Origin of the sequence: Burkholderia diffusa, from assembly GCF_001718315.1 — a bacterium.
Taxonomy (GTDB): domain Bacteria; phylum Pseudomonadota; class Gammaproteobacteria; order Burkholderiales; family Burkholderiaceae; genus Burkholderia; species Burkholderia diffusa_B.
The window spans coordinates 1,763,057-1,819,672 of sequence record NZ_CP013362.1; the positions used below are offsets into that span (position 1 = coordinate 1,763,057).

Annotated in this window: 54 protein-coding genes and 1 pseudogene (2 of these 55 only partly in view); 24 read left to right on the plus strand and 31 right to left on the minus strand. The window is 67.0% G+C overall.

The window, feature by feature from the left end; genetic code table 11:
* The 3 genes from WI26_RS08100 to WI26_RS08110 form a co-directional block, all read left to right on the plus strand.
* A protein-coding gene (locus WI26_RS08100) for a VOC family protein (protein ID WP_069225693.1) crosses the window boundary here: on the plus strand, nt 1-263 show its 3' portion. It extends 121 nt beyond the left edge of the window; the window shows 263 of its 384 coding nt (coding positions 122-384); its start codon lies beyond the left edge, outside the window; its stop codon occupies nt 261-263.
* A gap of 273 nt (nt 264-536) precedes the next feature.
* On the plus strand, nt 537-1,364 hold the full coding sequence (locus WI26_RS08105) for an alpha/beta hydrolase (protein WP_059594792.1): 828 nt from the start codon (nt 537-539) through the stop codon (nt 1,362-1,364).
* 120 nt (nt 1,365-1,484) lie between these two features.
* A complete protein-coding gene (locus WI26_RS08110) occupies nt 1,485-2,378 on the plus strand; it encodes a LysR family transcriptional regulator (RefSeq protein WP_069225694.1) in 894 nt (297 codons plus the stop codon).
* 76 nt (nt 2,379-2,454) lie between these two features.
* Here WI26_RS08110 and WI26_RS08115 read toward each other — a convergent pair whose 3' ends face one another.
* Complete coding sequence (locus tag WI26_RS08115) at nt 2,455-3,912, minus strand: MFS transporter (protein ID WP_069225695.1); 1,458 nt, start codon at nt 3,910-3,912, stop codon at nt 2,455-2,457.
* 433 nt (nt 3,913-4,345) lie between these two features.
* Complete coding sequence (locus WI26_RS08120; protein WP_236849276.1) at nt 4,346-5,488, minus strand: hypothetical protein; 1,143 nt, start codon at nt 5,486-5,488, stop codon at nt 4,346-4,348.
* A 221-nt stretch (nt 5,489-5,709) separates the two neighbouring features.
* On the opposite strand from WI26_RS08120, the gene WI26_RS08125 reads away from it, so the two are divergent.
* The 4 genes from WI26_RS08125 (at nt 5,710) to WI26_RS08135 (ending at nt 8,071) form a co-directional block, all read left to right on the plus strand.
* The gene (locus WI26_RS08125) at nt 5,710-6,810 is read left to right on the plus strand and encodes an NAD(P)H-dependent flavin oxidoreductase (RefSeq protein ID WP_069225697.1); all 1,101 of its coding nucleotides are present in this window, start codon (nt 5,710-5,712) and stop codon (nt 6,808-6,810) included.
* 168 nt (nt 6,811-6,978) lie between these two features.
* Nucleotides 6,979-7,350 (plus strand): GFA family protein, encoded by a 372-nt coding sequence (locus tag WI26_RS08130; RefSeq protein ID WP_069225698.1) that lies wholly within the window; start codon nt 6,979-6,981, stop codon nt 7,348-7,350.
* Nucleotides 7,350-7,490: a hypothetical protein gene (locus tag WI26_RS32670; protein ID WP_167359225.1), complete on the plus strand. Its 141-nt coding sequence runs from the start codon at nt 7,350-7,352 to the stop codon at nt 7,488-7,490. Before WI26_RS08130 ends, WI26_RS32670 begins: the two co-directional genes overlap by 1 nt.
* A 125-nt stretch (nt 7,491-7,615) precedes the next feature.
* The gene (locus WI26_RS08135; RefSeq protein WP_069225699.1) at nt 7,616-8,071 is read left to right on the plus strand and encodes a MarR family winged helix-turn-helix transcriptional regulator; all 456 of its coding nucleotides are present in this window, start codon (nt 7,616-7,618) and stop codon (nt 8,069-8,071) included.
* A 111-nt stretch (nt 8,072-8,182) separates the two neighbouring features.
* Here the strand turns inward: WI26_RS08135 and WI26_RS08140 are convergent.
* The 6 genes and pseudogenes from WI26_RS08140 to WI26_RS08160 form a co-directional block, all read right to left on the minus strand.
* Nucleotides 8,183-8,915 (minus strand): annotated as a pseudogene (locus tag WI26_RS08140) (GNAT family N-acetyltransferase).
* A 141-nt stretch (nt 8,916-9,056) separates the two neighbouring features.
* Nucleotides 9,057-9,386, minus strand: a complete 330-nt coding sequence (locus WI26_RS08145; protein ID WP_069225700.1) for a DUF4148 domain-containing protein — start codon at nt 9,384-9,386, stop codon at nt 9,057-9,059.
* A gap of 72 nt (nt 9,387-9,458) precedes the next feature.
* Nucleotides 9,459-9,785, minus strand: a complete 327-nt coding sequence (locus WI26_RS08150; RefSeq protein WP_069226381.1) for a DUF4148 domain-containing protein — start codon at nt 9,783-9,785, stop codon at nt 9,459-9,461.
* A gap of 65 nt (nt 9,786-9,850) precedes the next feature.
* Nucleotides 9,851-10,270: an organic hydroperoxide resistance protein gene (locus tag WI26_RS08155; protein WP_069225701.1), complete on the minus strand. Its 420-nt coding sequence runs from the start codon at nt 10,268-10,270 to the stop codon at nt 9,851-9,853.
* Between the two features lie 122 nt (nt 10,271-10,392).
* Entirely contained in the window at nt 10,393-10,554 is a 162-nt protein-coding gene (locus WI26_RS32175; protein WP_155768748.1) for a hypothetical protein, read from the minus strand.
* Nucleotides 10,551-11,015 (minus strand): RidA family protein, encoded by a 465-nt coding sequence (locus tag WI26_RS08160; protein ID WP_069225702.1) that lies wholly within the window; start codon nt 11,013-11,015, stop codon nt 10,551-10,553. Before WI26_RS08160 ends, WI26_RS32175 begins: the two co-directional genes overlap by 4 nt.
* Nucleotides 11,016-11,372: 357 nt before the next feature.
* Between WI26_RS08160 and WI26_RS08165 the strand changes: the two genes are divergently transcribed.
* Entirely contained in the window at nt 11,373-12,305 is a 933-nt protein-coding gene (locus tag WI26_RS08165; protein WP_069225703.1) for a LysR family transcriptional regulator, read from the plus strand.
* 111 nt (nt 12,306-12,416) lie between these two features.
* On the opposite strand, the gene WI26_RS08170 is transcribed toward WI26_RS08165, so the two are convergent.
* The 3 genes from WI26_RS08170 to WI26_RS08180 form a co-directional block, all read right to left on the minus strand.
* A complete protein-coding gene (locus WI26_RS08170; RefSeq protein ID WP_069225704.1) occupies nt 12,417-13,130 on the minus strand; it encodes an SDR family NAD(P)-dependent oxidoreductase in 714 nt (237 codons plus the stop codon).
* Nucleotides 13,131-14,234: 1,104 nt separating this feature from the next.
* Entirely contained in the window at nt 14,235-15,650 is a 1,416-nt protein-coding gene (locus tag WI26_RS08175; protein ID WP_155768749.1) for an ISNCY family transposase, read from the minus strand.
* 324 nt (nt 15,651-15,974) lie between these two features.
* Complete coding sequence (locus WI26_RS08180) at nt 15,975-16,463, minus strand: aminoacyl-tRNA deacylase (protein ID WP_059467470.1); 489 nt, start codon at nt 16,461-16,463, stop codon at nt 15,975-15,977.
* A gap of 476 nt (nt 16,464-16,939) precedes the next feature.
* On the opposite strand from WI26_RS08180, the gene WI26_RS08185 reads away from it, so the two are divergent.
* A complete protein-coding gene (locus tag WI26_RS08185) occupies nt 16,940-17,227 on the plus strand; it encodes a YciI-like protein (RefSeq protein ID WP_069225705.1) in 288 nt (95 codons plus the stop codon).
* A gap of 13 nt (nt 17,228-17,240) precedes the next feature.
* Here the strand turns inward: WI26_RS08185 and corA are convergent, their stop codons facing one another.
* Nucleotides 17,241-18,218: a magnesium/cobalt transporter CorA gene (gene corA, locus WI26_RS08190; RefSeq protein WP_069226382.1), complete on the minus strand. Its 978-nt coding sequence runs from the start codon at nt 18,216-18,218 to the stop codon at nt 17,241-17,243.
* Between the two features lie 179 nt (nt 18,219-18,397).
* Between corA and cydX the strand changes: the two genes are divergently transcribed.
* Both cydX and WI26_RS08200 read left to right on the plus strand, forming a co-directional pair.
* Nucleotides 18,398-18,544 (plus strand): cytochrome bd-I oxidase subunit CydX, encoded by a 147-nt coding sequence (gene cydX, locus WI26_RS08195; RefSeq protein ID WP_069225706.1) that lies wholly within the window; start codon nt 18,398-18,400, stop codon nt 18,542-18,544.
* Nucleotides 18,541-19,158, plus strand: a complete 618-nt coding sequence (locus tag WI26_RS08200) for an AAA family ATPase (protein ID WP_059467469.1) — start codon at nt 18,541-18,543, stop codon at nt 19,156-19,158. The genes cydX and WI26_RS08200 overlap by 4 nt, the downstream gene beginning before the upstream one ends.
* Nucleotides 19,159-19,276: 118 nt before the next feature.
* On the opposite strand, the gene WI26_RS08205 is transcribed toward WI26_RS08200, so the two are convergent.
* Nucleotides 19,277-20,377 (minus strand): saccharopine dehydrogenase family protein, encoded by a 1,101-nt coding sequence (locus WI26_RS08205; protein ID WP_040144221.1) that lies wholly within the window; start codon nt 20,375-20,377, stop codon nt 19,277-19,279.
* Between the two features lie 447 nt (nt 20,378-20,824).
* Nucleotides 20,825-21,289, minus strand: a complete 465-nt coding sequence (locus WI26_RS08210; RefSeq protein ID WP_006481526.1) for an Lrp/AsnC family transcriptional regulator — start codon at nt 21,287-21,289, stop codon at nt 20,825-20,827.
* Between the two features lie 341 nt (nt 21,290-21,630).
* Here WI26_RS08210 and WI26_RS08215 point away from each other — a divergent pair, with 341 nt between their 5' ends.
* Nucleotides 21,631-22,176 carry a Spy/CpxP family protein refolding chaperone gene (locus WI26_RS08215; RefSeq protein WP_069225707.1) on the plus strand — a complete coding sequence of 182 codons (546 nt, stop codon included), beginning with the start codon at nt 21,631-21,633 and terminating at the stop codon, nt 22,174-22,176.
* A 103-nt stretch (nt 22,177-22,279) separates the two neighbouring features.
* The gene (locus WI26_RS08220; protein ID WP_069225708.1) at nt 22,280-22,711 is read left to right on the plus strand and encodes a PGDYG domain-containing protein; all 432 of its coding nucleotides are present in this window, start codon (nt 22,280-22,282) and stop codon (nt 22,709-22,711) included.
* Between the two features lie 52 nt (nt 22,712-22,763).
* Here the strand turns inward: WI26_RS08220 and WI26_RS08225 are convergent, their stop codons facing one another.
* From WI26_RS08225 to WI26_RS08260, 8 genes are all read right to left on the minus strand, one after another.
* Entirely contained in the window at nt 22,764-23,126 is a 363-nt protein-coding gene (locus WI26_RS08225) for a DUF3022 domain-containing protein (RefSeq protein WP_059467466.1), read from the minus strand.
* A gap of 13 nt (nt 23,127-23,139) precedes the next feature.
* Entirely contained in the window at nt 23,140-23,928 is a 789-nt protein-coding gene (locus tag WI26_RS08230) for a YhfC family intramembrane metalloprotease (protein ID WP_069225709.1), read from the minus strand.
* A 54-nt stretch (nt 23,929-23,982) separates the two neighbouring features.
* Nucleotides 23,983-25,026 carry a LacI family DNA-binding transcriptional regulator gene (locus tag WI26_RS08235; protein ID WP_059467464.1) on the minus strand — a complete coding sequence of 348 codons (1,044 nt, stop codon included), beginning with the start codon at nt 25,024-25,026 and terminating at the stop codon, nt 23,983-23,985.
* 321 nt (nt 25,027-25,347) lie between these two features.
* Complete coding sequence (locus WI26_RS08240) at nt 25,348-26,313, minus strand: NAD(P)-dependent oxidoreductase (RefSeq protein WP_069226383.1); 966 nt, start codon at nt 26,311-26,313, stop codon at nt 25,348-25,350.
* Between the two features lie 5 nt (nt 26,314-26,318).
* Nucleotides 26,319-27,599, minus strand: coding sequence for an MFS transporter (locus tag WI26_RS08245; RefSeq protein ID WP_059467463.1), 1,281 nt, complete (start codon nt 27,597-27,599; stop codon nt 26,319-26,321).
* 109 nt (nt 27,600-27,708) lie between these two features.
* The gene (locus WI26_RS08250) at nt 27,709-28,701 is read right to left on the minus strand and encodes a sugar kinase (protein ID WP_069225710.1); all 993 of its coding nucleotides are present in this window, start codon (nt 28,699-28,701) and stop codon (nt 27,709-27,711) included.
* 29 nt (nt 28,702-28,730) lie between these two features.
* Nucleotides 28,731-29,495 carry a TIM barrel protein gene (locus WI26_RS08255; RefSeq protein WP_069225711.1) on the minus strand — a complete coding sequence of 255 codons (765 nt, stop codon included), beginning with the start codon at nt 29,493-29,495 and terminating at the stop codon, nt 28,731-28,733.
* A 160-nt stretch (nt 29,496-29,655) separates the two neighbouring features.
* Complete coding sequence (locus WI26_RS08260; RefSeq protein ID WP_060189756.1) at nt 29,656-30,549, minus strand: LysR family transcriptional regulator; 894 nt, start codon at nt 30,547-30,549, stop codon at nt 29,656-29,658.
* Between the two features lie 111 nt (nt 30,550-30,660).
* Between WI26_RS08260 and WI26_RS08265 the strand changes: the two genes are divergently transcribed.
* Nucleotides 30,661-31,737, plus strand: coding sequence for a YeiH family protein (locus WI26_RS08265; RefSeq protein ID WP_069225712.1), 1,077 nt, complete (start codon nt 30,661-30,663; stop codon nt 31,735-31,737).
* A gap of 114 nt (nt 31,738-31,851) precedes the next feature.
* Entirely contained in the window at nt 31,852-33,585 is a 1,734-nt protein-coding gene (locus WI26_RS08270) for a ClcB-like voltage-gated chloride channel protein (protein ID WP_069225713.1), read from the plus strand.
* A gap of 82 nt (nt 33,586-33,667) precedes the next feature.
* Here the strand turns inward: WI26_RS08270 and WI26_RS08275 are convergent, their stop codons facing one another.
* Nucleotides 33,668-34,288 carry a TetR/AcrR family transcriptional regulator gene (locus WI26_RS08275; protein WP_059467457.1) on the minus strand — a complete coding sequence of 207 codons (621 nt, stop codon included), beginning with the start codon at nt 34,286-34,288 and terminating at the stop codon, nt 33,668-33,670.
* A 194-nt stretch (nt 34,289-34,482) separates the two neighbouring features.
* On the opposite strand from WI26_RS08275, the gene WI26_RS08280 reads away from it, so the two are divergent.
* From WI26_RS08280 to WI26_RS08295, 4 genes are all read left to right on the plus strand, one after another.
* Nucleotides 34,483-35,592: an efflux RND transporter periplasmic adaptor subunit gene (locus WI26_RS08280; protein WP_069225714.1), complete on the plus strand. Its 1,110-nt coding sequence runs from the start codon at nt 34,483-34,485 to the stop codon at nt 35,590-35,592.
* Complete coding sequence (locus WI26_RS08285) at nt 35,589-38,720, plus strand: efflux RND transporter permease subunit (RefSeq protein ID WP_069225715.1); 3,132 nt, start codon at nt 35,589-35,591, stop codon at nt 38,718-38,720. The genes WI26_RS08280 and WI26_RS08285 overlap by 4 nt, the downstream gene beginning before the upstream one ends.
* A gap of 2 nt (nt 38,721-38,722) precedes the next feature.
* Complete coding sequence (locus WI26_RS08290) at nt 38,723-40,312, plus strand: efflux transporter outer membrane subunit (protein WP_069225716.1); 1,590 nt, start codon at nt 38,723-38,725, stop codon at nt 40,310-40,312.
* A 122-nt stretch (nt 40,313-40,434) separates the two neighbouring features.
* Nucleotides 40,435-41,463, plus strand: a complete 1,029-nt coding sequence (locus WI26_RS08295) for a MerR family transcriptional regulator (protein WP_059915401.1) — start codon at nt 40,435-40,437, stop codon at nt 41,461-41,463.
* A 68-nt stretch (nt 41,464-41,531) separates the two neighbouring features.
* On the opposite strand, the gene WI26_RS08300 is transcribed toward WI26_RS08295, so the two are convergent.
* Nucleotides 41,532-42,938 carry a sigma-54 interaction domain-containing protein gene (locus WI26_RS08300; RefSeq protein WP_069225717.1) on the minus strand — a complete coding sequence of 469 codons (1,407 nt, stop codon included), beginning with the start codon at nt 42,936-42,938 and terminating at the stop codon, nt 41,532-41,534.
* Between the two features lie 255 nt (nt 42,939-43,193).
* Between WI26_RS08300 and WI26_RS08310 the strand changes: the two genes are divergently transcribed.
* The 4 genes from WI26_RS08310 (at nt 43,194) to WI26_RS08325 (ending at nt 48,373) form a co-directional block, all read left to right on the plus strand.
* Nucleotides 43,194-44,078, plus strand: a complete 885-nt coding sequence (locus WI26_RS08310; protein ID WP_069225719.1) for an MBL fold metallo-hydrolase — start codon at nt 43,194-43,196, stop codon at nt 44,076-44,078.
* A gap of 29 nt (nt 44,079-44,107) precedes the next feature.
* Nucleotides 44,108-45,799, plus strand: coding sequence for a bifunctional protein tyrosine phosphatase family protein/NAD(P)/FAD-dependent oxidoreductase (locus WI26_RS08315; protein WP_069225720.1), 1,692 nt, complete (start codon nt 44,108-44,110; stop codon nt 45,797-45,799).
* A gap of 18 nt (nt 45,800-45,817) precedes the next feature.
* Nucleotides 45,818-46,624: a sulfite exporter TauE/SafE family protein gene (locus WI26_RS08320; RefSeq protein WP_059537591.1), complete on the plus strand. Its 807-nt coding sequence runs from the start codon at nt 45,818-45,820 to the stop codon at nt 46,622-46,624.
* 138 nt (nt 46,625-46,762) lie between these two features.
* Entirely contained in the window at nt 46,763-48,373 is a 1,611-nt protein-coding gene (locus WI26_RS08325; protein ID WP_081334248.1) for an RICIN domain-containing protein, read from the plus strand.
* A gap of 87 nt (nt 48,374-48,460) precedes the next feature.
* Here the strand turns inward: WI26_RS08325 and WI26_RS08330 are convergent, their stop codons facing one another.
* The 4 genes from WI26_RS08330 to WI26_RS08345 all read right to left on the minus strand — a co-directional run bounded on the left by WI26_RS08330 (nt 48,461) and on the right by WI26_RS08345 (nt 52,546).
* Complete coding sequence (locus WI26_RS08330; protein WP_059467447.1) at nt 48,461-49,282, minus strand: ABC transporter permease subunit; 822 nt, start codon at nt 49,280-49,282, stop codon at nt 48,461-48,463.
* A complete protein-coding gene (locus WI26_RS08335) occupies nt 49,279-50,208 on the minus strand; it encodes an ABC transporter permease subunit (RefSeq protein WP_059467446.1) in 930 nt (309 codons plus the stop codon). The genes WI26_RS08330 and WI26_RS08335 overlap by 4 nt, the downstream gene beginning before the upstream one ends.
* The gene (locus WI26_RS08340) at nt 50,205-51,365 is read right to left on the minus strand and encodes an ABC transporter ATP-binding protein (RefSeq protein WP_059537586.1); all 1,161 of its coding nucleotides are present in this window, start codon (nt 51,363-51,365) and stop codon (nt 50,205-50,207) included. Before WI26_RS08340 ends, WI26_RS08335 begins: the two co-directional genes overlap by 4 nt.
* An 86-nt stretch (nt 51,366-51,451) precedes the next feature.
* Entirely contained in the window at nt 51,452-52,546 is a 1,095-nt protein-coding gene (locus WI26_RS08345) for a polyamine ABC transporter substrate-binding protein (RefSeq protein WP_069225722.1), read from the minus strand.
* 361 nt (nt 52,547-52,907) lie between these two features.
* On the opposite strand from WI26_RS08345, the gene WI26_RS08350 reads away from it, so the two are divergent.
* Nucleotides 52,908-53,111, plus strand: coding sequence for a DUF1289 domain-containing protein (locus tag WI26_RS08350; protein ID WP_027784516.1), 204 nt, complete (start codon nt 52,908-52,910; stop codon nt 53,109-53,111).
* Between the two features lie 75 nt (nt 53,112-53,186).
* Here the strand turns inward: WI26_RS08350 and WI26_RS08355 are convergent, their stop codons facing one another.
* The 3 genes from WI26_RS08355 to WI26_RS08365 form a co-directional block, all read right to left on the minus strand.
* Nucleotides 53,187-53,828 (minus strand): OmpW/AlkL family protein, encoded by a 642-nt coding sequence (locus WI26_RS08355; RefSeq protein WP_081051638.1) that lies wholly within the window; start codon nt 53,826-53,828, stop codon nt 53,187-53,189.
* Nucleotides 53,829-53,893: 65 nt separating this feature from the next.
* Nucleotides 53,894-55,084 carry an NAD(P)H-dependent flavin oxidoreductase gene (locus WI26_RS08360; protein ID WP_059467442.1) on the minus strand — a complete coding sequence of 397 codons (1,191 nt, stop codon included), beginning with the start codon at nt 55,082-55,084 and terminating at the stop codon, nt 53,894-53,896.
* A gap of 129 nt (nt 55,085-55,213) precedes the next feature.
* A protein-coding gene (locus WI26_RS08365) for an aldehyde dehydrogenase family protein (protein ID WP_059537581.1) crosses the window boundary here: on the minus strand, nt 55,214-56,616 show its 3' portion. The gene runs 34 nt beyond the window's last position; the window shows 1,403 of its 1,437 coding nt (coding positions 35-1,437); its start codon lies off the right edge, out of view; it ends in the stop codon at nt 55,214-55,216.

Genomic DNA, 56,616 nt, shown 5'->3' on the forward strand with positions numbered 1-56,616 from the left:
CGTTCCGCTTCGGCAACCAGAAGATCAATCTGCACGTGCGCGGCGCGGAGTTCGAGCCGAAAGCGCACGTGCCGGTGCCCGGCGCGCTCGACCTGTGCTTCATCGCGTCGGCGCCGCTCGACGACGTGATCGCGCATCTGCACCGCGTCGACTGGCCGATCATCGAAGGACCGGTCGAACGCACCGGCGCGACGCAGAAGATCCGGTCGGTGTACGTGCGCGACCCGGACCTGAACCTGATCGAGATATCCGAACTGATCTGACTGACGTCCGGTTGCACCGGGCGACCGCCGTGTGGCTTCGGCATGCCGGTTCGTCGCGCCATTGCGCGTATTCGCGCATGCGCCGGCACGATGCGCGCTGCTCGACGGTCCTCTGCCGAAAGCGGACAGGCGAGCGCCGCCCGCCGCCGATTCCGGATAGCCGGCCCCGGTTGCCCTGCGCATAATGGTGCACCGGCGCCGGCCCGTCCGGCGCCTTCGCCGCGGGCACCGCGAACGTCCCGCGCATCCGCAATCCGACCAGGCGCTTCCCGAATGACGATCCTCTATCGCGGCATGAACCGCGCGGCGCTCGACGCCGCCTACCTGAACACGAAGGCCATTCCCGATTTCCCGGCAGTGCTCGCGTCCTGCCAGGCACGCAGCGCGGCGCTCTACGATGCGACGCCCGGGCAGCGCGACCTGCGTTACGGTGCCCGGGCGGCGCAGCGTTTCGACTGGTTGCGGTGCGGCCAGCCCGACGCGCCGCTGTTCGTGTTCATTCACGGCGGCTACTGGCAACACTGCGCGAAAGAAGATTTCGCGTACGCGGCCGCCGGGCCGCTCGCGCACGGCTTCGACGTCGTGCTTGCCGAATACACGCTCGCACCGACGGCGTCGATGACCGAGATCGTCGGCGAGATCGGCGCGTTGCTCGACCATCTCGCGGCCGACCCCGACGGCATCGGCACCGCCGGACGACCGATCCACCTGAGCGGTCACTCGGCCGGCGGTCACCTGACGGCCGTGCATCGCGCGCATCCGGCCGTCGTGTCGGCGCTCGCGATCAGTCCGCTCGTCGATCTCGAACCGATCTCGCTTTGCGTGCTCGACGACAAGCTGAAGCTTACCGCGCAGGAAATCGCCGCATACAGCCCGCTGTATCACATCGGGCCCGGCGCACCGACCGTCGTCGCGGTTGGCGCGGCCGAGCTGCCGGAGCTCGTGCGCCACGCGCACGAATACGCGGACGCATGCGAAGCGGCCGGCGAACGAATCGCACGCGCATGGCTGTCCGGCATGCAGCACTTCACGGTGCTCGACGACCTCGCGAAACCGGAGAGCGCGATGCTCGCCGCGTTGCAGGCGATCGCGCCGCGCTGACCGCGCCGCATTGCTGCGTCTTGCTTGAGTTCGCGCCGCGCGCGGCCGGGCGTATGATCGCCATCAGGCCGGCCTGGCGCCGTTCGCGACCGCCGCACGGCGCTCCCCAGGACCTTCATCATGGTGAATCCGCTTCATTTCGATCTGCAGTCGCTGCGTGTATTCGCGCTCGTCGCCGAGCACGGCAGCTTGACCAAGGCGGCCGAATACGGCCGGCTCACGTTGTCCGCGGTCAGCAAGCGGATCGCCGAACTCGAAAGCACGACCGGCAGCGCGCTGTTCGTCCGGCATGCGCGCGGCGTCGAGCTGACGCCGGCGGGCCGTGCGCTGCTCGACCATGCGGCGAAGGTGATCGAGCAGGTCAACCGGATGGCGCACGAGATGAGCGACTACGTCGCGGGCGTGCGCGGCCACATTCACGTATGGACCAATACGTCGGCCATTGTCCAGTTCCTGCCGGCCGATCTCGCCGCGTTTCTCACCGACCACCCGGGCATCAAGGTCAGTCTCGAGGAGCGGCTGAGCCACGAGATCGTCGACGCGCTCGTGTCCGGCAAGGCCGATCTCGGCGTGTTCGCCGACAACGTGCCCGCGCCCGGCATCGAACGCCGCCTGTACCGGCGCGACGAACTCGTGCTGCTCGTGCCGCGTGCGCATCGCTTCGCCGCGCGCGACAGCATCCGCTTCGCGGATACGCTCGATGAAGACTACGTCGGCCTGAGCGATGGCAGTTCGCTGCTCGCGCGGATGACCGACGCTGCGTTCGCGGCCGAGCGTTCGCTGAAGCTGCGCATTCAGGTGTCGAATTTCGACGGCGTGAGCCGGATGATCGAGGCCGGGCTCGGGATCGGCGTACTGCCGCGCGATGCAGTGACGGGCGAGCGCGCGGCCCGGCTCGGGGTCGTGAAGCTCGACGACGCGTGGGCGACACGCACGTTGTGGGTCGGCGTGAAGGCCGGCACCGTGCTGACCACCGACATCGCGAAGCTGTTCGATTTCATGTCGGCACGCTGACACCCGCTCGACAGCGCACCTCGCGCGATGCGCGGGCGCGGGGCACGCATTCGCATACCCCGTGCCGGTCGCCGCGTCATACCGGGTTGATGTCGTCCTGGCTGCGCCGGGTGGTCAACGGCCCGAACACGCGCAGCGTGATGGCAACGATGCCGAGCGCGGCCGAGATCACGCCGAACATCGCGCCGGCGCCATGCGCGGCCAGCACCGGCAGCAGCACGAACGGCAGCGCGCCGCTGACGATGCGCGACAGCGCGTACGTGCTGCCGATCGCGGTCGAGCGCACCCGTGCGGGAAAAATCTCCGCCTGGTACACGTGATACGCGTTGCTGAACACGTTCGATGCGCAGGTCGTCAGGAAACCAAAGCAGACGATCAACACCGTATTGCCCGAATACGCGAAGCATAGCCCGAACGCGGCAATCGACAGGATTGACCCGATCACGAGCGTGCGCCGCTCGATCCAGTTCAACAGCGGGATCGACAGCAGCGAGCCGATCGGATAGCCGATGAACGACAGTGCAATGAACAGCGTGCTGTCCGTCACATCGAACCCGCGGCTCTTGACGACCGTGCCGGCGAGGGTGCCGAAGCCGTAATAGCCGAAGCCCTGAAACAGGTGAAACACCGCGAGCATCAGGTAACGCGCGCCGTAAGGCCGGCGGCGCAGCAGCGCGATGCGCTCGCCGAGGCTCAGCGGCCGCCGTGGTTCGGCCGATGCAGCGAACTGCTCGGGCATGCGCACGCCCGCGCTGTCGGCGAAGCGGCGCGCCGCGGCATGCGCATCCGCGATGCGGCCCTGCGCGAGCAGCCAGCGCGGGCTTTCCGGCAGCCGGTGCCGGACCAGCAGCACGTACACGGCGCCGAGGCTGCCAATCGCGAGGATGATGCGCCAGCCGGCCACACCCGCGACATGCAGCGGATTGAGCCACAGCGCGAGGAAACCGACCAGCGGCACCGCGACGTACGAAGTCGTATAGGCCCACGCAGCGAGCCGTCCGCGTTTGTCTTTCGGCAGGATTTCCGACAGGAAGCTGTCGGCGACCGGGTAGATCGCGCCGACGCCGATGCCCGTCAGGAACCGGCATGCGACCAGCATGTCGGCATTTACCGAAAACGCGCCGATCAGCGAAAACGCGCTGTACCAGACGAGCGTCAGCAAGAACGCCTTGCGCCGGCCGATCCGGTCGGCGAGGCTGCCGAGGCACATTGCGCCGACGAACATCCCGATGAATGCCGATGCCAGCAGCAGCTTGAAATCGGCGCTTTGCCGGCTCAGCCCGTATTCGTTCTGCAGCGCGGAACCGATCGTGCTGACGAGGAAGATCTCGTACATGTCGAAGAACAGCCCGATGCCGATCACCCAGACGACGAACCGGTGCAGCGCACCGACCGGCAGGTCGTCCATGAATTCGCCGAGCGTGATGCCGCGCACGGGCAGGGCCGTCGCGGCGGCGGCGGCCCGGGCTGCGGACGGTACGGCGGGCGAGGGTCCGCCCGCGGTGCCGCCGAGGTCGAGGGATTGGCTGTTCATCGTGTCTCCTGATTATCGAGTTGCCGTGGCGCGATGCCCGGCCGTTCGCGGCCGGCCCTGCGGGTCCGGTCGCGCGACGCGGCGCGCGTGCCCGCCAGGCCCGCGAAAGGCCGGCTGCATGGGGTGCGCCGATCGTCCGACACATGGTCGGCGAATTCGCGAGGCGCGATAATTGCGGATGCTTCAAGCATCCTTTCCTGCGCAGAAAGGCTGCGGAACGCCCGCAGGGCGGGCCCGGGATGACGGTCTGGCTGCTGCGGGAATGCGAGGGCAGGGAAAACCATGGGTGGCGCTGCGTGCGTTCGGCCGTCTGCGATGCCGTACGGAGCGGCATCGGGAGGGCCGGCCGGCGCTATGCAACGGAGCGGCAAGCTCAGGCCTGCGCATTCGTCGTGCGACTACCGCTGCTCGACGTGGCGCGCCGCATTGCCGCTCATTGCGACGCGCGCGGGTCAGTGCATCCGGCTGTCACCGTCTGCCCGGCATCGACATTGGGGGCAGGGGCGGCGTCCGCGCGTTCCTGGCGGACCGTATCCGACGCAACTGCCTGCAGCCTTGCTGCCATGTCCGGCGCGATGCCGAGTTGCGCGGCCGCTTGCTCGCCCGGGCCGAACGTACGTACGTCGACGCCGGCGATCTGTTGAAACAGCACCAGCGCGCTCAGGTAAGCGCCCAGCACGCCCGGATGCAGATAATCGGGCCGCGAGATCGGCGGGTCGTTCTGCGCGCGCATGCCGTACCACAGCAGCGGCGCGCCGGACGGCGCATACGGGTCGGGATCGGCAACGCCGGCCGTCCACGCGTGCTGCCACGCGCGGCCGACCGGCACGACAGCGGCGATCGACGGATCGGTGCGGCGCGCGCCTTCGTATGCATCGCGATATGCGGCGACGAGTTCGGTAAGGCGATCGAAGTAGCGCGCGTAAAAACCGGCGCTGTCCGACTCGCCCGCCAGCGCTTTCGCGAGATCGGCACGCGGCCAGGTTTCATACAGATAGACACGCGCTTGCGGCGCCGCCGCACGAATGCCGCGCGCGAGCTTCGCGACGCTCGCACGGAAGCCTGCCGGATCGCTGGCGCGGCTGTGCGTGAGCGTAAACGGCAGCGGCTTCGCGCTCAGTTCCTGCAGGACCACCACATCCCACGTGGGCCGATCGATCACGTCCGATGCGACACGGCCATGCTGCGCGAGACTCGTCGCCGATATCGCTTCCAGATGGACCTCGTAGTCGAGTCCGGCTTCGGCGGCGAAGCACGCGAAGATGCCCGGAATCCCGCCCCACGGGCCCGGCTCGCGTTCGGCGCGAGCCCCGGTCTGCCCGAAGTTTTCGTCCACGACCCGCGCGGTGCCGCCGTCGTCCTTGCTGCCGGAGCGCATCGCGCCGTACGAGCGCACGGGCGCGTAACGGCCGTGCGTGAGACTGTCGCCGACGAACAGGATGCGTTGCGGCGTGCGCACGGGCGACCCGCGTGGCAAGTGGGTGGCGGCCGAGGAGGCCGTCGCCGCCCCGGCAACCAGCAACGCCGCGACGCACATCGACGCGAAACGCAAGATCGGGCAAAGGAACAGGGGCATGGCGGGCATTTCATTCATCGTGGGTTCGGGAGGCACGCGTGGCCGCAGTATTTCACGAAGCGGCTCGTCGGGGCATATGCCGTTCGGCAGACTTGGATGCGTTGTCCCGGTCCGCTATCCTGAGCGCTGAATTTTTGAAACGCGGCGCGCCGGCACATCCCACGTGCCACCCGCCGCACGCTTCCCGTTTGCGTTCACGCTGCCTACAGGAGACGCTCGACATGATTCCCTCGCCCGACAACCGAACGCTGTTGCGCACGCTCGGCATCCGCACCCCGATCATCCAGGCGCCGATGGCCGGCGTCAGCACGCCCGCGCTGGCGGCCGCCGTGTCGAATGCGGGCGGGCTCGGCTCGCTGGGCGTCGGCGCGACGAACGCCGACGGCGCGCGCAAGATGATTCGCGACACGCGCGCGCTCACCGACCGGCCGTTCAACGTCAATCTGTTCTGCCACCAGCCGGCCCGCGCAGACGCAGCCGTCGAACGCGCGTGGCTCGACTGGCTCGCGCCCGCGTTCCGCGAACAGGGCGCGACGCCGCCGGCGTCGTTGTCGGAGATCTACACGAGTTTCGTCGCCGACGACGCGATGCTCACGATGCTGATCGAAGAAAAGCCGGCGGTCGTCAGCTTTCATTTCGGGTTGCCGTCCGATGAGGCCATCGCCGTGCTGAAGCGCGCGGGCGTCACGCTGTTCGCGTCCGCGACGAATCCCGACGAAGGCCGGCAGATCGCCGCGGCCGGCATCGACGCGATCGTTGCGCAGGGCATCGAAGCCGGCGGGCACCGTGGCGTATTCGACTCGACGGCGCATGATGACCGGCTCGGTACGTTCGCGCTGACTCGCCTGCTGGTGCGCGAATGCGCGCTGCCGGTGATCGCCGCGGGCGGCATCATGGACGGCGACGGCATCGCCGCCGCACTCGCGCTCGGCGCGCAGGCCGCGCAGCTCGGCACCGCCTTCGTCGCGTGCCCGGAGACGTCGATCGACGATGGTTATCGCCGCGCGCTCCTCGGCGACGCGGCGCGCCGCACGACCTTTACGACCGCGATCTCCGGACGGATCGCGCGCGGCATCGCGAACCGGCTGACCGCGCTCGGCGACGATCCGCACGCACCGGCCACGCCGGCCTATCCGATCGCATACGACGCGGGCAAGGCACTGCATGCGGCCGCGAAGGCGAACGGCGAGTTTGGCTACGGCGCGCAATGGGCCGGGCAGGCGGCGCCGCTCGCCCGGTCGATGCCGGCAGCCGAACTGTTCGCGACGCTCGAACGCGAAACGCGGGCGGCCATCGCCCATTTGCAGCACGCGCTGGACTGATTTCCGGGCCGCATACGGCGCAGCGGCACTTGGCAAATGCGCCGCAATGCGCATGGCCGGGTACAAAATTGCAACGTTCTGTATCCGCGTGCGGCGTAGATACAGCGTGATACAACGCGTCGGCGACGGGCCGTTATAAAGCGGACATGACTACTTGAGGAGCACGACATGTCTGCTACATGGTTCAACGGATCCTGCCATTGCGGTGCCGTGAAATTCGAAGTCCGGACTGCGATCGAGCCGGCGGCCCGCTGCAACTGCAGCCTGTGCCGTCGGCGCGGCGCGCTGATGAGCCCGATGTTCCCCGCAGCCGACCTGAAGATCGTCGAAGGCGAGGGCGCGCTGACGTTGTACCGCTTCAACACGCACACGGCCCGTCACTATTTCTGCAGCCGCTGCGGCGTCTATCCGTTCCACCAGACGCGCAAGGATCCTGCGTGCTGGCGCGTCAATCTCGGCTGCCTCGACGGCGTCGATCCGTATGCACTCGATGCGACCGTCGCCGACGGCGCAAGCCTTTCCGTCGTGGAGGATGCTTGATGCGCTGGCTGATGATCCTGCTCTTCGCCGCAGGCGGCTTGGCGACCGAAATCGCGCACCCGGTGCAGTGTTCGCTGCTGACGATCAGCCGCCAACGGACCGGCGACCGGCGAGGTCGAAACGACGGCGAGCGAGATTGAGCCGGGGCAGGCGCCCTGGTGTCGCATCGTGTTGATCGGAAGCGATAATCATGCTTCCGATAAGATCGCACGCGACATATAATGCGTTCATCTGCGACACGAACCACTGTCGCTGGAGGACGCTCATGAAACCGACCGAAGCACAATCGCCCGCTACACCGAAGCTGTCCGAGTTCCTGTGTTTTGCGATCTACTCGACGAATCTTGCGTTCGGCAAGGCGTACAAACCGATCCTCGAAGAGCTCGGCCTCACGTACACGCAATACATCACGATCATCGCGCTGTGGGAGGAGGGTAATCAGACGGTCGGGCAACTCGGCGAAAAGTTGTTCCTCGAATCGAACACACTGACGCCAATCCTGAAGAAGCTCGAGGCGATGGGCTATCTGGAGCGGCACCGCGATCCGTCCGACGAGCGCCAGGTGCTCGTGAGCCTGACGAAAAGCGGCCGCCGGGTGCGCGAGAAGGGGCTCGACATGAACCTGATCGAAGCCACCGGGCTGAAACCCGACGAATTCGCGAAGATGCAGAAGGCCATCGTCACGCTGCGCCGCAACCTGATCGATTCGATCGACGAATAGACGAATAAACGCCGGCTCGATGTCGAGCCGGCGATGCGATTGCCGCCGGCGTCCTCCGCAATTTCAGTACGTTTCCCGCAGTCAGGACCGCCGCATCGCCGCAACCGGTCTTTATGGTTGGCCCGCCCCGGTTTCCTCGCGCCCCAGCACCAGCAAATGCATGTCGCGGCGCGTCACGAAGCCGAGTGCGCGATAGCGCTCAATCGCGCCGTGATTCGACGTGAGCACATGCAGGAACGGTGTTTCCGCCCGCGCGCGAATGGTCGCGACCAACGACCGGATCAGTCCGGCCGCGAGGCCTTGACCCCGGAAAGCCGGATCCACGCACACGGCGCTGATCTCCGCATGATCGTCGACCCTCAACCGCTGACCGGCCATTGCCACGAGCCGGCCTTGCCGGCGAACACCGATATAGCCGCCGAATTCGACCGTGCGCGGGCCGAACGGTCCCGGTTCCGTCGCCGCGATCAGTTCGAGCATCTCCGGCACATCGGCTTCGGTGAGCCTGATATGCATCCAAGGGATGCACTCCGTCGAGCGTTCCTCGCCAGATCATCTGATACAGCGTCGCACGCCGGATCACGGAAAAACCCGTTGGCGTCGGGATCTCGTCCGGCGTGACGAGTGCCGCGGGTCCATGCGCGCCGATCAGGCCGTGCAACGCGTCGAAAGCGGCCGGGCTGCGGTCGGCCATCCCGGCAAACGGCGCGAGCGCCGGAGCAAACCGGCGCGCACGCGCGTCGCCGAGGGCGAAGCGCTGCTGCTCGCCGGCGAGTGCATGCCATACGGCATTATCGAGCGGATGCGATCCGCTTTCTTCCTGCTCCGTCGTTCTTTCCCGCATCGCCCGCTCCTTGATTGAAGACCGCCCGTCGCACAGCATAGACGCGATCAGCAGGACACGTTGCAGCAAACAATAAGGCGCATGCGATTACATCGCATGCGCCTTATTTGACGGATGACGTTGCCGATTTCGCCGCGACGCTCAATGACCGAAATAGATCGAGCGCTCGGCGGTGCGCATCGCGATGCGACTGCCGAATTGCGTCGCACCGTCAGCGTTGCTGCCGTAACCCGCTGCTTGGGTGTCGGCCGCCGTCGCGGCGTTGTCGCGAACTCGCTTCAGTGCTGCCTGCAGGTTGTCCGGATAGTTGGGATCATTCGGGCGATTCGGCAGGTAGCCGGCCTGTTGAAGCGCGGCCAGCTCCGCACGCACTTGCGCACGCGTCACCGTGCTTTCGGTCGCGAAGGCCGGTACGGCAACGGAAGCCGACACGGCGACAAGCAAGGCTGCAATCAGTTGGGTCTTCATCATTTACCTCGATGGAAAAAAGTGATCGGAATGTGAACGGCGCACGCCGGAAACCGGCGTCGATTGCGACTTCGTTCAATGGCCGAAGTAGACCGAGCGCTCGACGATGCGTGCGACATGACGGCTCCCCGATTGCGTGGCGGCTGCGGCGTCGGCGCCATAACCGGACGCCGCCGTGTCGGCTGCGACGATGTCGTTCGCGTGGATACGCGTCAGCGCTGCTTGCAGGTCGTCCGGGTAATGCGGATCGTTCGCGCGTCCCGGCACATAGCCGGCCTGCTGCAACTGGACGAGTTCGGCACGCACTTGTGCACGCGTCACGACGGCTTCCCCGGCAAAGGCCGGCACGGAAACGGCAGCGGACACGGCAACGAGAAGAGCGGCAATCAATTTGGTTTTCATCATTCACCTCGACAAGAAAATGGCGGAACGTTGGGAAGGCAGCACGAGACCGCCCGGCGCATTGCTCAGACGACGCGGATCTCGACGTCGATGTTGCCGCGCGTCGCTTTCGAATACGGGCAGGTCTGGTGTGCGGTGTCGACGATGTGCTGCACGATGTCACGATCGATCCCCGGCACGCTCACGTTCAGGCGAGCCTGCAGGAAGTACGCGTTGTTGCCCGTACCCAGGTCCACCTCGGCATCGACAGCGAGATCGGCCGGCAGCGTGACCTTCGCCGCGCGCGCCGCGAGTTGCATCGCGCCGATGAAGCAGGCCGACCAGCCGGCCGCGAACAATTGTTCCGGATTCGTGCCGGTACCGGCGCTGCCGGGCGACGACAGCTGGATGTCGAGGCGACCGTCGGAACTGCGAGCCGTGCCGTCGCGGCCGCCGGAAGTCGTATGGGTCTTGCCCGTGTACAGTACTTTTTCGATCTTGCTCATCGTTCACTCCGTCAGGTAGGAAGGTTTTGTCTGATGCGATTCGATCGCATGCGATGCAGTTTGGTCGAGATGACATACCGAGTCAAGCGCGTTCGATTAAATCGCATGCGATATTTTGTACTTCAATGTATCAGGATCGTGCCGAACCTTGCCGTACAAGGCTCGGCGACGATCAATGCCCCATATTCAAAATTCAAAAGACGACTTGGATTGGAGGTTTCGGCGATGGCAGGGCAGGTCGCCGTCACGATCGCGGCTGCCCCCGGCCTGCGCAACTCGGTCATGCCGGATGAATTTCGGCGATCACGACCAGAATCACCGTCGCGTCCGCCGGCAACTGGCGATGGGAAAAGGCCGAGCGCGCGTGCCCGGCCTTGCTGCCCAGCACCTTGGCGAACAAGTCGGAAGCGCCGTCGATCACGGCCGGCTGACCGTGGAAACCATCCGCCGACGCGACGTGCCCCTCGACACGCACGACATGATGCAGGCGATCGAACCCGCCGAGGTGCTTTCCGATCTGCGCAAGCACGTTCAGCGCCGCGAGCTGCGCCGCACGCCGACCGTCATCGATGCTCCGTTGTTCGCCGACGCGCCCCGTATAGACCAGCTCGCCATCGACGAGCGGCAATTGCCCGGAAATGAACAACAGGTTACCGGCCTCGCTGACGGCCGTGTAGCTGCCGAGCGGTTGCGGCGGTTCGGGTAGCGTGAAGCCCAGTTCGGCCAGATTCTGCTCAATGGTCATGGCATTCTCCTGCGGGAATCGTTGATGAGTTGGCCTCGGTGCGAAAGCGTGACTCGCCGGGGCCTCTGTCAGTCACTCTAGTGACGCGGGTGGGGACGGTAAATATCGTTCGCGCAATTGACTCGACACACGATGTAACGAATCGGCCGCCGCGAGCGCGTACCGCCAGTGCCGCCCGGCCGCGCCTGTCGCCGTCGCGTGCACGCTGGTTTCCCTGCGGGGATTCGTGCACACTCGGTGCTTCGGCAGTCTCGCCGTGGAACAACGCGCGCTCGCGTACCGGGTGTGCAATGTCTCGTTGCAGGCGTACACCGGGTTCGCCATCGCGCCAAGACACGAGGAAGCAGGAGCCGCCCCATGCAGCGAAAATTCGATGACCTCCTGCTCGGCAGCATCGAGCTGTTCTGCCTGGCAGCCGAACTCGGCAGTTTCACGCTCGCCGCGACGGCTGCGAGCGTCACGCCGGCCGCAGTGAGCCGATCCGTCGCGCGGCTCGAGGAGCGTCTCGGCGTACGTCTGTTCGTACGGACGACGCGCCAGATCCGCCTCACCGATTCCGGGCGACGCTATTTCGAGCAATGCCGCGATGCGTTGTCGCAGCTCGTCGACGCGGAACGCGAAGCGACGGGGCAGCAGGCAACGCCGGCCGGCGTGCTGCGCATCAGCATGCCGACGCCATACGGACACTATCGCGTGCTGCCGCTGCTGCCCGCGTTTCGCGAGCGGTACCCGGAAGTACGCGTCGAAACCCATCTCAGCAATCGCAACATCGACTTCGCCGAGGAGGGTTTCGACCTTGCGATCCGCGGCCGCGCGCCAGCCGATTCGAGCTTGGTCGCCCGCAAGCTCGAGGACGCCGAACTTGTCGTTGTCGCGACGCCCGGGTATCTCAGGCGCGCCGGCGTGCCGCGCACGGTCGACGATCTGCACGCGCACGAGTGCATCCAGTTCGAGCTCCCGAGCAGCGGCAGGCCGATTCCATGGCTGTTCAACGACGGATCTGCGGAAATCGACGTCGCGACGACGGGCGGCTACGGCACGTCGGGCGACGTCCTCGCCGGCGTCACGCTCGCGCGCAGCGGGGCGGGCCTGTTCCAGACTTATCGCTTCATCGTCGAGCGCGATCTGCGGGAAGGCATGCTCACCGAGGTGCTGTCCGGCGCGGGCGGGCGGTCGCGGCCGTTCATGCTGTTGTATCCGCATGCACGTTATTTGTCGTCGCGCGTGCGCGTCTTCGTCGACTTTCTCGTCGAACATCTCGAGCAGGCACCCGGCAAGCGCGCGAACTAGCGCGGCCGGCCATGCCCGCAACGAGGCGAAGCAGGGCGCAAAGGCCGCGCCTGCGCCGGCATCGGGGCACCGCGCACCATCCGAGCCGGCGCATGTTCACGACGTTGCTGCTCAGTGCCCGGCGCTCTGGCCGCCATCCACGTGCAGGATCTCGCCGGTGACGAACGGCGCCGAATCGAGATACAGGAGCGCGCCGACGATGTCGCTCATCTCGCCCATCCGGCCGACCGGATGCAGTGAGGCGAGCGTCGCGTGCGTGTCGGGCGCGTGCATCGGCGACTTGATGATGCCCGGCGACACGGCGTTCACGCGGATGCCGGCCTTCGCATATTCGATTGCGAGCGACTTCGTCGCCGCGTTGAGCCCGCCTTTCGTCAGCGACGCGAGCACCGACGGCACATTGCTGTTCGCGTGGTCAACGAGACTCGTCGTGATGCTGACCACGTGACCGCCGTCACTTCCGTTTCGCTGCATCGCCGCAATCGCACGCTGCGTGACGTGGAAGAAGGCGTCCAGGTTCACGCGGGTGATGGCAGCGTAGTCGTCCGCCGTGTATTGCGTGAACGGCTTCGCGATGAAAATGCCCGCATTGTTGACGAGCGTGTCGACCCGGCCGAAGTGCTCGATGGCGGCGTCGACCACGCGGCGCGCGACAACCGGGTCGCCGATGTCGCCCGCGACGGTGACGAGATCGGGGTCGTCCGACGGCCCGATAGAACGGGACGTCGCGACCACGCGGTGGCCCACGGCGCGGAATGCGTTGACCGTTGCGGCGCCGATGCCTTGCGATGCGCCGGTGACGATGATGACCTTGGAAGTACTCATGATATGCCTCGACAGGTGATTGGTTTTCGGCGTCAGCGCCGACCGGATCGATGAATCCGATGGACGCTACTCTAGGCGCGTCGGGCCGGTGTTCGAATACCCGCCATGGACCAACAGTCTTGCGTCGCGGGAACAAATGCGGGGAAGAGAGGCAGACGGCCTTAGCGCAGACGGTTGCCGGCGGAGATGGACCGCCACGACGGCCAATGCGGCGTCATTCATGCCGGGCGGCATGCGTCGATCGTTGTGAATTCGAGGATTGCGCAGCGCAATGGCCCGACCGTTGGTTACGCGTCTTTATCATGCCTATCCGGATAACTTTTCTTATCACAATAGTATTGTTTTTCACGCAAACCTCCGGATACGAAAACGCGCCCGACCCGACCGTCGTGCGCCTAGTCGAACGGCTTCCCAAGTGGATCAGGGCAGGGCATGCCGTCGCACATGGCTGCTTGGTGCGCTACCCGGCGCTCCGAACACGATTGTCCAGGACCACGCGCTGGAACACATATCCAACATGCTCTGGACGCAATCCGACGCGTTGCTGGCACTCACGCGCGCCTCGATCGATGCGTCCGAGTCGAACCCGAAATGGCAATTGGCCGCGCGACTCGGTGGGCGGGGTTCGCATGGTGCCGAGGCTGAAGCACTCTGTTGCGCCTGATGGACGACGTGGACGAATATGTGCGCCGGCGCGCGTTGCTTGCGTTGGGCGCAATGAGGTCCGCTCATGCCGAAGCGCTCGCGGAACGTGCCTGGCGCACCGGACACGAATATCAGCGGATTGCCGCGTTGTCCGACGCGCTCGCGGCTGGTAGACCTTGGGCGGGCGTTGCCGGCGCGGCACCTAGCGGCCAGCGTCGGTCATCAGCTTGCGGACCGTTTCCTTGGCCAGCCGAATGTTGTGGCTTTCGTACAGTTTCTCGTAGGCCAGCCAGCTTACGATGGGTCGAAAAGCGGACATTACAACTTAGCCGCCACAACGAATGTCATACCCAGATTCAGATGTCGCAGCGCCAGCTAAATACAAATGTCGCATGTTTCATCGACTTTCTCGTCATTCAGCGTTGAAGCGCCGAGCCTGAAGCAGCAGGGCGCTTACGCTCATCCGCGGGCCGTGGCAGACCGCCGCTCAGTTCCTGCTTTTGATGCGACCTCCAGAATCGCCGCCTCCATGTCAGCCGCCGTGAACCGGCGCGGCTTCTTGGTGCCAGGTTGCGCTTCGTTCTCCCGCACCGGCAGCCCTCGATGCGTTCGCGACGGCGCGGTTCCGATCCGCCGGCTGTCGCGCTGCGCCTGAAACGCTTGTGCCACTTGCAGCGCGTGACTTAGCCGCTTGTGGTCCACGATGGCGCCTTGATCGACCTCGGCCAGCCGGTCATAGGACTGAGCTGCCAATATCTGACCGGCTGCTCGGATTTCGATCCGACCATCCGGGTACTCCCACACCTCGACGTCGCGATGTATCCACGCTCGATTCCCCGGCGTATCGTCCAGCAGGTACAGCACCCGGTCGTATTGCACCGTCAACGCCTTCGTGACCCGGCGTGTCTCACGCCAGGTCAGCAGCAGGTCCAGATCCTCGTCGGATCGCAGCGGCCGATGCGCATCAAAGCCGCTGCGCGGCGGCTTCCCGAAGCGCGCGTTATACGTAGCGATGAAGGAGGGCGCATAAGCGTTGGCATCCGCGACTGTGCTGATGCCGCGCAATCGTAGCTCCTTGACCAATCGGTCCTGCAGCGTCAGGTGCGCACGCTCGACACGCCCCTTGGCCGAGCTACTGTTTGCGCAGAACGTGTCGATGTTCAACTCATACATCGCGCGGCCGAAGTGCGTGACGCTCTGGCCGGTCTTGCCGGCGCTCGTATTGCGGAACACGCTGTATTTGTCGCTGTAGAACGCTACCGGCTTACCATGGCGCTCCAGATATGCCCGCGTGGCCTCGAAGTAGCTGAAGGTCGATTCGGTCTGCGTGAAATGCAGCATCATCAACCGACTCGTCGCGTCGTCCACATACACCAGCAGCGTGCAGGCCGGCGCCCGTTCCTCGAACCACCGATGATCGCTGCCGTCGATCTGGATCAGTTCGCCCAGGCACGCGCGTCGGGCTCGTGGCTGATACACCTTCGGCGGCCGCTGTCGACGCGGAATCCAAAGCCCAGCGTCCATCATCAGCTTCCTGACCGTCTCCTTGGCCAGCCGAATGCCGTGGCACTCCCAGAGCTTCTCGCACGCCAGCGTCGGCCCGAAATCGGCGTAGCGCTCGCGAATAACGGTCAGGGCACGTAACGCCAGCCCGTCGTCGAGCTTGCGGTTGCCCGGCCGGCCGCGACGGCCCGAAGCTACGCCGCTGGCTCCTTGCTCTCGATATCGGATGATCAGCCGTTCCACCTGGCGCACGCTCAGGCCCAGCCGTTCAGCCGCACGCCCAGGCTTCAAGCCCGTGTCCACCACGGCCTGGATTACCTTGAGTCGATCAAGCTCTCGCATCGTCAGTGTCACCAATCCGGCTGGCTGCATGGTCGGCTCCCGGGCTTACTCAACGAGCCGTCCAGCATGCCAGCAGTCAAAAACACGACATCTGTAAATAGCCACAACACGACATTAGGATATGGCTGCTACAACGAAAACTGTCGATAATTATGATTATGTCAAATATGAAATTCACTCACCGACACGACTGAAATCCCGGTCACACGCGACCAGAATCCTGCCTCACCGGTCGCTCGCAGCAGCGATTCTCAACGTGAACGCCCCGCAGCAAAACCGGCGACACGCAATGCCTCCGACGGCTGCCCACCGGACGCCGTCTCCGACCACTACAAAACCGCCCGCAACGGACGATCAGGACAACCACATCCCCTGCATCTTGTGCGAGAAATGCGCGCGCTCGGCCGTCTCCATCAGCGACAGAAATTCGTCCTGCATCATATGGATCAGCGCCTCGTGGTCGCCGGCCTCGAAATACACTTCCGGCTGCTGCGCGAGATGTTCCTCGAGGAACGTCTTCATCCCGTACGCCATGCACACCGGCGGCAACGCGCCGAGGTCGCAATCCTTGAACAGTTCACGCAGTTCGATTTCCTTGGCGAGCACGAGATGACGGCCGGTCTTGACCCAGAGATCCGACAGCCGCACCGCATGCGACGTCGGCAGTACGGCTGCGACGTAGCCTTCGTCGTCCTCGAGCAGCACGGTTTTCGCGAGGCGATCGCCGGGGATATGCGCGGCGGCGGCCGTCTCCATGCTGGTATGGCTATACGGGTGGTACACGACTTCGTACCGCGATGACTTCTGGCGCAGGCAATCCTGCAGGGTGGCTGATACAGGCATGGCACACCTCGTCTGGACGAATCGGGCGAACGAAGTTCGCTCCGGATTCGTTCAGCATAGGTCGCATTGCGGCCAATGGAAACGCCCGCGCACCACCCCCACACGAATGGCCCGACATCAGGCTTCGGCCCCTTTTCCGGTCGGCGCGGCCGCCCTCCGCCGGCATGCGGAATTCAAATCCGGAATGCGCATGAAACATGCTGGCCGCCCCGTCTTTCCTGAAGACAAAACGCGCGATAACCAGTCGATCACGATGACGCGAATCCATGCGACGATGAGGTCAAACTAGACCGTTAGTTGCATTTAGAGGTGGTCATCGTGACCTTAAAATCGTCCACGTTGGCTGCCCGTAATCGACCGAATCAGCCGGCCACGCGCCGGCGAAGCTGTCGCAAACCGTGCCGACAAAGACCAAACCGCGCCCTATACTGAGCCATCCGCCCGCCATCCTGCGGCGGCCGACTCCGGGAGCGACCATGCATTACCAGTTGATCTACGAACTCGTCGACGATTACCTGTCCAGGCGCGAACAGTACCGCGCCGAGCACCTCGCGCTCGCCCAGGCCGCAACCGAGCGCGGCGAGCTCATCCTCGCCGGCGCATTGCAGGATCCCGCCGACCGGGCCGTGCTCGTCTTCGAAGGCGACTCGCCGGAAGCCGCCGAATCGTTCGCCCGCGCCGATCCGTACGTGCAGCACGGCCTCGTCAAATCCTGGTGCGTGCGTCCGTGGCGCGTCGTGGTCGGCAAGCACGCCCCGCGCTAGCGATGCTCCCCGGCTACAGCCAGCCCGCCCGTTTGAAGCGCCACCACAACGCGAGATCGGCGACGACCATCACCCCGATGCAGCCATAGAAGCCGTACTTGAGGTGCAGTTCGGGCATGTTCGCGAAGTTCATCCCGTAGATGCCGGCGATCATCGTCGGTATCGCGAACAGCGCGGCGAACGAGCCGAGCCGCTTGGTCACCTCGTTCTCCGCGAGCGAAATCATCCCGAGGTTGACCTGGATCGCAGTCACGACCATCTCGCGCCGCCCTTCGATCGTCTTCACGATCCGCTGCAGATGGTCGTACACGTCGCGGAAGTAATGCTCCATCCCGCTGCAGACCTGCGGAATGCGTCCGCCGGTGAGCTTCGCGAGCGGCTCGATCAGCGGCGCCGTGTGCTGGTACAGCGTCACGAGCCGGCGTTTCAGCGAGTAGAGATCCTCGATGATCGCCCGCGACGACGCGGGCGAGGCCTTCGCGAAGATGCGGTCCTCGAGTTCCTCGAGCTCGTTGCCGAGCGTCTCGAGGATCGGGAAATAGCGGTCGACGACCTGGTCCATCAGCGCATAGAACACGAACGCCGAGCCTTCCTGCAGCAGATGCGGCTCGCGCTCGCAGCGCTTGCGCACGTCGCGGAAGTCCTGCTCGGTATGGTTGCGGATCGACAGCACGTAGTTCGGGCCGACGAACACGTTCAGCTCGCCAACCTTGAATTCGCCGTCGTCGTCGAGCTCCACCATATGCAGCACCGCGAACAGCGAATCGCCGTACTCCTCGATCTTCGGCCGCTGATGCCCTTTGCGGGCATCTTCGAGCGCGAGCTCGTGCAGTCCGAATTCCTCGCCCATCAGGTCGATCTCGTCCGGTGTCGGATCCTTCAGCGCGACCCACACGAAACACTCGGGCTTCGATACGTAGTCGCTGATGGCGTCGATATCGATTTCGGCCAGCTTGCGGCCGTCCTGGTATGCAGCGCAGTTGATCAGCATGTTGTCCGTCATGTTGCCGTTTTCGCATCAGTTTACCGGTTTGACGCGCGGGCGGCCCGGCTTGCGCGACACGCCGATATTGGTCATGATCGGGCTACGTGCGACGCGGCACGCGCACGGCATCGCTTCGACAAACGCACGGCACGGCCGTGCGGTCCAACCGTCAAGGAGACAGACCCATGTGGTATTTCTCGTGGATACTCGGCATCGGCGTGGCGCTCGGCTTCGGCATCATCAACGCAATGTGGCTGGAGGCGGAAGTGTTCTCGCGCGGCGACAAGCGCACCGACGCATCGCGCGCGGCTCCGGGGAGCCGGCATTCGTGACGCACCTGGTGTTCTTCTGCGGTCATGCCGGCACCGGCAAGACCACGCTCGCGAAGCGGCTGATCGGGCCGCTGATGCGAGCGACAGGCGAAGCCTTCTGCCTGCTCGACAAGGATACGCTCTACGGTCGGTACAGTTCGGCGGCGATGGGCGCCCTCACCTCCGATCCGAACGATCGCGACAGCCCGCTGTACCTGAAGCATCTGCGCGATCCCGAATACCAGGGCCTGCTCGACACGGCCCGCGAGAACCTCGCGCTCGGCATCGGCGTGCTCGTGGTCGGCCCGCTGTCACGCGAAGTGCGTGATCGACGCATCCTCGATCGCACGTGGCTCGGCATCGGGCCGGACATCGCGCTGACGGTCGTGTGGGTTCATACCGCGGAAGACGTCGCGCACCAGCGGATCGTCGCGCGCGGCAATCCGAACGACGCGTACAAGCTCGCGCACTGGGACGAATACCGGCAACGCCGCTTCGTGCCGACCGGCCACGAATGCGACGGCATCGTGATGTTCGACAACACCGCACCGTCCGATGCGGATATCGACGCGCTGCTGTACCGCATTGCACCGCCGGCGCCGCAGTCGACGATCGTCCCGCCGCTGCCCGCCTGAACGGCGCGCATCTCCCTGCTCTTCCCCGCCGCGACGCAATTCGACGCGCTCAAAAAACAACGCCGGAAGCGCTGTTGCGCTCCCGGCGTCGTACGGCCCTCGTGCCGGAGACCGGTCGTCAGGCGACTTCGTGCACACGCTCCATCGTGCCGCCTTCGTACAGCTTGCCGAAACGGTTCGCAAGGAACGCCTTCAGCGATACCTTTTCCTGCGGGATGAAACCGCTTTGCGGCAGCTTCTTTTCGCGGAACAGATCCAGCACCGCGCACATCGCGCCGGCCGTCGTGATCTGGATCGCGCTCATGTGCATTCCGCACACGTCCTTCGCGAAAATCTTGCGCGTGAATACGTCCTGCACGAGCTGGCCGTCCTTCACGCCCGTCACCGTGACGAACACGAGCACGACGTCCTGCTTCGTCGACGGCACCGCGCGACGCATGATCGACTTCAGCGTGTCGCGGTCGCTCGACAGGCGCAGGTCCTCGAGCAGGAACTGCACGAGTTCGCGATGGCCCGGATAGCGCACCGACTTGTAGTCGAGCGTCTCGACCTTGCCCGACAGCGTCTCGCACAGCGTGCCCAGGCCGCCCGACGTGTTGAACGCTTCGTATTCGGTGCCGTCGAGCGAGAAATGCTCGAGACCTTCGAGCGGCTGCACCCACTGCTTGCGGCCGTCGCGGATCGCTTCGCACGGCTGGCAGTATTCGTTGATCAGGCCGTCGACGCTCCACGTCAGGTTGTACTTCAGCGCGTTGGTCGGGTACTCGGGCAGCGCGCCCACGCGCATCTTCACGTCGCGCACTTCGCTGAAGCCGTTCACCAGCTCGTGTGCGGCAATGCCGATGAAGCCCGGCGCGAGGCCGCACTGCGGCATGAACGCGCGGTCCGAACCGTCCGCCAGTTCGCGGATCGCGTGGGTCGCGCGCACGTCTTCGGTCAGGTCGAAGTAATGGACGCCGGCAGCCTTGGCCGCCGCCGCGACGTTGACCGCGAGGTAGTACGGCAGTGCGTTGACGAGCGCATCGAAGCCCTTCACGGCTTCACGGATCGCATTGGCGTCCGCCGAATCGACACGCTGCGTCGCGATGCCTTCACGCGACAGCTTGGCGAGCGCATCCGCGTCGCGGTCGAACGCGACCACTTCGTAGTCGCCCGTTTCACGCAGCATGTGAGCAATGGTGTGGCCGATCAGACCTGCGCCGACGATGGCGATTTTCATGCGCTTATCTCCTGATGATGGGTTTGGTGTTGGTGTACGGCGTCGAGCCATGAACACAGTTTAGGGACGCGCAAAATCAGTTCCAAGACGAAGAATGATGCGAAACGACCGATTAATTCGACGATATGACGATGCATTTCGTCATAACGACCAATTTCCCTAAAAGTCGTGTATATGACGGGCCGGAAATGGGCCGCGGCGGGCGGGTTTGGACGCAGGAAGAAACGAACACGCAAGGCGGGACATGCGCAAGCGAATGAATCGTTGCGCGCGCCCAGGCCGGCATTCGACGCAACGACGCTCGCATGCAGATGCAGATGCGCGAGGCGACGCCCCGCCTCGCGGCGAGCGCCGGTAGCGGGTATCAACGGAAGGGAAAGAAGGAAAAAACCTGCGCGACGATTCGAATCGCGCCGCGGTGTCACACGCGACACCCCATGCGATGCGTCATCCGCCGATCGTGCCGCGATCGATCTTGCGCGACAGGATGATCGACGTCGTCGTGCGCTCGACGCCTTCGAGCGTGCCGATCTGGTCGAGCAGATCGTTGAGCCGCTCCGGCGAATCCGCACGCAGCCACGCGACGTAGTCGTATTCGCCGCTTACCGCGCACAACAGCTGCACCTCGGGCATCCGGTCGAGCTTGCGCAGCACGTCCTTGCCGAACTTGGGCGTCAGGATGATGCCGACGTACGCATAAATGCTTGCATCGAGCACGTCCTGCCCGAGCCGCACGCTGTATCCGGCGATCACGTTGGTGCGCTCGAGCCGGGCGATGCGCGCGACGACCGTCGTGCGTGCAACGTCGAGCTGTCGCGCGAGATCGGCGACGCTTGCGCGCGCATCCGCTTGCAGCAGCGCGACCAGTTGCCGGTCAAGATCGTCGAGTTGGTCGAGGCGAGGTGGACGCATGAGGCTGGGCCGGCGTGCATCGCACCGGCGAAATGGAACGTGACGCGATGATAGCGCCGAACGCCGGTGCGCCCAAACGGCATCGCACGCGGTCACGGGCCCGCGCATTCGCATCGCCCGCCTCATTCGCGTGCGGGGCGTCCGCCGTGTCGATCGAACATCGTCGGCCGTCGTCGGCCCGCTGTGTCCCTTTCAATTTCGATTCGTATCGGATGTAAGCAAGTGTCGCTTTCGCTGCCGCGTGATACGCAACGTGCTACTAATAACGGGCGACGCGAGTTGCGCGCTCGCGGCATCGGCCGCCGCGCCCGCTCGCACGACACCACCCCGGAGAGCCAACCATGAAGAAAATCTCGCTCACCCTCGCCACGCTCGCCGTTGCGGCCAGCGCATTCGCGCAAACTCCGCCGCAACCGCAGACGCCCGCTCCGGCGACCGCGACGCCCGCGTCGGCCCCGAGCGCCGAACAGCGCGCGGCGCGCCACGAAGCGCGCATCGAGCAGCGCATCAAGTACCTGCACGACCAGTTGAAGATCACGTCGGCACAGGAGCCGCAATGGAAGACGTTCGCCGACACGATGCGTGAAAACGGCGACACGATGGGCCGCCTCTATCGCACGCGGATGGAAAGCCGGAACGTGTCCGCGGTCGACGACATGAAGCAGTACGCGGAGCTTGCGCAGGCAAACGCGGACGGCGCGAAAAAGCTCGCCGACGCATTCGCGCCGCTGTACGAGAGCTTCCCGGCCGACCAGAAGGCACTCGCCGACACGACGTTCCGCAGTTGGCTGCATCACGGCGGCGAACGCCGCGGCACGGGCAAGGCCAGGAGCAAGGAAGGCAAGGCAGCCACGGCGCCGGCCGCAAGCGCGCCCGCACAACCCTGACGCACGCCTCGCCGGCGTCGCGCATTCCAGGAAGAATCCGGCGCGCCACACGGCACGCCGGATTCGGGATAAGCTCCCGCCTTTTGCCGCACTTCCCCCTGCCATGCTCGAACTCAAGCACATCGATCTGCGTACCGACCCGCAAGCCCGTCGCGTCGTGAAGGACGAAACCGTCACGGTCGCATTCGCGCAGGCCGACGGCGAACTGATGAGCCTCGAAGGCCCGAACCGCTATGTCGCGGGCGACGCGCTGATCACCGGCTCCACCGGCGACCGCTGGGTCGTGTCGCGCTCACGCTTCGACGCGAAATACCTGCCCGCCGATGAGGCACTCGCGCACGGTGCGCCGGGCGCATACCGGAACCGGCCGGCCGTCGTGCTCGCCCGCCGGATGGACGAGCCGTTCATGATCGCCCGCTCGGAAAACGGCGACACGCTGCGCGGCGTCGCCGGCGACTGGGTGATGCAGTATGCGCCCGGCGACTACGGCGTCGTCCAGGCGCAGCGTTTCGCGCAGGTCTACCGAGACGCGTAACGCGTCGCACGCGGCGCCGGCATCGCGCCGGCGCGCGCGTTCATGTCAACGCTCAGGCAAAGTCTTCGTCGAGCTCGAGTTCGGCATCGCGCTCGACGGCCTCGCCGGCTGCGTGCCGCTCCTCGAGCGAGCCCAGCATCGCTTCCGTATACGCATGCAGCACCGCGTGGCTGCGGGCGCGCTGCATCGGCCTGAGCGCCAGATAGCGCGCCAGCGCGGCCGGCACGATGCGGATGTCGAGCGTCATCCGTTTCGGCGTCGAACCGAAACGCATCGCGAGCCACTGCACGGACAGGAAACGTCCGCGTTCGTCGCTGCTTTCGACAAAGCGCGTCTGCTCCGGAAAGAGATCGCAGATCACGCGCGCGAGCGCGTCGAATTCGGCGCTCTGGCAGTCGATCAGATAGTCGTCCATTCCGCCTCTCCCGTCAGGCAGCCGCACGCGGCGACCGGCACGTCTTCACCAGCACGGCGACCAGAATCGCGGCCAGCACGAAATACACGGCCTCGAGCGATCCGGCAGGCAACACGCGCACCTGATACAGCAACGCCGGCGTGACCGCGAGCGCATGCAGCACGATCGCGAGCGGCAGCACGCCCGCGCGGCCGGCGCGCACGCCGCGCCAGACCAGCACCGACAGCGCGAATTGCACCACGAACGCCGAGCAGCGCTCGAGCAGCAACAGCAGCATCGACTGTGCCGACAGCGTCGCCAGCATCACGTGCAGCCGCACGACGGTATCGCCCGGCAGGTCCGCGAGCTGCGTCTCGAGCTGGCCACGGCTCGCGAGCCACGCGAGATACGACCACTGGCCCCATACGAGCACGCCGACGAACCAGGCTTCCGCACCGGCATGGCCGATGCCGTAGCCGATACCGCGCCCGTCCCCGGCCGACGCGCCGTAGCGGCGGTTCAGGAACCGGATCCCGAGATAGCGGCCGACTTCCTCGAACACGGCGGTCGCGAGCGCGCTGTACGCGACGAACGCGAGCGGCTGCGTGAGCCAGCCGCCGGCGGGGGTCTGGCTCAGCACGAGGCCATGGAATGCGCGTTCGACGATCATCGCGAACAGCGTGAAGACGGCGACTCCGACAATCGTGTCGCGGCGGTCGAGCGAGAGTGGCTTGCGCAGGATGCGGAAGAGAACGAACGGCAGTAGCGCGATGATCAGCGTGGCGGCGATCAGCACCGCCAGCGTGACGGGAGCGACAGTCATGAATTTCCTTGTTCGGGGCAGCGCACCTGACGCGCTGCGTGCCCCGAATGATACTCAGCTTGCGGTCGACGCGCGCGCGATCAGCTCACCCGGCAGCAATGCGACGCGCACGTCGCCGGCCGCGCCGTCGATGCGCTCGTGCACGAATTCGACGGCCTTGTAGCCGATCTCGTAGGTCGGCTGGCGAATCGTCGTGATGCCGATCAGTTCGGCCCACTCCGGATCGTCGATCGACAGCAGCGCGGCCTTTTCCTGCCACGCCGCGCCGAAACGCGCGCGCAGATGGCGTGCGATCGCGAGCGCGACCGGCGCGTTGGCGGCGAACAGCGCGGCACGCACGCCGCGCCGCGTGGCGTCGTCGATGCGCGCGTCGAGGTCTGCAAGCGCCGCCGCAACCGCGGCGGGCTCGTTCAGGTCGAGCACGACCGTCGGCGGCACCGGCAGCCCGCGCGCGTCGAGCGCCGCGCGGAACGCGGCCTCGCGCAGGCGCCGCGAGCTGACGCGCTCGAACGGCTGCACGACGAAATGGATCGCGTCGAAGCCGCGCGCGACCAGGTGCGCGATCGCCGTCTCGATCGCATCGGTATTGTCGAGCCCGATCAGGTCGGCCTCGAAGCCCTCGACCGTCCGGTCGACGAGCACGGCCGGAATGCCGGCGCCGCGCAGCGGGCGCAGCACGTCTTCCTCGGCGCCGAGTGCGTTGACGATCAGCCCCTCGACCCGGTAGGTCGTGAGCAGCTGCAGGAAGCGCCGCTCCATCTCGACCTCGTTGGCCGCGTGACAGATGAGCGGCATGTAGCCGAGCGCGTGGCACGCGGCCTCGACGCCTTGCAGCACTTCGACGGTATACGGGTTGGTCAGGTCGGCGGCGAGCATGCCGAGCAGCCGGTTGCGGCCGCGCTTCAGCCCGCGCGCCATCTGGTTCGGCCGGTAGTTGAGGCGCGCGATCGCCGTCTCGATCCGCTGGCGCAGATCGGCGGACAACACGTGCGTCTCGCCGTTCAGATAGCGCGAAACGCTGGTCTTGCCTGTGCCGGCTTCACGGGCGACGTCGCTGATCGTCGCCGGACGCTGCGTGGAAGGTTGCGAATCGCTCAAGTCGTGCCTCGCGACGTATGATCCGCGCCGCTTCGTGTGCGGACGGACCTTTGTTGTAGGATCGAAAGCCACCCGGCGGACGCCGCCGCTGCCCTGCTTCGCGGTCGATCGAAGCCGGCGCGTTCGCGCCCGCTCCGGTCGCCCGAAACGCACGGCGATCGGCCGCACCGGACCTGGCACGGATGCCCGCCGCCGAACGCCGCCGGCCGCGTGGCCGGCTCGTCGATGCGACGAGCGGGCGATCATAACGCAGCCTGCCCTCCCGCACCAAGACCATCGCCTCTAACCCAGCCGGCGGCCCCGCCGGCTGACCGCCCGCGTTCAGGCGCGCGGGAGCGCGTCGGGATTCACGAGGTTTGTGCGCAGCGTGCCGGCCAGTGCGCCGATCAGGTTCTCCGCGGCACAGCGCGCCATCGCATGGCGCGTTTCGTGCGTCGCCGAGCCGATATGCGGCAACGCGACAACGTTGCTCATCCGCAGCAAAGGCGAATCCGCCGCCAGCGGCTCCTTTTCGAACACGTCGAGCCCGGCGCCGCGGATCGTGCCTGCCTGAAGCGCATCGATCAACGCGGCCTCGTCGACCACCGGCCCGCGCGATGCGTTGATCAGGATCGCGCCGCGCTTCATCTTCGCGAATTCGGCCGCGCCGATCAGGTGATGCGTTTGCGGCGACAGCGGCACCTGCAGGCACACGAAATCCGACTGTGCGAGCAGTTCGTCGAGCGACACGCGACGGGCACCGTACTGCGTCTCGGCTTCGGCATGCGCGGAGCGATTCGTATACAGCACCTGCATCCGGAAGCCGAGCGCCGCGCGGCGCGCGACCGCGCCGCCGATCCGGCCGAGCCCGACGATGCCGAGCGTCTTGCCCTGCACGTCGGTGCCGTACAGGTCCGGGCCGATGCTGCGGTGCCAGTGGCCGGCCTTCACCCACTCCGCCAGTTCAACCACGCGCCGCGCGGACGCGAGGATCAGCGAGAACACGGTATCGGCGGTCGATTCCGTCAGCACGTCCGGCGTATGCGCGAGCACGATGCCGCGCCGCGTGAGATCCGCGACGTCGAAGTTGTCGTAACCGACCGAGATCGTCGACCAGGCCTTCAGCCGCGGTGCGCGATCGAGCATCTGCGGCGTGACCTTCAGGCTCGCGCCGATCGCGCCATGCGCGTCGCCAAGGGCATCGGCGAGCGCGTCGGCGCCGTCGGCCTGCGCGACGTCCGCGTGCTCGCGCAGGTACGCGAGCACGTCATCAGGCAGCGGCTTGTACGCGACGATACGAGGCTTCATCGTTTTCATTTTCCTTGCAGCGGCGTCGCGAGCGGGTGCGCATCGCGCGCCTGGGGTTTGACGGACAGCGTGAGGATCACCGCGGCCACGAGCGCGGCGCTCATGAACGCGTACGATGCGACGGGCGAGCCGGTCGCGCCGTTCAGGTAGCCGACGAAATACGAGCCGACGAACGAGCCGAGCGCGCCCATGCTGTTGATCAGCGCCATCGCGCCGCCGGCGACGTTCTTCGGCAGCAGTTCCGGGACGATGGCGAAGAACGGGCCGTACGGCGCGTACATCGCGGCGCCCGCGACGACCAGCAGCGCATACGAGATCCAGAAATGCGACGAGCCGAGCGCATACGACGCGGCGAACGCGGCCGCGCCGACCAGCAGGAACGGCCACACGAAGCCGCGGCGCGAACCGACCTTGTCGGACGCCCACGACGCGACCAGCATCGCGATCGTCGCCGCCAGATACGGCAGCGCCGACAGCCAGCCGGTCGCGACCATCCCGAGCTCGGAGCCGTTCTTGACGATCGACGGCAGCCACAGCACGAAGCCGTACACGCCGATGCTCCAGCAGAAGTACTGCGCACACAGCTTGATCACGGCCGGCGAGCGGAACGCCTCGCCGTAGTTGCGCACCGGCTTGATCGCCGCCTGTTCGGCCGCGAGCGCGGCATCGAGGTCGAGCTTTTCCTCGGCGGTGAGCCACGGCGAATCGGCCGGCTTGTCCTGCACGAGGAACCACCAGCACACGGCCCAGACGATGGCCGGCACGCCTTCGGCGATGAACATGTGACGCCAGCCGAATTCGTGCACGAGATAGCCCGACACGATCGACATCCACAGCACGGTGACCGGGTTGCCGAGGATCAGGAACGTGTTCGCGCGCGAGCGTTCGTTCTTCGTGAACCAGTTGCTGATGTAGATCAGCATCGCAGGCATCACGGCCGCTTCGACCACGCCGAGCACGAAGCGGATCGCCATCAGCGACGGGATGTTGGTGACCACGCCCGTGAGGGCCGCGCAAGCGCCCCACAGCACGAGGCTGGCGAACACGAGCTTCTTGACGCTGCGGCGCTCCGCATAGATCGCGCCCGGAATCTGGAAGAAGAAGTAACCGAGGAAGAACAGCGCGCCGATCAGCGACGACAGGCCCTTGCTGATCCCGAGGTCCTGGTTGATGCCGGCCGCTGCCGCGAACCCGTAGTTCGCGCGGTCGAGGTAAGCGAGGCTGTAGGTGATGAAAACGATCGGCATGATCGTCCACCAGCGTCGGGCTGCGAGCGTATTGGCCATCAGAATGTCTCCTGTGTCGGAACGAACGCTTGGGCGTGCATCCCGGTTCCTTGCGTTGCCGTGCGCGTGCACGACGAAATGGTCCGCGGATTGTGCCGTGTCCGGCCTCTCATTGCGCGGTGACGGTTTCCTCTAGGCGATCGGCGTCATTGCTGACGTTTTCGAGCCGATCGAGTGCCTCGCGGGTCGGCAAGCCTTCCGAATCGCCGATCACCTGGATCGCGAGCGCCCCGATGCGGTTGCCGCGCGCGACCGCCTGCTCGACCGAGCGGCCTTCCAGCAGCGCGCTGACCACGCCGACCGCGAAACCGTCGCCGGCGCCGACCGTGTCGACCACGTTCGCGACGCGCTCGCCCGCGACCGTGCCTTCGCGACCGTCGGCCGTGCGGAAATACGCGCCCTCGGCGCCCAGCTTGATCACGACGCCGCGCGCACCCTGTGCCAGGTAGAAGCCCGCGATATCGGCCGGCGTATCGTGCCCGGTGAGCTGCTGTCCTTCGGCGAGGCCCGGCAGCACCCAGTCGGCAAGCGTCGCGAGCGCGTTCAGCGTCTTCGCCATCACGTCGGCGGACGGCCACAGCGTCGGGCGCAGGTTCGGATCGAACGAGATCGTCTTGCCCGCCGCGCGCATCTCGCGCGCCAGCCGGAACGCGAGTTCGCACGATGTCGCGGAGATCGCCGGCGCAACGCCCGTCAAGTGCAGATGACGCGCGCCGAGCACGTAGTCGGCCACGTAGTCGTCGCACGACAGGTGGCTCGCGGCCGAGCCCTTGCGGAAATATTCGACGGTCGGGTCGCTGCCGTCGTCGTTGCGCGACTTCAGCTGAAAACCGGTCGGATAGCGCGGATCGACGGTCACGCACGACGCGTCGATGCCTTCGCGCGCGAGCGTATCGAGCACGTAACCGCCGAACGAATCGCGGCCCACCCGGCTCATCCAGCCGACCCGGAAGCCGAGCCGCGACAGGCCGATCGCGACGTTCAGGTCCGCGCCCGCGATCCGTTTCGTGAATTGCGACGCGTGCGCGAGGTGGCCGGGCTCGGCGGCGATGAACATCGCCATCGCTTCGCCGTAGGTCACGACATCGAGTGCTGCCTTCATGAGTGAATTTCCTCCGTATCCGTCGTGCATCACGCGGCGGCGAGCCACGCCACGCGCCGGCCGGCATCGCCCGCCAGGTCAACGGCATCGAACGGGAATTCGATGCCGCGCGGCGCCGCTTGCGGCAGCGCCGCGAGCACGCCCGTGACAAGCGTGTCACCCGGCGCGGGCGCCACCGCGAAACGGCGCGCGCCCTCGCCAGCGACTGCCTTGCAATGAATGTATTCCACGTGCGGCGCAAGCGCGTGCGCGCACGCAAGCGGCGCTTCGCCCGGCCACTGCCAGTTGCCGATGTCGAACGTCATGCCGAGCGCATCGGGCACGCCCGCTTCGGTCAACGCGGCGAACAGCCCGCTGAACTGGGCGAGCGCGCCACCGACCGGCAGCTGGCCGTTCTCGACCACCACGCGGGCGCGGGCACCGCGCGACAGCGCGACGATCTCGGACGCATGCGCGTCGCCGGCGAAGCCGCCGAGCTGGAACTTCACGAAGCGCGCGCCGAGCGCATCGGCTTCCACGAGCGTATCGCGCAACGCATCGGCATCGAGCGCGCCGGTTTCCGTGTACAACGTGGCCGGCGTCGAATAGACCGACCACAGCCCGTGCGCGGTGAGTGCCGCGCCGAGCTCGGCCAGTGCGCCGGGCGTGGCGTCGTCGTCCGATGCGAACAGTTCGCGCCGTACCTCGAAACCGGCCGCGCCGGATGCGGCCGCGGTCGCGATGAATGCCCGGTGGCCCTCCTGACGCACGCGGTCCATTCCGAATGCGCTCGCCACGATCACGATGTCTGCCATTTCTGCCCTTTTTTACCGGAATGGAACCGGTTCCATTTGCTTGAGACGGATGGTGCGCCTCACGTCCGGCGCACGCCATAGAGGAAATCCCTAGGACGGATCGCCACGCGAATGCGCGCCCGCGTATGCGCATCCGGCGTTCCCGCACGCGCGTCGATGCCTATTCGTCGCGGTGCGCGATGCACATGTCGAGAAACCCGGCGGCCACGCGCGACGGCGCGGCGCCATGCGGCACGAGAATCGAGAAATGGCGTGTGAGCGGCGCGGGGGCCAGGGAACGCGGCACGAGCGCCGCATCCTCGTGACGCAGCGACATCGCGGACACGAATCCGACGCCCATCCCCGCGCGCACGGCCTCCTTCACCGCCTCGACGCCCGCGATCTCGAACGCGACGCGCATCGGAGCGCCGCCATGCGCGAACGCGCGTTCGACGAGCTGACGCACGCCGGAACCTTCCTCGCGCAGCACGAGCGGATGTGCGGCGAGCGCGGCGAGCGTGACGCCGGCTTCGTACTCGGGCGCGGCAAGCGGATGTCCGGCCGGCACGACCGCGACGATCTCGTCCTCGTGCCACGCGTGCACGGCGGTGCCGGGCGGCAGCGCCTCGCCCGGCGGCCCTTCGATCATCGCGATGTCGAGCGACGCCAGCGCGGCAACGACGTCGGCCGTATTGCCGCTCATCGTGTGGATCGCCACCCGCGGCACGCGCGGCTGGAATGCCGCGATCAGGTACGGCAGCAAGTAGCTGGCGGGCGTCGTGCTCGCGCCGATGCGCAGCGTGCCGGCGTCGAGCCCGCGCACCGCGTCGCGAAACGCGCGCGCCTGCGCGAACGTGTCGCGCTGCGCGTACGCGTACTGCGCGAGCTGTTCGCCGACCGGCGTCAGGCGGATGCCGCGGCCCTCGCGCTGGTACAGCGGCTCGCCGAACTCGTCCTGCAGCAGGCGCAGCTGGCCCGACACGGCCGGCTGCGACAGATGCAGCGCCACGGCAGCGCGGCTGATGTTCAGGTGTTCGGCGACGGCCGCGAACGTTATCAGTTGATCCGGGGTCATGATGATGAATTATCGGTTTTCCGGATAGTCTACGTCACAAATCACAATTTCTCATATCGATATAACCAAATTAGGATTAGGCCATCGCAACCCGTTTCATCACGGTGCCCCATGTCCACTGCCCCGACTCCCCATCTCCACCACGCCGCGCCGTCGATGCGCGGCCAGTTGAACGGCGTGCTGTTCGTCGCGCTGTTTGCCGCCGCCGTCACCAGCCTGTCGCAACTCCCGGCGATCGCAGGGCTCGGCCTGTCGCCGCTGATCGTCGGCATCGTCGCGGGCGCGCTGTACGGCAACGCGCTGCGCGACGGGATGCCCGCGAGCTGGGCGGCCGGCGTCAACTTTTCCGCGCGCAAGCTGCTGCGCATCGCGGTCGCGTTCTTCGGCCTGCGCGTGAGCCTGCAGGAAATCGCGCAGGTCGGCCTGCCGGGCCTGACGGTGTCGGTGCTGGTCGTCGTGAGCACGCTCGCGATCGGCACCTGGGTCGGCATGAAGGTGATGAAGCTCGATCGCGATGCGGCGCTCCTGACCGCCGCCGGCAGCGCGATCTGCGGCGCGGCGGCCGTGCTCGCGTTCGAGTCGACGCTGCAGTCGAAGCCGCACCAGAGCGCGATGGCCGTGGGCAGCGTGGTGCTGTTCGGCACGCTGTCGATGTTCCTCTACCCGCTCGCGTACCACGCCGGCCTGCTCAATCTCGACCCGACCGGCCTCGGCCTGTTCTTCGGCGGCACGATCCACGAGGTCGCGCAGGTGGTCGGCGCGGCGAGCGACATCAGCCCGCAGGTCGCGCACGTCGCGACGATCGTGAAGATGACCCGCGTGATGCTGCTGGTGCCGGTGCTGCTCACGCTCGGCTGGTGGCTCGCCCGCTCCGCCCGTCCGGCCGATGCGAGCGCCGATGGCGCGCACGGCAAGCGCAAGGTGGCGGTGCCGTGGTTCGCGCTCGGCTTCCTCGGCTTCGTGATCGTCAATTCGCTGAACGTGCTGCCCGCCAACGTCACGCATACGCTGAACGTGCTCGACACCTTCGCGCTGACGATGGCGATGACCGCGCTCGGCATCGAGACCCGCGTATCGCAGATCCGCGAGGCCGGCCCGCGCGCGCTGACCACCGGCCTGATCCTGTACGTCTGGCTGATCGCCGGCGGCTACGCGATCACCTGGGCCGTGCAGCACTGGCTTGGCTGAGCCGCGCATCCACGCCGCGACACGCGCCGCGCCCGACGGGAAGGTCCCGCGGGCGCGGCGCAGTGCTATGCTTCGCGTCGTTTTCCTTCGTCCTCTTCACCACCTCTTTCAGCCGTGCTCTCGTTCCTGCTGAAGCTGCGCACTCGCGCCCAGACGCTGTTCCGCCTGTCGGACGCCCATACGATGCTGATCTGGTCGGCCATCGTCGGCGTCGGCGGCGCGTTCGCCACCATGGCGTTTCGCGAAGGCATCGACCTGATGCAGCGCCTGATCTCCGGGCACAGCGGCAGCTTCGTGCAGATGGCGAGAAGCCTGCCGTGGTACGTGCGGTTCTGGATGCCGGCCGCAGGCGGCTTCCTGGCCGGCTGCGTGCTGCTGCTCGCGACGCGCGGCGTCCGGAAATCCGGCAACACCGACTACATGGAAGCCGTCGCACTCGGCGACGGCGTCGTGCCGGTACGACAGAGCCTGTGGCGCAGCGTGTCGTCGCTGCTGACGATCGGCAGCGGCGGCTCCATCGGCCGCGAAGGCCCGATGGTGCAGCTCGCCGCGCTCGCCGCGTCGCTGGTCGGCCGCTTCGTGCACTTCGACCCGCCGCGCCTGCGCCTGCTCGTCGCGTGCGGCGCGGCGGCCGGCATTACGTCCGCGTACAACGCGCCGATCGCCGGCGCGTTTTTCGTCTCCGAGATCGTGCTCGGCACGATCGCGATGGAGAGCTTCGGGCCGATGGTCGTCGCCTCCGTCGTCGCGAACATCGTGATGCGCGAATTCGCCGGCTACCGGCCGCCGTACGAGATGCCGGTGTTCCCGGCCGTGACGGGTCCCGAGGTGCTGCTGTTCGTCGTGCTCGGCGCGCTGTGCGGCGTGCTCGCGCCGCAGTTCCTGCACCTGCTCGATGCGTCGAAGAACCAGTTCAAGCGGCTTCCCGTGCCACTGCCGGCGCGGCTCGCGCTCGGCGGCCTCGTGGTCGGCGTGATCTCGGTGTGGATTCCGGACGTGTGGGGCAACGGCTACAGCGTCGTGAACCACATCCTGCATTCGCCGTGGACCTGGCAGGCGCTCATCGCGGTGCTGGTGTTCAAGGTGATCGCGACCGCCGCGACGGCCGGCTCGGGCGCGGTCGGCGGCGTGTTCACGCCGACGCTGTTCGTCGGCGCCGTGTTCGGCTCGCTGTTCGGGCTCGCGATGAACGCGCTGTGGCCCGGTCACACGTCCGCGTATTTCGCGTATGCGATGGTCGGGATGGGCGCGTTCATGGCCGGCGCCACGCAGGCGCCGCTGATGGCGATCCTGATGATCTTCGAGATGACGCTGAGTTACCAGGTCGTGCTGCCGCTGCTGGTGTCGTGCGTGTTCGCGTATTTCGTCGCGCGCGCGACCGGCACGACGTCGATGTACGAGATCACGCTGCGCCACCATCAGGACGCGCAGGAACGGCTGCGGCTGCGCACCACCCAGATGCGCGAGCTGATCCAGCCCGCGCAGACGGTCGTGCCGCTTACCGCGAGCGTCGCCGACATGACGCGCGTGTTTCTCGAGTATCCGGTGAAGTATCTGTACGTGACCGACGATGCCGGGCGCTTCCGAGGCGCGGTCGCGTTGAAGGACATCACGTCCGACCTGCTCGAGAAACGTGACACGACCGACAAGACGGCCGCGCACTACGCGCATACGCCGTTTCCGCTGCTCACGCCCGACATGCCGCTCGCGACCGCGCTCGAACGCTTCATGGCGTTCCAGGGCGAACGGCTGCCGGTGATCGAAAGCGAGGCCGAGCCGACGCTCGCGGGCGTCGTGTACAAAACGTCTCTGCTCGACGCATACCGGCGGATGACCGGCGAGCGCTGACCTGTGCGCGGCGCCGCGCGCGATACGGCGCCGCCGCATCCGCGCTCGCGGCGCCGTCCACGCCGACCGGCCGCCGGATCGTTCAGTCCGGCGCGCGCCCCAGCACGACCCGTGCGAAGAACCCCGCGAGCACCGATTCGGCCACGTCGGCCGACACGTGCTGCGGATCAGCCGTGTAGTACGACTGCACGCCGTCGCACAGGCACATCAGGCCGAATGCGAGCGTCTCGGCCGGCAGCAGCAGCGGCGTGCCCGCGCGCTCGGCGAAGCGCTGGATGAATTCGGCCATCTGCAACCGCTTGCCGTGCAGGAACTGGTTGAAGCGCACGCGAAACTTCGCGTCGCGCGCCGCCTGCAGTTTTGCCTCGCCCCACAGCAGTGAATATTCGTCGTCGCGAAACAGCGTCCGGTAGTACGAGAGCGCCATCGACTCCATCTGCTCGCGCGGCCCGCCAACCTCGAAGATCGCCTCGAAATCGGCCCGCACCGAATCATGGTCACGCTCGAGCAGTTCGAGCAGCAGTTCCGACTTGCTGCGGAAATTCGAGTAGAACGCGCCGCGCGTATAGCCGGCCGCCGCCGCGATGTCCTCGACGCTCGCGGCGACATAGCCTTTCTTCAGAAAAATCCGGTGCGCGGCATTCAGCAGACGTTCGCGTGTCTGGTCCCTGCTCTGCTCGCGAGTTAAGCGCTGTGGTTTCATGGCGCGCAGTCTAGCACCAACTCCCTTTCGAATTCATCTTTGCATTCAGATACAGGTGTGTATTAGAATCCGCCACAGTTTCCGAACGACGACCTCGTTCGGCTGTGTTCGTGGGCGCCGGGCCGGCGCCACTCGGGGCAAGCGCCCGCCGCGCTTGCCGGCTTCGTTCCGCTCTCACCTCATCTGGGGGTTTCGTGAATCGCTCCGGTTCCCGCGCCGTGCTGCTGATCGGCACCGCGCTCGTCCTCTCCGCCTGTCACCCGAAGGAAGCCGCACCGCCCGCGCCGCGCCCGGTCGTCGCGCTGCCCGCGCACGCCGATGGCGTCGCGGCCGCCGCCACGCTGCCCGGCGAGATCCAGCCGCGTTATGCGACGCCGCTGTCGTTCCGCATCGCGGGCAAGATCGTCGAACGCAAGGTGCGGCTCGGCGATACCGTCAAGGCCGGCCAGATCGTCGCGCTGCTCGATCCGTCCGACGTCGAGAAGAACGTCGCGAGCGCGCAGGCCCAACTCGATGCCGCGTCGCACAGCCTAGCGTTCGCGAAGCAGCAGCTCGACCGTGATCGCGCGCAGGCGCACGAGAACCTGATCGCGACCGCGCAGCTCGAACAGACCGAGAACAGCTACACGTCGGCGCTCGCGCAGCGCGACCAGGCGCAGCAGCAGCTCGCGCTCGCGAAGAACCAGCTCCGCTATGCGACGCTCATCGCCGATCACGCGGGCACCATCACCGCCGAACAGGCCGACACCGGCCAGAACGTATCGGCCGGCCAGGCCGTCTACCAGCTCGCGTGGTCGGGCGACGTCGATGTCGTCAGCGATGTGCCCGAGGCCGCGCTCGCATCGCTCGCGCCGGGTCACGCCGCACGCGTCACGCTGCCGTCGTTGCCGGGCCGCCAGTTCGACGCGAAGGTCCGCGAAATCGCGCCGGCCGCCGATCCGCAAAGCCGCACCTGGCGCGTGAAGCTCACGCTCGCCGCGCCCGATCCGGCCGTGCGCCTCGGGATGACCGCGAACGTCGCGTTCGACGGCGCGCCGATTGCCGGCAATGCACTGAGCGTCACGCTGCCCGCGACCGCGCTGTTCCACGACGGCCCGCATCCGGCCGTGTGGGTCGTGCGCACGAAGGACGACACGCTCGAGCTGCGCCGCGTCGACGTCGCGCGCTTCAACGAACGCACCGTCACCGTGTCGCGTGGGCTGCAGCCCGGCGAGCGCATCGTGCTGCAAGGCGTGCACACGGTCAGCGCGGGCGAGAAAGTGCGACCGATCGCACCGCTGCATCCGGAGGACTTCGCGTCATGAGCGGCCCCCGCGAAGAAGGCCGGTTCAACCTCTCGGCATGGGCGCTGCGCCACCAGGCGCTGGTCGTCTACCTGATCGCGCTCGCGACGCTCGCGGGCGTCCTCGCGTACACGCGGCTCGCGCAATCCGAAGACCCGCCGTTCACGTTCCGCGTGATGGTGATCCGCACGTTCTGGCCCGGCGCGAGCGCGCGGCAGGTGCAGGAGCAGGTGACCGACCGGATCGGCCGCAAGCTGCAGGAAACGCCGGCCATCGACTTCCTGCGCAGCTATTCGCGGCCTGGCGAATCGCTGATTTTCTTCACGATGAAGGACTCGGCGCCCGTGAAGGACGTGCCCGAGACCTGGTACCAGATCCGCAAGAAGGTCGGCGACATCGGCTACACGCTGCCGCCCGGCGTGCAGGGCCCGTTCTTCAACGACGAGTTCGGCGACGTCTACACCAACATCTGGACGCTCGAAGGCGACGGCTTCACGCCCGCGCAACTCCACGATTACGCGGACCAGCTGCGCACCGTGCTGCTGCGCGTACCGGGCGTCGGCAAGGTCGACTACTTCGGCGACCCCGACCAGCGGATCTTCATCGAGGCCGACAACACGAAGCTCACGCGCCTCGGCATCTCGCCGCAGCAGCTCGCGCAGGCGATCAACGCGCAGAACGACATCTCGTCGGCCGGCGTGCTCACGACCGCCGACGACCGCGTATTCGTGCGGCCGAGCGGCCAGTTCGACAACGTCGCCGCGATCGCCGACACGCTGATCCGCATCAACGGCCGCACGTTCCGGCTCGGCGATCTCGCCACCGTGAAGCGCGGCTACGACGATCCGCAGGTCACGCAGATGCGCGCGAACGGCCATGCGGTGCTCGGCATCGGCGTGACGATGCAGCCGGGCGGCGACGTGATCCGGCTCGGCAAGGCGCTCGATGCCGAATCGAAGAACCTGCAGGCGCAGTTGCCGGCCGGCCTGAAGCTGACGCTGGTGTCGAGCATGCCGCATGCGGTGTCGCATTCGGTCGACGACTTCCTCGAAGCCGTCGCGGAAGCGATCGCGATCGTGCTGGTCGTGAGCCTCGTGTCGCTCGGCCTGCGCACCGGGATGGTCGTCGTGATCTCGATTCCGGTCGTGCTCGCCGTCACGGCCCTGTTCATGTACCTGTTCGACATCGGGCTGCACAAGGTATCGCTCGGCACGCTGGTGCTCGCGCTCGGGCTGCTCGTCGACGACGCGATCATCGCGGTCGAGATGATGGCCGTGAAGCTCGAACAGGGCTACAGCCGCGCGCGCGCCGCCGCGTTCGCGTACACGAGCACCGCGTTCCCGATGCTGACGGGCACGCTCGTCACCGTGTCGGGCTTCCTGCCGATCGCGCTCGCGAAATCGAGCACCGGCGAGTACACGCGCTCGATCTTCGAGGTGTCGGCGATCGCGCTGATCGCGTCGTGGTTCGCGGCCGTCGTGCTGATTCCGCTGCTCGGCTATCACCTGCTGCCCGAACGCAAGAAGCACGCGCACGAAGCTCACCTGCCGGACGATCACGAGCACGACATCTACGACACGCGCTTCTACACGCGCTTGCGCGGCTGGATCGACTGGTGCATCGAGCGCCGCTTCGTCGTGCTGCTGATCACCGGCGCGCTTTTCGTCGTCGCGCTGATGGGTTTCTCGCTCGTGCCGCAGCAGTTCTTCCCAAGTTCTGATCGCCCCGAGCTGCTCGTCGACCTGCGGCTGCCCGAAGGCGCGTCGTTCGCGGCGACGCTGCGCGAGACCGAACGCCTCGAGAAGGTGCTCGACAAGCGGCCCGAGGTCGACCATTCGGTGAATTTCGTCGGCAGCGGCGCGCCGCGCTTCTATCTGCCGCTCGACCAGCAGCTGCAGTTGCCGAACTTCGCGCAATTCGTCGTCACCGCGAAATCCGTCGAGGATCGCGAGAAGCTCGCGGCCTGGCTCGAGACCACGCTGCGCGATCGCTTCCCGGCCGTGCGCTGGCGCCTGTCGCGGCTCGAGAACGGGCCGCCCGTCGGCTATCCCGTGCAGTTCCGCGTGAGCGGCGACGACATCGCGACGGTCCGCTCGATCGCCGAGAAGGTCGCGGCGATGATGCGCGGCGACGCGCGCACGGTGAACGTGCAGTTCGACTGGGATGAGCCGGCCGAGCGCTCGGTGCGCTTCGAGCTCGATCAGAAGAAGGCGCGCGAGCTGAACGTCACGTCGCAGGACGTGTCGAGCTTCCTCGCGATGACGCTGTCGGGCACGACCGTCACGCAGTATCGCGAGCGCGACAAGCTGATCGCGGTCGACCTGCGTGCGCCGCGCCCCGATCGCGTCGATCCCGCAAAGCTCGCGGGCCTGGCGATGCCGACGCCGAACGGCGCCGTGCCGCTCGGCTCGCTCGGCCGCTTCACGCCGACGCTCGAATACGGCGTGGTGTGGGAACGCGATCGCCAGCCGACCATCACCGTGCAGTCCGACGTACGCGCCGGCGCGCAGGGCATCGACGTCACGCATGCGATCGACGGCAAGCTGAATGCGCTGCGCGCGCAATTGCCGGTCGGCTACCAGATCAACATCGGCGGGTCGGTCGAGGAAAGCGCGAAGGCGCAGACGTCGATCAATGCGCAGATGCCGCTGATGGCGATCGCCGTGTTCACGTTGCTGATGATCCAGCTGCAAAGCTTCTCGCGCGTGCTGATGGTCGTGCTGACCGCGCCGCTCGGGTTGATCGGCGTGGTCGGCACGCTGCTGCTGTTCGGGCAGCCGTTCGGCTTCGTCGCGATGCTCGGCGTGATCGCGATGTTCGGGATCATCATGCGCAACTCGGTGATTCTCGTCGACCAGATCGAGCAGGACATTGCAGCCGGCCACGGCCGCTTCGACGCGATCGTCGGTGCGACCGTGCGGCGCTTCCGCCCGATCACGCTGACGGCCGCCGCCGCCGTCCTCGCGCTGATCCCGCTGTTGCGCTCGAACTTCTTCGGGCCGATGGCAACCGCGCTGATGGGCGGGATCACGAGCGCGACCGTGCTGACGCTGTTCTACCTGCCCGCGCTGTACGCCGCGTGGTTCCGCGTGAAGCGCGACGAACGCGATCCGCGCGACGGCCCGCCTGCCGCGCCGTCGGGAGCCTGATCATGAAACTGTCGATGAACCTGAAAACGAAGACCGCGCGGGCGCTCGCGGCCGCCAGCCTCGCCGGCCCGCTTGCCGGCTGCGCATGGTTCGCGCCGAGCGGCGAGCCGCCCGCGATGCCGTCGCCCGCGCATTACGGCGCCGCGCCGCAAGTGCAGCAGACCGTCGCGGCGCAAGGCGTCGCGCAGCAGTTCGAAGTCGGCGCGCAGCCCGTGCCCGACTGGTGGACGCAGTACCGCTCCGATGCGCTGACGGCGCTCGTCGACGAAGGGCTGCGCAACAGCCCGACGCTCGGCGCGGCTTCGCATTCGCTGGATGCCGCGCGCGAGCAATTGCGCGGGCAAATCGGCAGCTCGATGCTGCCGTCGATCGACGCGGGCGGTCAGGCCGCGCGCCAGCGCGCACTCGGTGTGCCGATTCCCGCACTCGGCGCGCCGACCCTGCTGTACGACACATTCGTCGGTCAACTGCAGGCAAGCTATACGATCGACCTGTTCGGTGCGTCGCGCTTCGCGAACCGCGCGCTCGCGAAACGCGTCGACGTCAGCGCGTTCCAGCTGGAATCGGCGCGCCGCGCGCTCGCCGCGAACATCGTCACCGCGTCGATCACCGTGGCGGTGCTCAACGCGCAGATCGCGACGACCGAGCGGCTCGTCGCGCTCGCGAACGAGCAGGCGCACGACGCGCAACGCCGTTATGCGCTCGGCTCGGCATCGCACAGCGATGCGCTGAGCGCACAGCAAAGCGCGGACACCTTCGCCGCGAGCCTGCCCGCGCTGCGCCAACAGCGCGACTCCGCGCGCCATGCGCTCGCCGTGCTGGTCGGCCGCACGCCCGATCAACCGCCCGCCGACCTCACACTCACCGACCTGCACCTGCCCGAGCAGGTGCCCGTGGTCGTGCCATCGGACCTGCTGCAAAGCCGCCCCGACATCCAGGCCGCCGACGCGGGGCTGAAGGCGGCCGCCGCCGAAGTCGGCGTCGCGACCGCGCAGCTGTTCCCGCAGCTGTCGCTGTCGGCGGCCATGGGCAAAGGCGGCTTCAGCTGGCCGACGATGCTGTCGGGCGCCGGCGCGATCTGGAACGTCGGAGCATCGCTGGGCCAGCCGCTGTTCCACGGCGGCGCGCTGTTCGCGCAACGGCGTGCGGCCAAGGCGAGCTACGAAGCCGCGGTCGACCAGTACAAGCAGACCGTGCTGAGCGCATTCCAGAACGTCGCCGATTCGCTCGCCGCGCTCGAGCACGACGCCGAGGCGCTCGATGCGTCGTCGCGCGCCGCGTTGTCCGCGCGCGGCGCGTACGACGACGCCGCCGCCCGTGTGCGGCTGGGCGCGTTGCCGCCGTCGGCCGCGCGCGCGAGCGAGCTGCAGTACCGCAACGCGCGGCTCGACGAGATTCGCGCGACCGGCGCGCGCTTCGCGGATACCGCGCGGCTCTATCAGGCGATGGGCACGCCGCCGGTCAACCCGACCGGCAAGGCGGCGACAGCCGGGAACGTCGACACGACGGGCCACACCGGCAACGCGGATCAAGGCGCCCTCGCCGCCCAGGCACGCACGGTGACGCCCGACGCACCGCCGTCATCGCAATGACATGCCCTCGCACCTGGCGCACGGCGCGCGGGACCGCCCCGCGCGCCATCCGCAATCTTCCGCTTGACCCTCACGTAGCGTAACGTTCGAGACTCCAGCGTGCGCACCGAACGGAGGACACCATGCGGCTGAAAGTGGGAGAACTGGCGAAACGCAGCGGCCTGACCGTCCGCACGCTTCATCACTATCACGCGATCGGCCTCCTGACACCTTCGGCGCGTGCCGACAACGGCTACCGGCTGTACGACCGCGACGACGTCGCCCGGCTCCACCAGATCCAGGCGCTGCGTCGCTTCGGGCTGTCGCTTGCCGAAATCGGTGATTACCTGAACCAGCCCGGCACCCCGCTCGTCGAGCTCGTCGCGAAACAGATCGCGTCGCTCGACCGCCAGCTCGCGCAGGCCGCGCAGCTGCGCGAGCGGCTCGTGCACCTGCACGCGCAACTCGCCGCGGGCACCGAGCCGGAACTGGCCGATTGGCTCACCACACTGGAGTTGATGACCGTGTACGACAAATATTTTTCCGAGGAAGAACTCGCGCGCCTGCCGATGTACCGCAAGAGCCAGACGGGCGACGCAGAATGGATCGCGCTCGTCGCCGACGTGCGTGCGCTGCATGACGCGGGCGTGCCGCCCGAGGACGAGCGCGTGCGTGCGCTCGCCGGCCGCTGGATGGCGCTGCTCGTGCGCGACACGAACAACGATCCGCGGATGCTCGCGAAGTTGAACCTCATGCACGAGCGCGAACCGGCGATGCAGTCGAAACTCGGCATCTCGACCGTGCTGCGCGACTATGTGCTGCGCGCGTCCGCCGAAACGAAGATGCGGATCTTCGAGAAGTATCTCGCCCCGGACGAGATCCGCTTCATGCGCGCGCACTACGGCGAACGCGCGATGGAATGGCCGCAACTGATGGCCGACGTGCGCGACGCGATCGACGCGGGCGCGACGCCCGATTCACCGGAAGGCCGCGCGCTCGCGCAACGCTGGCTCGACCTGTTTCGCAGCTATGCGGGCAACGATCCGGCCACGCACGCGAAATTCCGGCACGCGATGATGACCGAGCCGGCGCTGACGAAGGATTCGTGGGTCGACGACACGCTGCTCGGTTTCATCCGCGAGGCGATGGCGCAGTTGGCGCCGGCGCGTTGACGCTGTAGCCGCCGCGGGAAGCGCATGCCGGTTTCACGCGCTGCCCGCGCGAGCGGCCCGGCGTGCGCTCACCGGTCGCGCACCCCGAGCCCGAGCGCCTTCATCCGCCGGTACAGCGTGCGCTCGCTCATCCCGACATGCTCGGCCAGTTGCTTGCGCGTACCGGCAAACGTGCCGGCAATCCGCACGAGTTCCGCGTCCGACACGCCGCGCGTGTCCGCCGCACGCTGCTCATGCGCGTGCGGTGCGGCCGACGCGGCGACCAGCTCGGCCGGCAGATGCTCGACGCGAATCGTCCCGTCGTCCGCGAACAGGCACGCACGTTCGAGCACGTTGCGCAGCTCGCGGATATTGCCCGGCCATGCATACGCGTCGAGGCACGCACGCGCATGCTCGGTCAGCACGAACGGCCGGGCCGCGAACGGTCGCCCGCTCGCGTCTCCCGCGCCGGCGCGCGCGTTCGCGATGCGCCGCAGGATCGATTCGGCCAGCAGCGCGACGTCTCCGCGCCGCTCGCGCAGCGGCGGCAGCGGAATCGGAAACGCGTTGATCCGATAGTACAGATCCTGCCGGAACCGGCCGTCGTCGATCATCTCGCGCAACGGCTTGTGCGTCGCCGCGACGAGCCGGAAATCCGCGCGCAGCGCCTCGACGCCGCCGACCCGCCGGAACGTCCCCGACTCGATCAGCCGCAGCAGCTTCACCTGCATCGGCAGCGGCACGTCGCCGATTTCGTCGAGGAACAGCGTGCCGCCCTGCGCGGTTTCGACGAGGCCCGGCTTGCGCTGGTTCGCGCCGGTAAACGCGCCCTTCTCGTAGCCGAACAGTTCGCTCTCGAACAGCGTCTCGGCGATGCCAGAACAGTCGACGACCACGAACGGCCCCATCGCGCGCTCGCTCGCCTCGTGCAGCGCCCGCGCGAACAGCTCCTTGCCGGTACCCGATTCGCCGAGCAGCAGCACGGGCAGCATCGACGGCGCGACACGCTGCAGCGCGCCCAGTGCCGCATTGAACGCGTCAGCGCCGCCGACGAGCCCTTCCGCGCTCGGCTGCGCGGACGCGCTGCGCACGGTCGTCAGCCGCTCGACGTATGCGATCACGTCGCCGCGCGCATCGAAGATGGGCCGCAACTCCACGTCGACGTGCTCGGGGCCGCGCGGCGTATGGTGAATGTGCAGCACGCGGTTCAGGCTGCGCGACTCGAGCGCCTGCTTCATCGGGCAATGCTCGCCGGCCTGATCGCACGGCACGTCGTAGTGATGCGAGACCTGGAAGCAGCGCCGGCCGACGTGCTCGACACCCGCCACGCCGAACTGGCGCCGGTACGCATCGTTCGCCGCGAGGATGCGGTAGTCGGGATCGACGACGATCATCGGCTGCGGATCGTGCTCCAGATACGCGACCAGTGCGCGCACGTCGGGCATCACGTCGCGCGGTGGCGCGGGAACGATCGGAATGGTGGCATGCGGATTCATGAGGGGCTCGGGAACGGACGAACGGACGAACGGGTGGACTGCCAGGCTGACTGCCAATTCTGCCACGACACTGCCACAAATGGCAGTCGACACGAACGGCAGTCCGTCGGGCGTACCCGCGACGCGCCGCGATCGCGCCGGAAATCCGAACCGAATCAAATACCTGCCATATCGCCTGGCCTCGCGGCCCGGACTGGCATGCTTCTTGAACATGGAATCCCGATTGCAGACGCAGAACCCGATCGAGGACATCCCGTGAGCCATACCCCCAAGCTGTCGGTCGAAGGCTTTTTCGACCCGGCGACCCACACCGTCAGCTATCTGCTGCTCGATACCGCGAGCCGCGCGTGCGCGCTGATCGACAGCGTGCTCGACTACGACCCGAAATCGGGCCGCACGCGCACCGCCAGCGCCGACCGGCTGATCGCGCGCGTCGCCGAACTCGGTGCGACCGTGCACTGGCTGCTGGAAACGCACGTGCACGCCGACCATCTGTCGGCCGCGCCGTATCTGAAGGCGCATGTCGGCGGGCAGATCGCGATCGGCTCGCACGTGCGCCGCGTGCAGCATGTGTTCGGCACGCTGTTCAACGCCGGCCCGGGCTTCGCGCACGACGGCAGCCAGTTCGATCGCCTGCTCGACGACGGCGACACGCTTGCGCTCGGCGCACTGACGATCCGCGCGATGCACACGCCGGGCCATACGCCGGCGTGCCTGACCTACTGCATCGACGACGCGACGCAGCGCGCGGCGTTCGTCGGCGACACGCTGTTCATGCCCGACTACGGCACGGCCCGCTGTGACTTCCCCGGCGGCGACGCACGCACGCTGTACCGCTCGATCGCGCGCGTGCTCGCCCTGCCGCCCGACACGCGGCTCTACCTGTGCCACGACTACCAGCCGGGCGGCCGCGACGTGCAGTTCGTGACGACGGTGGCCGAGCAGCGTCGCGCGAACGTGCACGTGAAGGACGGCGTGACCGAGGATGATTTTGTCGCCATGCGCACCGCGCGCGATGCGACGCTCGACATGCCGGTGCTGATGCTGCCGTCCGTGCAGGTGAACATGCGTGCCGGCCACCTGCCCGAGCCCGAAAACAATGGCGTGCGTTACCTGAAGATCCCGCTCGACGCGATCTGAGACGCCACCCCGACCGGAGAACCCCCGACATGACCATCCGCTCGCTGACCGACCTGCTGTCGGTCTCGCCCCAGATCGCCGCGACCGACCTGCCCGCGCTCCACGCGGCCGGCATTCGCGCGATCGTCTGCAACCGTCCGGACGGCGAAGGCGCCGACCAGCCGAACGTCGCCGAAATCCGCGCCGCCGCCGCACCGCTCGGCATCGCCGTTCATTACCTGCCCGTCGATACCGGCAAGGTCACCGACGATCAGGCCCGGCAATTCGACGCGCTCGTCGCGTCGCTCGCCGGCCCGGTACTCGCATACTGCCGCAGCGGCACGCGTTCGGCGACGCTGTGGGCACTGTCGCAGGCCGGCAGGCGTCCGGCCGGCGACATCGTCGCGATCGCCGCCGCGGCCGGGTACGACCTCGGCGCGCTCGCGCCGCGCCTCACACGAGATTCCACCCAAGGCCTCGCGCATGACGGCCGCCAGCCCGCGCCGGCCGTCGACGCGCGGCACGACATCGTGATCGTCGGCGCGGGCGCGGCCGGCGTCGCGGTCGCGTCGAGCCTGCTGGCGCGCGACGGATCGCTCGATATCGCGGTGATCGACCCGGCCGATACGCACTACTACCAGCCCGGCTGGACGATGGTCGGCGCGGGCGTGTTCCGGCCCGACACGACCGCGCGCCGGATCGCCGACCTGCTGCCGCGCGGCGTGAAATGGATCCAGGCGGCCGTCGCCGGCTTCGAGCCCGACGCGCACACGGTGGTGCTCGACGGCTGCCGGCGCATCGGCTACCGCAAGCTGGTGGTGTGCCCGGGGCTCAAGCTCGACTGGCACGCGATCGACGGTCTCGCGGAAACGCTCGGCCGCAACGGCGTCACATCGAACTATCGCTACGATCTCGCACCGTACACGTGGGAGCTGGTGCAGGCGTTCCGCGGCGGCAACGCGCTGTTCACGCAGCCGCCGATGCCGATCAAGTGCGCGGGCGCACCGCAGAAGGCGATGTACCTGTCGTGCGATCACTGGCGGCGCACGGGCCGCCTCGGCGCCGCGAATGTCGAATTCCTGAATGCGGGCGCCGCGCTGTTCGGGGTCGCCGACTATGTGCCCGCGCTGATGGAGTACGTGAAAAGCTACGATATCGCGCTGTCGTTCGGCCACAACCTCGTCGCGATCGACGGCCCCGCGCGGCGTGCGACGTTCCGGCGGGCGTTGCCCGACGGCGGAACGGAAACCGTCGAGCGCGCCTTTGACATGATCCACGTCGTGCCGCCGCAGAAGGCGCCCGATTTCGTGCGCGCGAGCCCGCTCGCCGATACTGCCGGCTGGATCGACGTCGATCCGGCGACGCTGCGGCACAAGCAGTTCGCGGACATCTTTGCGCTCGGCGACGTCACCAACACGACCAACGCGAAGACCGCCGCGGCCGCGCGCAAGCAGGCGCCCGTCGTCGCGCACAATGTGCTCGCGTCGCTGGGCCGCGCGCACGGCGACGCCGCCTACGACGGCTACGGGTCGTGCCCGCTCACCGTCGAGCGCGGCAAGATCGTGCTCGCCGAATTCCTGTACGGCGGCAAGGTCGCACCGACCTTCCCCGCGTGGCTGATCGACGGCAGGCGTCCGTCCCGGCTCGCGTGGCTGCTCAAGGAGCGCCTGCTGCCGCCGCTCTACTGGAAGGCGATGCTCAAGGGCCGCGAATGGCTCGCAAAGCCCGCGATCGCACGTTGACCGGAACCCGATGACACCATGCTGATTTCCCTCGTACTCGGCAGCCTCGTCGGCGCCGTGCTTGGCCTCACCGGCGCGGGCGGCGGCATTCTCGCGGTGCCCGCGCTCGTCGTCGGGATGGGCTGGCCGATGCAGCAGGCCACGCCCGTCGCCCTCGTCGCGGTCGCGGGCAGCGCCGCGCTCGGCGCGCTCGAAGGGTTTCGCCGCGGACTCGTGCGTTATCGCGCGGCGCTGCTGATGGCCGTGGCCGGCGTGCCGCTCACGACGCTCGGCGTGAAGCTCGCGCACGTGCTGCCGCAACGCGTGCTGTTGGCGCTGTTCGCGCTGACGATGCTCGTCGTCGCGGGCCGCCTGCTGCGGCAGGCACTGCGCCGCGCGCCCGGCAACGCGGACGAGTCGCGGTTGTGCGTCGGCCGCGTGGATCCCGATACCGGCCGGCTCGTGTGGTCCTGGCCGGTCGGGCTCGCGCTCGCGTCGACCGGCGCGGTGACGGGGCTGATGACGGGCTTGCTCGGTGTCGGCGGCGGCTTCGTGATCGTGCCGATGCTGCGCAAGTTCACGAACGTGTCGATGCACGGCGTGGTCGCGACGTCGCTGATGGTGATCGCGCTGGTCGGCACCGGCGGCGTGCTCGCGACGCTCGTGTCGGGCACGCGCGCGCCGCTCGACATGATGCTGTGGTTCACGGTCGCGACTGCACTCGGGATGGCGATCGGCCGCAGCGCGTCGCGGCACTTGTCCGCGCGACACGTGCAGGCAGGTTTCGCGGCCGTGCTCGTCTGCGTCGCGCTCGGGCTGCTCGCGAAGGCGGCGTTCGGCGCATAAACCAGCGCGCGGCAATCGAACCGGCGTCCTGCGCCGGAGCCGCCCCTGCCGTCGCAAAACCGCCGCGACCCGCATGCTAGACTCGCCGCGCGCCGTTACCCGGCGCGTCGACACCAACAAGAACAATGGAGTCCGGTCATGCACATCGGTAAACGAGGAAGCGCGGCACTTGCCGCACTGCTGTTGACGCCACTCACCGCGCTAGCCGCATCCGCCTATACGGCGACGCTGACGCTCGCCAGTCTCTCCCCGTCGGTCGGCGGAACCGACAAGGCAACGCTCAAGCTCGCCAACACCGGCACCGCGCCCGCTGCCGCCGGGCTCTTCATCGGCATGCCATCCGGTTTCAGCGCGAACGGCCTCACCAGCACGTGCGGCGGCACGCTCACCGACGACGGCACGTCGCGCATCGCGTTGTCGGGCATGACGGTGCCGGCGGGCGGCACGTGCACGCTCGGCTTCACGCTCGGTGTACCGCCGGTCGCGGCGTTGCCGCCGGCAGGCGCGCGCAGCTTCACGATCACGGCCGATACGTCCGCGGGGCTCGCGACGCTGACGGCCGCCACCGCGCCGACGCTGTCCGGCTTCCTCGGCTCGACGCCGGGGCTTTACAGCGACACGTCGTTCCCGTCGACGGTACGCAGCGTCGGCACGCTCGACCTGTTCATCACGCCGGCAACGGACCCGGGCCCGAACTCGAACGTCTTCTGGTCGAACCAGATCGGTTCGCTCAACGGCTACACCGGCCTGCAGTCGACCGAGCTGGTGTCGGCCAGCGAAGGCGTCGGCAAGCAGTTTCTGTTCAGCCTGTGGGGCGCGACCGCCGCCAAACCCGGCACGCCCGCGAGCGCGGGCATCGGCGCGGGCAGCTATTGCACGGTCAGCGGCTCGGCAACCGACGGCAGCGCCGGCGCGCAATGCCGTTATCGCTACGAGTGGCACGCGGGTCACACGTACCGGTTCCGCATCACGCCGGACACGAGCCAGGGCCCCGGCTGGTTCAAGAGCAACGTGACCGACGTGACGAACGGTACAACCGGCGACAGCTTCGATATCGGCAGCATCTACGTCGGCACCACGCAGACGCAGGTGCCCGTCGGCTGGATCAGCCAGTGGGTCGAATATTTCGACTGGAACTCGAGCCGCACGAGCTGCGCGTCGATCGCGCATACGGACGCACAGTTCAGCATTCGCGCGTATGACGCGATCGGCAACGCGGTGCCGGTCCCGGCGCCCTCGGTCACGGTCAACAAGTCGTGTCCGGCGAGCTATGCGAACGCGTCGCAAGCGAACGGCGTCGCCACGCTGATCGGCGGGCCGCAGCAATCGGCCGCCGGCCTCGTGAAAAGCGGCGGCGCGTGTCTGGCGGCGTCGGGCGGCCTGGCCGATGGCAGCGCCGCAACGCTCGGCACGTGCCCGACGCTCGCATCGGTGCGCGCATCCGGCGGCACGCACTTCAATCCGCAACTGTGGGTCGTCGCCGGCGACGGCACGCTGCAGACCAAGTACAGCTACTGCCTCACCGCGCAGGCGCCCGGCTCGGCCAACGGCGCGCTGCTGCGCACCTGCGTGCCCGGCACGGCGAGCCAGCAGTGGCAGGTGAAGGCCGGCACGCTGCCGGGTACCGCGCAACTGGTGTCGCAAGCCACGGGCCGCTGCCTCGCGCCGGCCGGCGGAGCGCTGACGCTGCAGGCGTGCTCGCCGGCCACGGCAGTGTGGAGGACGCCCGGCAAGAGCTTCGCATACTGAGCGCCTCGGCGCGGCACATAACGAAAACGCCCGGTCCGACTCGTCGTCGGCACCGGGCGTTTTTTCATGACGGCAGCCGTACCGGCGTCACGTCGCGAACGACATCATCCGCTTGCGTTCCTGGCGCAGCATCACGAAGTTCGCGATCACCACGCCGGCCGTCACCGCGACGATGAACAGCGTCGCGAGCGCGTTCATCTCCGGGTTCAGGCCAAGGCGCACGCGCGAGAACACGACGAGCGGCAGCGTCGTCGAGCCGGGGCCCGACAGAAACGCCGACAGCACGAGGTCGTCGATCGACAGCGTAAACGACAGCAGCCAGCCCGCGATCAGCGCCTGCGAGATCAGCGGCAGCGTGATCGTGAAGAACACCTTCAGCGGCGTCGCACCCAGATCGAGCGCGGCCTCCTCGAGCGACGGGTTCAGTTCGCGCACGCGCGACTGCACGATGATCGCGACGTACGAGATGCACAGCATCACGTGGCCCAGCCAGATCGTGAACACGCCGCGCTCGGCCGGCCAGCCGATCCACTTCGCCAGTTCGATGAACAGCAGCAGCAACGAGATGCCCTGGATCACCTCGGGGATCACCAGCGGTGCGTTGATCATCCCGCTGAACAGTGCGAAGCCGCGAAAGCGACCCATCCGCGCGAGCACGAAGCCGGCCCACGTGCCGATGAACACCGACGCGAACGCGGTCAGCACGCCGATCCTCAGCGACAGCCATGCGGCCGTCAACAGTTCGTCGTCCTCCACGAGTGCCGAATACCAGCGGAACGAGAAGCCCGACCATACGGTGACGAGCTTCGACTCGTTGAACGAATAGACGATCAGGCTGATGATCGGGATGTACAGGAACGCGAAGCCGGCGAACAGCGCCGCGAACTGCAGGTAACGATTCGGCTTCATCGACGGCGGCCCTCCTGCTCCTTCGCCTGGAAGTGCTGGAACATCGCCATCGGCACGAGCAGCAGCAGCACCATCGCGCAGGTCACGGCCGACGCCATCGGCCAGTCTGCGTTGTTGAAGAATTCATTCCACATCACGCGGCCGATCATCAGCGTATTCGCGCCGCCGAGCAGTTCCGGGATCACGTACTCGCCGACCGCCGGGATGAACACCAGCAGGCAGCCCGCGATGATCCCGTTCTTCGATAGCGGCAGCGTGATCTGCACGAACGCCTTCCACGGTTTCGCGCCGAGGTCGTACGCGGCTTCGAGCAGGCGCAGATCCATCTTCACGAGATGCGCGTACAGCGGCATCACGAGGAACGGCAGGTACGAATACACCATCCCGATGTACACCGCGTAGTTGGTGCGGTACAGCTCGATCGGCGTGTGCGTCAACCCGATCCACATCAGGAAGTTGTTCAGGAGCCCGTTGTTCTTCAGGATCCCGATCCACGCATATACGCGGATCAGGAACGACGTCCAGAACGGCAGCATCACGCCCATCATCAGCAGATTGCGTGTTGCCGGGTTCGAGCGCGCGATGTAGTACGCCATCGGATAGCCGATCAGCAGGCACAGCAGCGTCGTGATCGCGGCGACCACCACCGAATTCACGTAGGTCGCGAAATACAGGCTGTCGGTCAGCAGGAATGCGTAGTGCGACAGGTTCAGCGCGATGTGCACCACGCCGTCCGCGTATGACGCGAGTTCCGTATACGGCGGGATGCCGAGCTGCAGCTCCGCGAAGCTGATCTTCACGACCAGCACGAACGGCACGAGGAAGAACAGCACGAGCCAGATGTACGGCCCCGCGACGACCGCCGAACCGCCGGTCAGGTTGAAGCGCCGCACGGGCCATGCGAGCAGGGACTTGAGCGCGTTCATGACGTCAGCACCACGCCCGCGGTCGCGCTCCAGCGCACGTAGATCTCGTCGCCGAGCGCCGGTGTGTCGAGCTCGGTGATCGCGAGGCTCGACACGTTCGCGATCACCGTCTTGCCCGCGTCGAGCTTCACGTGATACAGCGAATAGCCGCCCATGTACGCAACGTTGGTGATCTTGCCGCGCGCCCAGTTGAACGCGCCTTCGGGCGGCTTGCGCGTGAGCGCGATCCGCTCGGGGCGCACCGACACCGTGACCGGCATCCCGAGCGGGCCCGTGATGCCATGGCTCACGTACAGCCGGCTCGGCAGTTCCGGCGATTCGATGTAGACGTGGTCGGGTTCGTCCTCGACCGTGACGCCGTCGAACAGGTTCGTCGAGCCGATGAACTCGGCCGAGAAGCGGCTGTTCGGATATTCGTAGACTTCGTTCGGCGTGCCGATCTGCACGATCTGGCCTTCGCTCATCACGGCGAGCCGGTTCGCCATCGTCATCGCCTCTTCCTGGTCGTGCGTGACCATGATGCAGGTGACGCCGACCTTCTTCAGGATGTTGACGAGCTCGATCTGCGTGCGCTGGCGGATCTGCTTGTCAAGCGCCGACATCGGCTCGTCGAGCAGCAGCACCTTCGGCCGCTTGACGAGCGAGCGCGCGAGCGCGACGCGCTGCTGCTGGCCGCCCGACAGCTGGTGCGGCTTGCGCTTCGCGTACTTGCTCATCTGCACGAGCTCGAGCGCAGCCGCCACGCGCTCCTTCAGCTCGGCTTTCGGCGTGCCTTCCTGCTTCAGGCCGTATGCGACGTTCGATTCGACCGACATGTGCGGGAACAGCGCATAAGACTGGAACATCATGTTCACGGGCCGCTTGTACGGCGGCATCTGCGCGAGGTCCTCGCCATCGATCAGGATCTTGCCCGACGTGACCGTCTCGAGGCCCGCGAGCATCCGCAGCAGCGTCGACTTGCCGGAACCGGAACTGCCGAGCAGCGCGAACAGCTCGCCCTGCCGCACCGTCAGGTTCACGTTGCGCACCACTTCGGTCTCGCCGAATTTCTTGACGACGTCGACGATCTGGACAAAGTTCTCGGCGCGCGCCTCGGCGCCGGACGAAGGAACGAAGGACGGCGCGCCCGCAACCGGCGCACCCGACTGGCTATTCATGATGTGCTGCTTCTCTCCTGCGTTTGACGAACAAAGCCCCCGGGGGCACCAGGGGCTTCATGACTGCTGGCTTACTTCCGCTCGCGTCAGCGGCCGGATTTCAGCTCGGTCCACAGACGCGTCTGCAGACGCTGGATTTCGGGCGGCAGCGGCTTGAGCAGGAACAGCGTCTTCACGACGTCGGCCGTCGGGTAGACGGCCGGGTCGTTCGCGACGTCCGGCCGCACGTACTTGCGTGCCTCGGCGTTCGCGCTCGGGTAGTACACGGCGTTCGTGATCGCCGCGTGCACCTTCGGATCCTCGATGTAGTTGATCCACTGCAGCGCGGCGTCCTTGTTCTTCGCGTCCTTCGGGATCGCCATCACGTCGAACCACACCGGCGCTCCGCCCTTCGGAATGTAGTACTCGACCTTGTACGGCTTCTTCGCCTCGATGGCGCGATGCTTCGCGATCACGACGTCGCCCGACCAGCCGAACGCGAAGCAGATGTCGCCGCCAACCAGATCGTTGATGTAGCCCGACGAGTTGAACTGCGTGATGTACGGGCGAATCTTCTTCAGCACTTCCATCGCGGCCTTGTAGTCGGCCGGGTTCGTGCTCATCGGATCCTTGCCGATGTAGTGCAGCGCCGCCGCGAACATCTGGTCCGGCGCGTCGAGCACCGACACGCCGCAGGTCTTCAGCTTCGAGATGTTTTCAGGCTTGAACAGGATGTCCCAGTTGTCCAGCGGGACCTTGCCGAGCGCCTGCTGCGCCTTCGACAGGTTGTATGCGAGACCGGTCGTGCCGTACGCCCAGGGCACCGCGTACTTGTTGCCCGGGTCCGCGCCGGCGACGAGCGCCATCAGTTGCGGATCGAGGTACTTGAGGTTCGGCAGCTTCGACTTGTCGAGCGGCGTGAAGATGCCCGCCGCGATCTGCTTGCCCGCGTAGTTGCTGGTCGGCACGACGATGTCGTAGCCCGAGCTGCCCGTCAGCAGCTTCGCCTGCAGCGTGTCGTCGCTGTCGTAGTTGTCGTAGCGAACCTTGACGCCCGTCTGCTTCTCGAAGTTCGGGATCGTATCCTTGGCAATGTAGTCCGACCAGTTATAGACATTGAGCTGCGTATCCTTCGCCGCCGCCGCCGATGCACCCACGCACAGCGCAAGCGCTGCGAACCGGCCCACTACCTTTGCTTTCATCCCGTTCTCCCTCCGGCCGGACGCGTCGCCCGGCTGCCGTCTGCCTCGTCATGGCGGCGCATTCCGGCACGCCGCCCCTCGAAAACCCCGAACGCTACCACCATTCGCGCTCCGTCACAAAAAAATCATGTCGGTGTCGCGCAAACGGAACAGATTCCCGCGGCCGGCCGCTCACGCGGCCCGCGCAGCGGGGCGTTCCGGGGGAATTCTATCGGGTAATCGGCGTCTGTCCATCAGGAAAAGAAGGTGGCTGCGAAACCGTCCGGACGGGCAGGTGTCGCACCACCGGCATCGCTACCGGGCCGCGTCACCCCGATGCATTAAAATGACGCCCTGACGATTCAACGCGCGAACCCTTTCGATGGCCTCCAATCTCCACGACCTGCCCGACAGCCCCTGCATCGGCGTGTGCTCGACCCTCTTCGACGAAGTCTGCAAGGGCTGCGGCCGCACGGCCGGCGAAGTGTCGAACTGGGTGTTCCTGAGCGACGACGAAAAACGCGCGGTGTGGGAACGCATCACGCGCGAAGGCACCGCGATGCGCTTTCAGTACGACAAGCTGTAAATCCGCCGCACAAAAAAAGAGCGGCATGCCGACTGCCATGCCGCCAACCCCAACTCTGTTCTTCTTCGCTCGCGCCTAGAACTTCATCCCGACGCCCACGCCAACGATCAGCGGATCGATGTGCAGCGTGCCGATGCCCTTGTCGCCGAGCGTCGCATCGGTGCTCATCCAGATCTTCTTCACGTCGACGTTCATGAACACCTTCTTCGTCAACTGCACGTCGACGCCGAACTGCAGCGCGGGACCGAAGCTGCTCTTGTTGATCGACACGCCCTCCCCGCCGACGTTGAGCCCGTTGTTGTAGAAGTACGTGTAGTTCACGCCCGCGCCGACGTACGGTCGCACCTTGCCGGCATGATTGAAGTGGTACTGCAGCAGCAGCGTCGGCGGCAGCACGCCCACGCCGCCGAGATTGCCGAGGCTCGACGTCATCTGGTGCCGCGACGTACCGAGGATCAGCTCGACGCCGAGGTAATCGCGGATCATGTAGGTGAAGTCGAGCTCCGGCACGATCGCGTTGTTCACGCCGGTGTTGATCGCGCCAAGCGTGTCGCTGCCGCGCTCGTTCGGCTGGATGCTGATCGCGCGCAGCCGGACCAGTACGTCACCCTGGTTGATCCCGTCGCCCGGCGACGCCGCGTACGACAGCGCGGGCATCGTGGCGAGGCTCGCCGCGAATGCGGCAGCGGTGACACATGTTCGAATCGTTTTTTGCATGATACGGACCCCTGTAGAATGCATTCCATTCTGTCAGTAGGGTCTTTAGGGCATCTTGATATCCGTCAAGCCAGCGTAAACATTGGACGGTTTGTCGCAGGTTCCGCCGCACGGCCGGTCAGCAGCAGGTCGAGCAGATCGCGCACGCTGCGGATCGCGTTGCCGAACGGCAGGGCTTCGCGGCCGCGGAAAAACAGCCCGTTCGCGACGTCGCCGCGCAACGCCGCCGCGAGCCGCGTGTCGATGCAGAAATGGCCGAACTTTTCGATGCCGTCGCGCAGCCCGCAGACGCTCAGGCACTCGAGCGCGGTCGGACAGCGCTGCTTGAACGCGCCGAGCTTGTCGCGAATGCGTGTTTCGTTGCGCAGATAGCGATCGAGCCAGGGCGTCTTCACTGCACGCGCCGGCAGCCCCGTCACGCTGACGAATTCGACGATGTCCTCGGGCAGCGCATCGGCCAGCACGCGCTTGAAGTTCGGATGCGCATCGCCCTCTTCCGTCACCGCGAACGGCGTTCCCACCTGCACGCCGTTCGCACCGGCCGCGAGCGCCGCGCGCACCGTGTCGTGACTGTTGATCCCGCCCGCGACGATCAGCGGGATCGTGTCGCGCGCGAGGCCGAGCGACGCCATCACCTGCGCGGTCTCGTCGAGCACGCGCGCGAAATCGAAGCGCGCATCGTGCATGTCGTCGATCTGCGTGACGCCGAGGTGGCCGCCCGCATGCGCGGGATGCTCGATCACGATCGCATCGGGCAGCCGCCCCTTCTTCATCCACTTCTTCAGCACCAGCGCGATCCCGCGGCTGTCCGACAGGATCGGGATCAGCGCGATGTCATGACCCTGCGTGAGATCGGGCAGATCGAGCGGCAGGCCGGCGCCCATCACGATCGCATCGGCGCCTTCGTCGCACGCGACGCGCACGTAGTCCGCATGCGCGCTCACAGCCTTCATCACGTTGACCGCAATCATCCCGCGCCCTTCGCTGTACGTCTTCGCGAGGCGAATTTCGCGCGCGAGCGCGTCGAGGTTCGCGGCTTCGAGTGTTGCGCGATCGGGGTTCGCGCGACAGCGCGCGAGCAGATCCGCGTGGTGGTGACGCAGGTCGATGCTCGCGATCGTGCCGAGCGCGCCTTCGCGCGCAACGCTGCCCGCGAGGCGGTGCGCGGAGATGCCGACGCCCATGCCGCCCTGCACCACGGGCAGCAAGGTGCGGCCGCGAATCGTGAGCGGCGGGAAGGAAGTGCGTGCGGTCATCTGAACCTCGTCGAAACATCGGTAATCGGAAACGCGATGATCGACGCATCCACCGACGCGCACCTTGACGGCCGTCAACAAAAAAACGGCACGCGAGCGTGCCGTTCCGGGTCATGCGGGGTGACACGCTCAGGCAGGATTCGCCGGCTTGAGCTGCATCGACTTGTACTCGAGATACTCTTCGAGCCCGTACACGCCGTTCTCGCGGCCGTGTCCCGACTGCTTGTAGCCGCCGAAGGGCGCAGCGCCGTTCCACGTGCCGCCGTTGATGTCGACCTGCCCCGTGCGGATGCGGCGCGCGACGCGCATCGCGCGTTCGTCGCTGCCCGCCCATACCGCGCCGCCGAGCCCGTACGGCGAATCGTTCGCGATGCGCACGGCTTCGTCTTCGTCGCGATACGTGATGATCGACAGCACCGGCCCGAAGATCTCTTCCTGCGCGATCGTCGATTTCGGATCGACGCGGCCGAACACCGTCGGCTTCACGAAGAAGCCCTTCGCGAGCCCTTCCGGCAGCCCCGTGCCGCCGGTCACGAGCTCCGCGCCGTCGTCGATTCCGCGCTGGATGTAGGCCTGCACGCGCTGCTGCTGCACGGCCGATGCGAGTGCGCCGAGGCGCGTCGTTTCCTGACGCGGATCACCCGCGACATACGCTTCGGCTGCCGCCTTCGCGATCGCGCGCGCCTCGTCGTAGCGCGCCTCGGGCACCAGCATCCGCGTGTGCGCCGAACAGGTCTGGCCCGCGTTCAGGTAGCACGCGTTGACCGTGCCCTTCACCGCCGCCGCGAAATCGGCATCATCGAGGATCACCGACGCCGACTTGCCGCCCAGTTCGAGCGCGACGCGCTTTACGCCTGCGGCCGCGAGCTCGGCCACGCGCTTGCCGGCACGCGTCGAACCCGTGAACGACACCATGTCGACGTCCGGATCGGTCGCCAGCACCTCGCCGACAACCGGGCCATAGCCGCACACGAGGTTGAACACCCCCGGCGGCAGGCCCGCTTCGTGAATCGCCTCGGCGAGCATGAACGCGTTGAGCGGCGCGACTTCGGACGGCTTCAGGACGACCGTGCAGCCGGCCGCGAGCGCCGGCGCGACCTTCAGTGTGATCTGGTTGAGCGGGTAGTTCCACGGCGTGATCGCCGCGACGACGCCGACCGGCTCGCGCACCACCAGCGAATTGCCGACCGTCGCCTCGAATTCGAACGATTCGGCGAGCTTCGCGTATGCCTTCCAGTTGTAGATCGGACCGCCGACCTGGATCGCGCGCGACAGCTTGATCGGCATCCCGACTTCGCCGGTGATCGACTGCGCGAGTTCCTCGCTGCGCGCCTGCAGACGCTCCACGATCTTGCGCAGATAGCCCGCGCGCGTCGCGGCCGGTGTCGCGGCCCATGCGTCGAACGCCGCGCGCGCCGCGCGGATCGCGTCCTGCGCGTCCGACGCCACACCTTCGGGAATCCGGCCGATCACGGCCTCGGTGCCCGAGTCGATCACGTCGATCGTGCCCGTGCCGGCCGGCTTGCGCCATG

Coding starts and splice junctions, on each gene's coding strand:
- WI26_RS08135 (WP_069225699.1), top strand. CDS start 7,616: ATGAAACCGACCGAAGCACAATCGCCCGCTACACCGAAGCTGTCCGAG.
- WI26_RS08120 (WP_236849276.1), bottom strand. CDS start 5,488: ATGCCCCTGTTCCTTTGCCCGATCTTGCGTTTCGCGTCGATGTGCGTC.
- WI26_RS08155 (WP_069225701.1), bottom strand. CDS start 10,270: ATGAGCAAGATCGAAAAAGTACTGTACACGGGCAAGACCCATACGACT.
- WI26_RS08110 (WP_069225694.1), top strand. CDS start 1,485: ATGGTGAATCCGCTTCATTTCGATCTGCAGTCGCTGCGTGTATTCGCG.
- WI26_RS32175 (WP_155768748.1), bottom strand. CDS start 10,554: ATGACCGAGTTGCGCAGGCCGGGGGCAGCCGCGATCGTGACGGCGACC.
- WI26_RS08160 (WP_069225702.1), bottom strand. CDS start 11,015: ATGACCATTGAGCAGAATCTGGCCGAACTGGGCTTCACGCTACCCGAA.
- WI26_RS08210 (WP_006481526.1), bottom strand. CDS start 21,289: ATGCGTCCACCTCGCCTCGACCAACTCGACGATCTTGACCGGCAACTG.
- WI26_RS08130 (WP_069225698.1), top strand. CDS start 6,979: ATGTCTGCTACATGGTTCAACGGATCCTGCCATTGCGGTGCCGTGAAA.
- WI26_RS08245 (WP_059467463.1), bottom strand. CDS start 27,599: ATGGCCAATACGCTCGCAGCCCGACGCTGGTGGACGATCATGCCGATC.
- WI26_RS08250 (WP_069225710.1), bottom strand. CDS start 28,701: ATGAAGGCAGCACTCGATGTCGTGACCTACGGCGAAGCGATGGCGATG.
- WI26_RS08340 (WP_059537586.1), bottom strand. CDS start 51,365: ATGAATAGCCAGTCGGGTGCGCCGGTTGCGGGCGCGCCGTCCTTCGTT.
- WI26_RS08105 (WP_059594792.1), top strand. CDS start 537: ATGACGATCCTCTATCGCGGCATGAACCGCGCGGCGCTCGACGCCGCC.
- WI26_RS08320 (WP_059537591.1), top strand. CDS start 45,818: ATGCTGATTTCCCTCGTACTCGGCAGCCTCGTCGGCGCCGTGCTTGGC.
- WI26_RS32670 (WP_167359225.1), top strand. CDS start 7,350: ATGCGCTGGCTGATGATCCTGCTCTTCGCCGCAGGCGGCTTGGCGACC.
- WI26_RS08185 (WP_069225705.1), top strand. CDS start 16,940: ATGCATTACCAGTTGATCTACGAACTCGTCGACGATTACCTGTCCAGG.
- WI26_RS08275 (WP_059467457.1), bottom strand. CDS start 34,288: ATGAAACCACAGCGCTTAACTCGCGAGCAGAGCAGGGACCAGACACGC.
- WI26_RS08330 (WP_059467447.1), bottom strand. CDS start 49,282: ATGAAGCCGAATCGTTACCTGCAGTTCGCGGCGCTGTTCGCCGGCTTC.
- WI26_RS08345 (WP_069225722.1), bottom strand. CDS start 52,546: ATGAAAGCAAAGGTAGTGGGCCGGTTCGCAGCGCTTGCGCTGTGCGTG.
- WI26_RS08115 (WP_069225695.1), bottom strand. CDS start 3,912: ATGAACAGCCAATCCCTCGACCTCGGCGGCACCGCGGGCGGACCCTCG.
- WI26_RS08315 (WP_069225720.1), top strand. CDS start 44,108: ATGACCATCCGCTCGCTGACCGACCTGCTGTCGGTCTCGCCCCAGATC.
- WI26_RS08205 (WP_040144221.1), bottom strand. CDS start 20,377: ATGAAAATCGCCATCGTCGGCGCAGGTCTGATCGGCCACACCATTGCT.
- WI26_RS08225 (WP_059467466.1), bottom strand. CDS start 23,126: ATGGACGACTATCTGATCGACTGCCAGAGCGCCGAATTCGACGCGCTC.
- WI26_RS08170 (WP_069225704.1), bottom strand. CDS start 13,130: ATGAGTACTTCCAAGGTCATCATCGTCACCGGCGCATCGCAAGGCATC.
- WI26_RS08290 (WP_069225716.1), top strand. CDS start 38,723: ATGAAACTGTCGATGAACCTGAAAACGAAGACCGCGCGGGCGCTCGCG.
- WI26_RS08255 (WP_069225711.1), bottom strand. CDS start 29,495: ATGGCAGACATCGTGATCGTGGCGAGCGCATTCGGAATGGACCGCGTG.
- corA (WP_069226382.1), bottom strand. CDS start 18,218: ATGCTGATCAACTGCGCTGCATACCAGGACGGCCGCAAGCTGGCCGAA.
- WI26_RS08325 (WP_081334248.1), top strand. CDS start 46,763: ATGCACATCGGTAAACGAGGAAGCGCGGCACTTGCCGCACTGCTGTTG.
- WI26_RS08355 (WP_081051638.1), bottom strand. CDS start 53,828: ATGCAAAAAACGATTCGAACATGTGTCACCGCTGCCGCATTCGCGGCG.
- cydX (WP_069225706.1), top strand. CDS start 18,398: ATGTGGTATTTCTCGTGGATACTCGGCATCGGCGTGGCGCTCGGCTTC.
- WI26_RS08150 (WP_069226381.1), bottom strand. CDS start 9,785: ATGAAAACCAAATTGATTGCCGCTCTTCTCGTTGCCGTGTCCGCTGCC.
- WI26_RS08285 (WP_069225715.1), top strand. CDS start 35,589: ATGAGCGGCCCCCGCGAAGAAGGCCGGTTCAACCTCTCGGCATGGGCG.
- WI26_RS08145 (WP_069225700.1), bottom strand. CDS start 9,386: ATGATGAAGACCCAACTGATTGCAGCCTTGCTTGTCGCCGTGTCGGCT.
- WI26_RS08230 (WP_069225709.1), bottom strand. CDS start 23,928: ATGACTGTCGCTCCCGTCACGCTGGCGGTGCTGATCGCCGCCACGCTG.
- WI26_RS08350 (WP_027784516.1), top strand. CDS start 52,908: ATGGCCTCCAATCTCCACGACCTGCCCGACAGCCCCTGCATCGGCGTG.
- WI26_RS08175 (WP_155768749.1), bottom strand. CDS start 15,650: ATGCAGCCAGCCGGATTGGTGACACTGACGATGCGAGAGCTTGATCGA.
- WI26_RS08360 (WP_059467442.1), bottom strand. CDS start 55,084: ATGACCGCACGCACTTCCTTCCCGCCGCTCACGATTCGCGGCCGCACC.
- WI26_RS08260 (WP_060189756.1), bottom strand. CDS start 30,549: ATGACCCCGGATCAACTGATAACGTTCGCGGCCGTCGCCGAACACCTG.
- WI26_RS08265 (WP_069225712.1), top strand. CDS start 30,661: ATGTCCACTGCCCCGACTCCCCATCTCCACCACGCCGCGCCGTCGATG.
- WI26_RS08220 (WP_069225708.1), top strand. CDS start 22,280: ATGCTCGAACTCAAGCACATCGATCTGCGTACCGACCCGCAAGCCCGT.
- WI26_RS08240 (WP_069226383.1), bottom strand. CDS start 26,313: ATGAAGCCTCGTATCGTCGCGTACAAGCCGCTGCCTGATGACGTGCTC.
- WI26_RS08180 (WP_059467470.1), bottom strand. CDS start 16,463: ATGCCTGTATCAGCCACCCTGCAGGATTGCCTGCGCCAGAAGTCATCG.
- WI26_RS08125 (WP_069225697.1), top strand. CDS start 5,710: ATGATTCCCTCGCCCGACAACCGAACGCTGTTGCGCACGCTCGGCATC.
- WI26_RS08165 (WP_069225703.1), top strand. CDS start 11,373: ATGCAGCGAAAATTCGATGACCTCCTGCTCGGCAGCATCGAGCTGTTC.
- WI26_RS08300 (WP_069225717.1), bottom strand. CDS start 42,938: ATGAATCCGCATGCCACCATTCCGATCGTTCCCGCGCCACCGCGCGAC.
- WI26_RS08215 (WP_069225707.1), top strand. CDS start 21,631: ATGAAGAAAATCTCGCTCACCCTCGCCACGCTCGCCGTTGCGGCCAGC.
- WI26_RS08295 (WP_059915401.1), top strand. CDS start 40,435: ATGCGGCTGAAAGTGGGAGAACTGGCGAAACGCAGCGGCCTGACCGTC.
- WI26_RS08335 (WP_059467446.1), bottom strand. CDS start 50,208: ATGAACGCGCTCAAGTCCCTGCTCGCATGGCCCGTGCGGCGCTTCAAC.